General features: G+C 71.8%; 50 protein-coding genes (1 of these 50 running past the window's edge). 21 read left to right on the forward strand and 29 right to left on the reverse strand.

The genetic code is table 11. The annotated features are described in order from the left end of the window. Positions 1-229: 229 nt before the first annotated feature. Positions 230-1,867, reverse strand: coding sequence for a 5-oxoprolinase subunit B/C family protein (locus tag BGO15_RS09325; RefSeq protein ID WP_235557374.1), 1,638 nt, complete (start codon positions 1,865-1,867; stop codon positions 230-232). Positions 1,868-1,890: 23 nt separating this feature from the next. Continuing rightward, on the reverse strand, positions 1,891-2,646 hold the full coding sequence (pxpA, locus tag BGO15_RS09330; RefSeq protein ID WP_056208347.1) for a 5-oxoprolinase subunit PxpA: 756 nt from the start codon (positions 2,644-2,646) through the stop codon (positions 1,891-1,893). A 314-nt stretch (positions 2,647-2,960) separates the two neighbouring features. Between pxpA and BGO15_RS09335 the strand changes: the two genes are divergently transcribed. The 3 genes from BGO15_RS09335 (at position 2,961) to BGO15_RS09345 (ending at position 5,877) form a co-directional block, all read left to right on the forward strand. After that, positions 2,961-3,821 (forward strand): spermidine synthase, encoded by an 861-nt coding sequence (locus tag BGO15_RS09335; protein WP_056208344.1) that lies wholly within the window; start codon positions 2,961-2,963, stop codon positions 3,819-3,821. Between the two features lie 233 nt (positions 3,822-4,054). Beyond that, positions 4,055-5,056 (forward strand): daunorubicin resistance protein DrrA family ABC transporter ATP-binding protein, encoded by a 1,002-nt coding sequence (locus tag BGO15_RS09340; RefSeq protein WP_045247439.1) that lies wholly within the window; start codon positions 4,055-4,057, stop codon positions 5,054-5,056. Beyond that, positions 5,053-5,877, forward strand: coding sequence for an ABC transporter permease (locus BGO15_RS09345; RefSeq protein WP_045247438.1), 825 nt, complete (start codon positions 5,053-5,055; stop codon positions 5,875-5,877). Before BGO15_RS09340 ends, BGO15_RS09345 begins: the two co-directional genes overlap by 4 nt. Positions 5,878-5,966: 89 nt before the next feature. Here the strand turns inward: BGO15_RS09345 and BGO15_RS09350 are convergent, their stop codons facing one another. Continuing rightward, positions 5,967-9,134: an ATP-binding protein gene (locus tag BGO15_RS09350; protein ID WP_056518733.1), complete on the reverse strand. Its 3,168-nt coding sequence runs from the start codon at positions 9,132-9,134 to the stop codon at positions 5,967-5,969. 101 nt (positions 9,135-9,235) lie between these two features. Between BGO15_RS09350 and BGO15_RS09355 the strand changes: the two genes are divergently transcribed. Both BGO15_RS09355 and BGO15_RS09360 read left to right on the forward strand, forming a co-directional pair. Beyond that, entirely contained in the window at positions 9,236-9,769 is a 534-nt protein-coding gene (locus BGO15_RS09355) for a hypothetical protein (RefSeq protein WP_056208341.1), read from the forward strand. Between the two features lie 29 nt (positions 9,770-9,798). Further along, positions 9,799-10,287, forward strand: a complete 489-nt coding sequence (locus BGO15_RS09360) for a SprT-like domain-containing protein (protein ID WP_045247436.1) — start codon at positions 9,799-9,801, stop codon at positions 10,285-10,287. 90 nt (positions 10,288-10,377) lie between these two features. Here the strand turns inward: BGO15_RS09360 and BGO15_RS09365 are convergent, their stop codons facing one another. Beyond that, positions 10,378-10,998 carry a 2-phosphosulfolactate phosphatase gene (locus tag BGO15_RS09365; protein WP_056208339.1) on the reverse strand — a complete coding sequence of 207 codons (621 nt, stop codon included), beginning with the start codon at positions 10,996-10,998 and terminating at the stop codon, positions 10,378-10,380. A gap of 53 nt (positions 10,999-11,051) precedes the next feature. Between BGO15_RS09365 and BGO15_RS09370 the strand changes: the two genes are divergently transcribed. Beyond that, a complete protein-coding gene (locus BGO15_RS09370; RefSeq protein ID WP_056208336.1) occupies positions 11,052-11,540 on the forward strand; it encodes a hypothetical protein in 489 nt (162 codons plus the stop codon). Positions 11,541-11,882: 342 nt separating this feature from the next. Here the strand turns inward: BGO15_RS09370 and BGO15_RS09375 are convergent, their stop codons facing one another. From BGO15_RS09375 to BGO15_RS09395, 5 genes are all read right to left on the reverse strand, one after another. Next, on the reverse strand, positions 11,883-13,337 hold the full coding sequence (locus BGO15_RS09375; RefSeq protein ID WP_056208332.1) for an FtsX-like permease family protein: 1,455 nt from the start codon (positions 13,335-13,337) through the stop codon (positions 11,883-11,885). Further along, entirely contained in the window at positions 13,334-14,110 is a 777-nt protein-coding gene (locus BGO15_RS09380; protein WP_045247433.1) for an ABC transporter ATP-binding protein, read from the reverse strand. The genes BGO15_RS09375 and BGO15_RS09380 overlap by 4 nt, the downstream gene beginning before the upstream one ends. A 110-nt stretch (positions 14,111-14,220) precedes the next feature. Further along, positions 14,221-14,859, reverse strand: a complete 639-nt coding sequence (locus tag BGO15_RS09385) for a response regulator (RefSeq protein ID WP_056208330.1) — start codon at positions 14,857-14,859, stop codon at positions 14,221-14,223. Then, positions 14,856-16,037, reverse strand: coding sequence for a sensor histidine kinase (locus tag BGO15_RS09390; protein WP_056208327.1), 1,182 nt, complete (start codon positions 16,035-16,037; stop codon positions 14,856-14,858). The genes BGO15_RS09385 and BGO15_RS09390 overlap by 4 nt, the downstream gene beginning before the upstream one ends. A 262-nt stretch (positions 16,038-16,299) precedes the next feature. After that, complete coding sequence (locus BGO15_RS09395) at positions 16,300-17,646, reverse strand: aminotransferase class I/II-fold pyridoxal phosphate-dependent enzyme (protein WP_056208324.1); 1,347 nt, start codon at positions 17,644-17,646, stop codon at positions 16,300-16,302. A gap of 167 nt (positions 17,647-17,813) precedes the next feature. On the opposite strand from BGO15_RS09395, the gene BGO15_RS09400 reads away from it, so the two are divergent. The 8 genes from BGO15_RS09400 to BGO15_RS09435 all read left to right on the forward strand — a co-directional run bounded on the left by BGO15_RS09400 (position 17,814) and on the right by BGO15_RS09435 (position 26,228). Beyond that, entirely contained in the window at positions 17,814-18,662 is an 849-nt protein-coding gene (locus tag BGO15_RS09400) for a nitrilase-related carbon-nitrogen hydrolase (RefSeq protein WP_056518774.1), read from the forward strand. Between the two features lie 44 nt (positions 18,663-18,706). Next, on the forward strand, positions 18,707-20,143 hold the full coding sequence (gene hydA, locus BGO15_RS09405; protein ID WP_056518735.1) for a dihydropyrimidinase: 1,437 nt from the start codon (positions 18,707-18,709) through the stop codon (positions 20,141-20,143). An 11-nt stretch (positions 20,144-20,154) separates the two neighbouring features. Then, on the forward strand, positions 20,155-21,171 hold the full coding sequence (locus BGO15_RS09410) for a TIGR03842 family LLM class F420-dependent oxidoreductase (protein WP_056208321.1): 1,017 nt from the start codon (positions 20,155-20,157) through the stop codon (positions 21,169-21,171). Continuing rightward, a complete protein-coding gene (locus tag BGO15_RS09415; RefSeq protein ID WP_286748103.1) occupies positions 21,171-22,040 on the forward strand; it encodes an ABC transporter permease in 870 nt (289 codons plus the stop codon). The genes BGO15_RS09410 and BGO15_RS09415 overlap by 1 nt, the downstream gene beginning before the upstream one ends. Further along, positions 22,037-22,840 carry an ABC transporter ATP-binding protein gene (locus tag BGO15_RS09420; protein ID WP_056208313.1) on the forward strand — a complete coding sequence of 268 codons (804 nt, stop codon included), beginning with the start codon at positions 22,037-22,039 and terminating at the stop codon, positions 22,838-22,840. Before BGO15_RS09415 ends, BGO15_RS09420 begins: the two co-directional genes overlap by 4 nt. Continuing rightward, positions 22,837-23,604 (forward strand): ABC transporter permease, encoded by a 768-nt coding sequence (locus tag BGO15_RS09425; RefSeq protein WP_056208311.1) that lies wholly within the window; start codon positions 22,837-22,839, stop codon positions 23,602-23,604. Before BGO15_RS09420 ends, BGO15_RS09425 begins: the two co-directional genes overlap by 4 nt. A 95-nt stretch (positions 23,605-23,699) precedes the next feature. Continuing rightward, entirely contained in the window at positions 23,700-24,845 is a 1,146-nt protein-coding gene (locus BGO15_RS09430; RefSeq protein WP_056518740.1) for an ABC transporter substrate-binding protein, read from the forward strand. Positions 24,846-24,917: 72 nt separating this feature from the next. Beyond that, positions 24,918-26,228 carry an aspartate aminotransferase family protein gene (locus BGO15_RS09435; RefSeq protein ID WP_056518742.1) on the forward strand — a complete coding sequence of 437 codons (1,311 nt, stop codon included), beginning with the start codon at positions 24,918-24,920 and terminating at the stop codon, positions 26,226-26,228. Between the two features lie 338 nt (positions 26,229-26,566). Here BGO15_RS09435 and BGO15_RS09440 read toward each other — a convergent pair whose 3' ends face one another. Continuing rightward, entirely contained in the window at positions 26,567-27,055 is a 489-nt protein-coding gene (locus tag BGO15_RS09440; RefSeq protein ID WP_045247422.1) for an Lrp/AsnC family transcriptional regulator, read from the reverse strand. Positions 27,056-27,183: 128 nt separating this feature from the next. On the opposite strand from BGO15_RS09440, the gene BGO15_RS09445 reads away from it, so the two are divergent. Next, positions 27,184-28,596 carry a DUF6421 family protein gene (locus BGO15_RS09445; RefSeq protein WP_156454711.1) on the forward strand — a complete coding sequence of 471 codons (1,413 nt, stop codon included), beginning with the start codon at positions 27,184-27,186 and terminating at the stop codon, positions 28,594-28,596. A 30-nt stretch (positions 28,597-28,626) separates the two neighbouring features. Beyond that, positions 28,627-29,697 carry a threonine aldolase family protein gene (locus tag BGO15_RS09450; protein WP_056518745.1) on the forward strand — a complete coding sequence of 357 codons (1,071 nt, stop codon included), beginning with the start codon at positions 28,627-28,629 and terminating at the stop codon, positions 29,695-29,697. Positions 29,698-29,781: 84 nt separating this feature from the next. Here the strand turns inward: BGO15_RS09450 and BGO15_RS09455 are convergent, their stop codons facing one another. Genes BGO15_RS09455 through BGO15_RS09465 form a run of 3 tightly spaced genes read right to left on the reverse strand, consistent with a single transcriptional unit; the run spans position 29,782 to position 33,395 of the window. Further along, the gene (locus BGO15_RS09455; protein WP_235557375.1) at positions 29,782-30,831 is read right to left on the reverse strand and encodes an FUSC family protein; all 1,050 of its coding nucleotides are present in this window, start codon (positions 30,829-30,831) and stop codon (positions 29,782-29,784) included. After that, entirely contained in the window at positions 30,828-32,738 is a 1,911-nt protein-coding gene (locus BGO15_RS09460; RefSeq protein ID WP_056208308.1) for a M3 family metallopeptidase, read from the reverse strand. The genes BGO15_RS09455 and BGO15_RS09460 overlap by 4 nt, the downstream gene beginning before the upstream one ends. Before the next feature lie 21 nt (positions 32,739-32,759). Beyond that, on the reverse strand, positions 32,760-33,395 hold the full coding sequence (locus BGO15_RS09465) for an NUDIX hydrolase family protein (protein WP_056518746.1): 636 nt from the start codon (positions 33,393-33,395) through the stop codon (positions 32,760-32,762). 101 nt (positions 33,396-33,496) lie between these two features. On the opposite strand from BGO15_RS09465, the gene BGO15_RS09470 reads away from it, so the two are divergent. Both BGO15_RS09470 and BGO15_RS09475 read left to right on the forward strand, forming a co-directional pair. Beyond that, positions 33,497-34,177, forward strand: coding sequence for an alpha/beta hydrolase (locus BGO15_RS09470; protein ID WP_056208306.1), 681 nt, complete (start codon positions 33,497-33,499; stop codon positions 34,175-34,177). Between the two features lie 188 nt (positions 34,178-34,365). Then, positions 34,366-35,979, forward strand: coding sequence for an ATP-binding cassette domain-containing protein (locus BGO15_RS09475; RefSeq protein ID WP_056518748.1), 1,614 nt, complete (start codon positions 34,366-34,368; stop codon positions 35,977-35,979). A gap of 11 nt (positions 35,980-35,990) precedes the next feature. Here the strand turns inward: BGO15_RS09475 and BGO15_RS09480 are convergent, their stop codons facing one another. Together BGO15_RS09480 and BGO15_RS09485 are read right to left on the reverse strand one after the other, a co-directional pair. Then, on the reverse strand, positions 35,991-37,085 hold the full coding sequence (locus tag BGO15_RS09480; RefSeq protein WP_045247416.1) for a heparan-alpha-glucosaminide N-acetyltransferase domain-containing protein: 1,095 nt from the start codon (positions 37,083-37,085) through the stop codon (positions 35,991-35,993). Positions 37,086-37,170: 85 nt separating this feature from the next. Beyond that, complete coding sequence (locus BGO15_RS09485) at positions 37,171-37,686, reverse strand: hypothetical protein (protein ID WP_056208303.1); 516 nt, start codon at positions 37,684-37,686, stop codon at positions 37,171-37,173. Positions 37,687-37,756: 70 nt separating this feature from the next. Here BGO15_RS09485 and BGO15_RS09490 point away from each other — a divergent pair, with 70 nt between their 5' ends. After that, positions 37,757-42,391, forward strand: coding sequence for an ATP-dependent helicase (locus BGO15_RS09490; RefSeq protein ID WP_056518749.1), 4,635 nt, complete (start codon positions 37,757-37,759; stop codon positions 42,389-42,391). Further along, positions 42,384-43,163, forward strand: a complete 780-nt coding sequence (locus BGO15_RS09495) for a DNA-formamidopyrimidine glycosylase family protein (RefSeq protein ID WP_056208302.1) — start codon at positions 42,384-42,386, stop codon at positions 43,161-43,163. Before BGO15_RS09490 ends, BGO15_RS09495 begins: the two co-directional genes overlap by 8 nt. A 57-nt stretch (positions 43,164-43,220) precedes the next feature. On the opposite strand, the gene BGO15_RS09500 is transcribed toward BGO15_RS09495, so the two are convergent. The 9 genes from BGO15_RS09500 to BGO15_RS09540 form a co-directional block, all read right to left on the reverse strand. Continuing rightward, a complete protein-coding gene (locus BGO15_RS09500) occupies positions 43,221-44,009 on the reverse strand; it encodes an SDR family NAD(P)-dependent oxidoreductase (protein ID WP_162237838.1) in 789 nt (262 codons plus the stop codon). Then, positions 44,006-45,193 carry an amidase gene (locus BGO15_RS09505; protein ID WP_056208296.1) on the reverse strand — a complete coding sequence of 396 codons (1,188 nt, stop codon included), beginning with the start codon at positions 45,191-45,193 and terminating at the stop codon, positions 44,006-44,008. Before BGO15_RS09505 ends, BGO15_RS09500 begins: the two co-directional genes overlap by 4 nt. Then, positions 45,190-46,158 (reverse strand): cyclase family protein, encoded by a 969-nt coding sequence (locus BGO15_RS09510; RefSeq protein ID WP_056208294.1) that lies wholly within the window; start codon positions 46,156-46,158, stop codon positions 45,190-45,192. Before BGO15_RS09510 ends, BGO15_RS09505 begins: the two co-directional genes overlap by 4 nt. A 28-nt stretch (positions 46,159-46,186) precedes the next feature. Then, entirely contained in the window at positions 46,187-47,155 is a 969-nt protein-coding gene (locus BGO15_RS09515; protein WP_056208290.1) for an ABC transporter permease, read from the reverse strand. Next, positions 47,152-48,141: an ABC transporter permease gene (locus BGO15_RS09520; RefSeq protein WP_082486259.1), complete on the reverse strand. Its 990-nt coding sequence runs from the start codon at positions 48,139-48,141 to the stop codon at positions 47,152-47,154. Before BGO15_RS09520 ends, BGO15_RS09515 begins: the two co-directional genes overlap by 4 nt. Continuing rightward, positions 48,138-49,685: a sugar ABC transporter ATP-binding protein gene (locus tag BGO15_RS09525; RefSeq protein WP_056518752.1), complete on the reverse strand. Its 1,548-nt coding sequence runs from the start codon at positions 49,683-49,685 to the stop codon at positions 48,138-48,140. Before BGO15_RS09525 ends, BGO15_RS09520 begins: the two co-directional genes overlap by 4 nt. Positions 49,686-49,697: 12 nt before the next feature. Then, complete coding sequence (locus BGO15_RS09530; RefSeq protein ID WP_056518754.1) at positions 49,698-50,741, reverse strand: substrate-binding domain-containing protein; 1,044 nt, start codon at positions 50,739-50,741, stop codon at positions 49,698-49,700. 68 nt (positions 50,742-50,809) lie between these two features. After that, positions 50,810-51,571 carry an SDR family NAD(P)-dependent oxidoreductase gene (locus tag BGO15_RS09535; protein ID WP_056518756.1) on the reverse strand — a complete coding sequence of 254 codons (762 nt, stop codon included), beginning with the start codon at positions 51,569-51,571 and terminating at the stop codon, positions 50,810-50,812. A 123-nt stretch (positions 51,572-51,694) separates the two neighbouring features. Further along, entirely contained in the window at positions 51,695-52,654 is a 960-nt protein-coding gene (locus tag BGO15_RS09540; protein ID WP_200934393.1) for an AEC family transporter, read from the reverse strand. A gap of 78 nt (positions 52,655-52,732) precedes the next feature. On the opposite strand from BGO15_RS09540, the gene BGO15_RS09545 reads away from it, so the two are divergent. Continuing rightward, entirely contained in the window at positions 52,733-53,395 is a 663-nt protein-coding gene (locus BGO15_RS09545; protein WP_056208270.1) for a GntR family transcriptional regulator, read from the forward strand. A gap of 8 nt (positions 53,396-53,403) precedes the next feature. Here the strand turns inward: BGO15_RS09545 and BGO15_RS09550 are convergent, their stop codons facing one another. The 5 genes from BGO15_RS09550 to BGO15_RS09570 form a co-directional block, all read right to left on the reverse strand. Next, complete coding sequence (locus BGO15_RS09550) at positions 53,404-54,153, reverse strand: ATP-binding cassette domain-containing protein (RefSeq protein WP_056208265.1); 750 nt, start codon at positions 54,151-54,153, stop codon at positions 53,404-53,406. Further along, positions 54,150-55,145, reverse strand: coding sequence for an ABC transporter permease (locus BGO15_RS09555; protein WP_056518757.1), 996 nt, complete (start codon positions 55,143-55,145; stop codon positions 54,150-54,152). Before BGO15_RS09555 ends, BGO15_RS09550 begins: the two co-directional genes overlap by 4 nt. Before the next feature lie 26 nt (positions 55,146-55,171). Beyond that, positions 55,172-56,206 (reverse strand): substrate-binding domain-containing protein, encoded by a 1,035-nt coding sequence (locus BGO15_RS09560; RefSeq protein WP_162237839.1) that lies wholly within the window; start codon positions 56,204-56,206, stop codon positions 55,172-55,174. 133 nt (positions 56,207-56,339) lie between these two features. After that, on the reverse strand, positions 56,340-57,407 hold the full coding sequence (locus BGO15_RS09565; protein ID WP_056518760.1) for a LacI family DNA-binding transcriptional regulator: 1,068 nt from the start codon (positions 57,405-57,407) through the stop codon (positions 56,340-56,342). Between the two features lie 53 nt (positions 57,408-57,460). Next, positions 57,461-57,671 carry the 3' portion of an FGGY family carbohydrate kinase gene (locus tag BGO15_RS09570; protein WP_056208255.1) on the reverse strand. 1,175 nt of this gene lie beyond the right edge of the window, so the window shows 211 of its 1,386 coding nt (coding positions 1,176-1,386); the start codon falls outside the window, past its right edge; its stop codon occupies positions 57,461-57,463.

Raw genomic sequence — 57,671 nt, forward strand, 5'->3', positions numbered from 1 at the left:
CACCACGGGACTTGACCGGCGCGGAGGTGGGCGGGCGGGAGGTGCGAGCGCGGGCGGGGCGTGCATTCGATGTTGCCCCTCATCGAATCCACACCGCCGCGGCGAATCAATACTTTGCGCGCGCGAGGCACGTGTGGATTCGGCGGGGTGAGGTTGATTCGGAGTGTGCAGGGTGGGCGCGGGGCGATGGGTAGGGGGAGGAGGGAGGAGGGAGGAGGGAGGGGGCCGGTCAGCGGCGGGTGAAGTGCAGCACGGTGCCGGGCGCGGCCTGCGCGAGCAGGTCGAGCGCGGCATCCGGGATGACACCGATCACCGGATATCCGCCCGTCACGGGGCCGTCGGCGAGCAGGATCGTCGGGCGGCCGGACGGCGGCACCTGAAGTGCACCCGGCACCATGCCCTCGCTCGGCAGTTCGCCGTCGCGGGTGCGGGCGAGCAGCGGTCCCTCGAGACGCATTCCGACCCGATCACTGTCGGTGCTCACCCGCCAGGGTCTCGCGAACAGGGCGTCGACAGCGGTGCGCGTGAACCAGTCGTCGCGCGGGCCGAGCGCAACCGGGAGCTCGAGCGTCTCGGCGGGCACCGTCCACGGGAACGCATCGACCACGGGGATCGGCGACGCGGGATCCGCGCCGATCGACAGCAGATCTCCGGCGCCGAGTGGTGCGGGTCCGAGTGCCGAGAGCGTGTCCGTCGCGCACGAACCCGCCTCGAGCGGCACGTCGACGCCGCCCCGCACGGCGACGATGGTGCGGATGCCGCGGCGCGGCCATCCGATCTCCAGCACCGACCCGGCAGGCCAGGCCGTCGCGACATATGCCTCGATCGGCACGCCATCGACGGTCACGTCACTCCACGCGCCGGCCAGCGCGACCCAGAGATCGCAGGTCGCGCGCAGCGCCGTCCCCCCGCCGACCACCTCGATGCCCGCGTCGCCCTCGACGTTGCCGACGAGTCGGTTCGCCGCCCGCAGCGCGGCGCGATCGAGAGCGCCGGATCGGGCGATGCCGAGGTGAGCGAGGTGGGGGCGCCCCAGATCCTGGAGCGTCGCCGAGACTCCGACACGGAGAACCTCGAACGCTCGGCGGGGCTCGGTGGGCTCGACGTTCGGCGTCGTGAGGGCGCCGGGCGCCGCGGCGGGCGTACCCCGCGCGGAATCGAGCGCGGGGCCGGGCATGGCGGGCTCGGCGTTCGGCGCGCCCGGCGCCTGGCCGGGTTCGGCCGCCGTCCCACCCGCGGCATCCGCCCGCACAGCACCCCGCACGACATCCCGCGCGGAGACGAATCGCACCGCCGCGCCCGGTTCGAGCAACGCGGGACGCGCGGCGCGCGGGTCGAAGAGCGGCGCATCGGTGCGGCCGATGAGGCGCCACCCGCCGGGCGTCGCGCGCGGATAGGCGCCGCTGAACGCCCCCGCGAGCCCGACGCTCCCGACCGGCACCCGCGTGCGGGGGGCGTCGAGGCGCGGGACGTCGAACGGCCAGTCCGCACGCACCAGGTAGCCGAACCCGGGAGCGAACCCGGTGAAGGCGACCATCCACTCCGCTCCCGTATGCGCGGCGACGAGCGCGGGCGCATCGACTCCGAGAAGTCGCGCCGTCTCATCGAGATCGTCGCCGTCGTAGACGACCTCGAGCACTGTGACCGCCGCGGGAGCGGCGTCGCGCGGCGGGGAGGCCGCGGCATCCGTCACCCATCGGGCCACCGCGGCACGCGTGGTCGCGCGCGGATCGAACCGCACCAGCACCGTGCGCGCCGCCGGCACCAGCTCGTGCACACCCGGAACGACGGATGCCGCGAGCGACGCGTGCAGCGCCAGCGCGGCGTCGAGCGTGTCGACCTCGACGAGCACGGCCGCCTCGCCCATCGGCCGGAGCGTCGGCATCGCCGTCACCAGTCCGCGCGCACGACGATGCCCGCGGACGACAGTGCGGCGCGCACGGCCCGCGCCATGTCCACGGCCTCGGGGGTGTCGCCGTGGAGGCAGAGGGATGCGGCATCCGTCGTCACCGTCGTGCCGTCGACGGCGGCGACCCGGCGCTCGTCGACGAGGCGCACCGCGCGGCGTGCGACCTCGGCCGGATCATGCAGGAGATCGCCGGGCTCGCCGCGGGGAACGAGGTCGCCCGAGGGGAGGTGTCCGCGGTCGAGGAACGCCTCCCTCACGAAGGGCAGGCCGGCAGCAGCACTCGCGGCGGCGAGCGCGTCGCCGAGCGCGAGCACGGGAAGGGGGCGACCGAGCTCCGCTGAGAGGTCGGCGACCGCGGCGACGACCGCGGTCGCGACGAGCGGGTCGGATCCGGCCGCGTGGTACAGCGCGCCGTGCGGCTTGACATAGCGGAGGTCGGCGCCGGCGGCCCGCAGCGCCGTCAGCTGACCGGCGACGCTGGCGCGCAGATCGGCGGGGGCCATCTCGAGCCGCACCCGGCCGAAACCCGGCCGATCCGGATACGACGGATGCGCCCCGACCGCCACCCCGAACCGCGCCGCGCGCTCGACGGACGCCGCCATCGACGCGGCATCCCCCGCGTGCCCGCCGCACGCGACGTTCGCCGACGAGATCACGGCGAACATCGCCTCGTCGTCGGCGGTCGGCACCCCGTCGACCGTCTCGCCGAGGTCGGCGTTGAGGTCGATCGCGCGCATGCGCCCACGGTAGCGGGTGGGTTGCGGGGCGGGGCGAGGTGGTTGGGTTGCGGCGGGGCGGCACAGCGGGGTGGGGCGGCACTGCGGTGGCACGGAGCCGGGACGGGCGGGGACCCCGTCATGGCTGCGCAACGTCGGAACTTCTCGCCGACACCCCGGGGGCAGGATGTCGCACGTCGGCGAGCCGGGCGAAGGTTCCGACGTTGCGAGGCGGGGGTGGCACAGCGGGCCGAGCGGGGCAGGCGCGCGCCGAGCGGGCAGTCCGGCCGGCCCTCACCGCGAGACCACCCGCCCCGCCCGGGTAGCCTCGACCCATGGCCCGCGCGACTGTCGAACTGCCTCCGCAGGCGCGGCTGAGCGACGGCACCATCGCCCGCATCGTGCCGTCCGCGTACGTCTCGGGGTATGAACTCGAGGTCGACGGCACACCGCAGTCGCACGTCGACCTCGAGGATCCCTCGCACCTGCACTTCGAGTACGTCGCCCGTATGGGCGCGGTGATCGACAGATTGCGGATGCCGCGGCAGCCCCTCACGGCGGTGCACCTCGGCGCCGGCGCGCTGACCCTGCCGCGCTACATCGCGCACACCCGGCCGGGGTCGCGCCAGCAGGTCATCGAGCTGGAGCCGGCACTCGTCGACCTCGTGCGCGAGAACCTGCCGTTTCCGCGCGACGCGTCGATCCGCACCCGCATCGGCGATGCCCGCGAGGGGCTGGGGCGCCTCCCCGCCGGGCTCGTCGGCCAGGTCGACCTGGTCGTCTCCGACGTGTTCGCCGGCGCCCAGACGCCCGCACACCTCACCACCGTCGAGTTCTACCGGGCCGCGGCATCCCTGCTCGCCCCCGACGGGGTGCTCCTCGTCAACGTCGCCGACGGTGCGGGGCTCCACCACGCCCGGCGTCAGGTCGCGACGGTCGAGGCTGTGCTCGAGAACGTGATCGTGCTCGCCGAGGTGCAGGTGCTGAAGGGCCGCCGGTTCGGCAATCTCGTCGTGGCCGCCTCGGCCGCCCCGCTCCCGATCGAATGGCTGCCGCGGCTGATGGCTGCCGGTCCGCATCCGGCGAAGGTCGCGCACGGCGATGAGCTGCGCGCGTTCGTGCGCGACGCACGGCCCGCCACCGACGCGGATGCCTCGCCGTCACCGAAGCCCGCGGCATCCCTCTTCGAACGCTGACCACCCGCGCACGGCGGCACCGCCTGCGAAGGGCGTCCGGCGCGAGCGCACGATCACGTGCGCACCGCATTCCGTGCGCGAACCGCGACTGCCGCCGCCGCACGCATCACCCCCGCGCGGCAGCCCGCCCGCCCGCGAACCGCGCCCCGCCACCACACCCGGCTGTCGCCGCCCGACCGGGGGAGACAGCGCCCAGACAGCGCCGCGACAGCGGCGAGGTCGAGGGTGGAGCCATGACGAACTCCTCCCCCACCGAATGGGCGGTCGAAGCCGATGGACTCGTGAAGGTCTTCGGGCAGAACCGTGCCGTCGACGGCGTCGACCTGCGGGTGCGCACCGGGACGGTCTACGGCGTGCTCGGGCCCAACGGCGCCGGCAAGACCACCACCATCAACATGCTCGCGACCCTGATGCGCCCCGACGGCGGCAGCGGCCGCATCTTCGGCCATGACGTCGTGCGTGAACCCCAGGTCGTGCGCCAACTGATCGGCGTGACGGGCCAGTTCGCGTCCGTCGACGAGACCCTGTCGGCCACCGAGAACCTCATGATCTTCGCGCGCCTCCTCGGCCTCAGCCGGGCCGACGCGAAGCGCAAGTCCGAGGAACTCCTCGAGCGCTTCGCCCTCACCGACGCCGCCCGCCGCCCGCTGAAGAAGTTCTCCGGCGGCATGCGCCGGCGGCTCGACCTCGCGGCATCCCTCATCGCCCAGCCGCCGCTGATCTTCCTCGACGAGCCCACCACCGGACTCGACCCGCGCACGCGCGGCCAGATGTGGGACACCATCCGCGACCTGGTCGCCAGCGGGTCGACGGTGCTCCTGACCACCCAGTACCTTGACGAGGCCGACCAGCTCGCCGACCGCATCGCGGTGATCGACCGCGGCCGCGTCGTCGCCGAAGGCACGAGCGATGACCTGAAGGCGTCGGTCGGCACGTCGTCGCTGCAGCTGCGGCTCGCGGACGCGAACGACACCGGCGAGGCGCTGCAGGTGATCGAGCGCGTGCTCGGCGTGCGCGGGACGCTCTCGCCCGAGTCCGCCCGCATCACCGCACCGATGGGCGACGCCGACCGAGTCACCGATCTCCTCGTGACCCTGCGCGAGCACGGCGTGGCCCTCGCCGAGCTCAGCGTGCAGAAGCCCACCCTCGACGAGGTCTTCCTCGCCATCACCGGCCACGGGGCATCCGATGCCGACGACGCCGGTGCCGACCAGAAGCAGGAGGTGTCCGCATGACCGCCCTCGGCACCGCCCCGATCGTCCCCGCATCGGAGCGCACCCTCAAGAACCACACCAGCCTCCGCCAGACCCTCGCGAACACGTTCACGATGGCCTACCGCGGACTCGTGAAGATCCGCCGCACGCCCGAGCAGCTGTTCGACGTGACGTTCCAGCCGATCATCTTCACGCTGATGTTCGCGTACATCTTCGGCGGCGCGATCGCCGGTGACGTGCAGAACTATCTGCCGCAGCTGATCCCCGGCATCCTCGTGCAGACCGTCATCACGACCTCGGTCGTCACCGGCACGCAGCTGCGCGAGGACATGGACAAGGGCGTGTTCGACCGGTTCCGCTCGCTGCCGATCGCGCGCATCGCGCCGCTGTCGGGCGCGCTCCTGGCCGACACGCTGCGCTACGCGATCGCGACCACTCTCGTGTTCGTCATGGGCGTCATCATGGGCTACCGCCCGGGCGGCGGGTTCGGCGCCGTGGTGGTGTCGGGCATCCTCGTGATCGTCTGCTCGTGGGCGATCAGCTGGATCTTCGCGTTCTTCGGCGTCATCGCCCGCACCGCGTCGAGCGTGCAGGGCATCTCGATGCTGGTGCTCTTCCCGCTCACGTTCCTCTCGAACGCGTACGTCCCGACCTCGACCCTGCCCGACTGGCTCGCCTGGTTCGCGAACATCAACCCGATCTCGCACCTCGTCACGGCGGTGCGCGACCTCGCCAACACGGGCACCATCAGCGGTGACCTGTGGGTGTCGTTGCTCGGCGCCGCGGTGATCGTGGCGGTGTTCGCGCCGCTCACGGTGCGCGCCTACATGCGCAAGGCCTGATCGGGCGGCGCGAGGGGGTGGATGCCGCGGCATCCACCCCCTCGTCGTGTCCCCGGACGCGCAGGCTCCGGGGGAGAAGAGCGCGGCGCTCAGCCGCGCAGGATCGTGAACGACCGCTCTGCGCGACCCTCCCGCGGCTGCTCGCGCTCGGCCGACCGGGCACGCGCGACCGCATCGGCCCCCGCGATCCGCTCGGCGCGGGCGAGGTGCGCGTCGAGACGCAGGCTCGGGAAGTCCTGGCGCACGCCGCAGCTCTCGGCGAGCGCGAGCGCGGCGAGTGCGGCCTCGGCGAGCCCGGGCTGGTCGAGCGCCCACGCCGACCACCCCAGCAGCACCGTGCCCAGCACCGGGTGGTCGGTCAGCTGCGGGCGCACCCGGGCGTTGACGATCGCGCGCACCCGCAGCCGCCGCGCCCACAGCGCCCGCCGTTCGGGCGTGCCGGTGCCGTCGATCGACGCTGCCGACAGGGCCGCGCCCAAGGTGATGAGGTACCAGGGGGAGTTGCGCTGATCGCCCGACACGAAGGTGTCGATCGCGCGCGCGAACTCGTCGGCGGAACGGTCGGTGTCCCCCTCCGCACGATCGGTCTCGGCGAGACCGAACCAGCCGATCGAGGCGATCTCGCGGTCGGCGCCCGGAACCTCGGCCGCCTCCACGAGCGCGGCGAACCGCGCACGCGCCTCGTCGAACCGCCCCAGGCCGATGAGGTTGCCCGCCACCACCCACCCCTGCTGACGCACCTGCTCGTCGGCGCCGAACACACGGAACCCCTCCGCGGCACGCTCGAACCACTCGAGCGCGTCGGCGGCGGCACCGACCTGGCTCGACAGCTCCGACACCGACGACGCGGCCGCCGTCGCGAGCCACCGCACACCGCCGGCGGTCGCGATGTCCCATGCGCGCCGCGACGCGGCGAGCGCGATGGCGTGGTCGCCGTCGTTCTCGGTCGCCTGCGCCCGCACGAGCTCTCCGAGAGCGGCGACGGACGGGTCCGACGAGGCCCGCAGGCGCCCGATCGCGGCATCGAACGAGACGCGATCGCGGGTGGCGAGGATGACGTCGGCGAGCCCCGCGAACACCGGCGAGATGGGCGCGCGACGCCGACGGAACAGGGCCAGGCGCGCGAGCGGCCGGGCGGCCGGCACCCGAGTGGTGATCAGGGCGAACGCCGCTGTTCCGGTGAGCAGCACCGCCGCGGCATCCGGCGGCACCGCATCGTCGCGAACCCGGCCCATCGCCTCGATCGCGACCGTGCCGAAGGAGGTCAGCTCGGTGATCGACCCGCGCACCAGCCAGGTCTGCACGAGCAGGGCGTAGACGGTCACGACCGTGGCGTCGTCGCCGGATGCCGCGGCCCGCCGCGTCACGCTCACGAGGTTGTCGTGCTCGGCGAAGATCTCGGCGTGCACCCGCTCGTCGAACGCGGTCGCGAGACGCTCGGCCGCGAAGGCGACCGCCCATCGGGCGACCGCGTCGAGGGCGTCGTCGTGCGCATCGGGGCCGAGGCGCGACATCCCGAACTCGCGCACCGTCTCGAGCATGCGGAACCGCACCGCACCCGTCTGCGGGTCGTCGGCGGCGATGAGGAGGGAGTGCGAGACGAGGCGCTCGAGCACGTCGTCGGCGCCGGGCACACCGATCACGCTCGCGGCGGCCTCCGCGGCGAAGCCGGCGGGGAAGACGGCCAGGCGCTCCCACGCCCGCTGGGCGGAGGCGTCGAGCAGGTCCCAGCTCCACGCGATCACGGCCTCGAGGGTGCGGTGGCGCTCGGGGGCGTCGCGGGGTCCGGTGGTGAGGATCGCGAAGCGGTCGCCGAGGCGCTGCTCGATCTGCTCGGGGGTCATCGTGCGCACGCGGGCCGCGGCGAGCTCGATCGCGAGCGGCAGGCCGTCGAGGTGGGTGCACAGTCGCGCGACGACGACCGGGTCGAGCCGCGCACCCGGACGCACCGCGCGAGCGCGCTCGACGAACAGACGCACCGCGGGGGCATCGACGTCGTCGGCGATCGGCAGCGGGTCGAGCGCGAGCACGACCTCGCCCGACACGTCGAGCGGCGTGCGGCTCGTGGTGAGCACGCGCAGCCCCGGCGCCGCCCGCACGACATCGGCGACCCACGCCGCCGCCCCGGCCACGATCTGTTCGCAGTTGTCGAGCACGACCAGCGTGTGCCGCTCGCCGATCATCGCGAGCACGCGGGCGCGCAGATCGGGGCGCGGCGCCTGGTCCGACAGCCGCCCGCTCGTCGCCGCCTCGGTGATGCCCAGGGCCGCGGCGATCGCGAACGGCACATCCTCGTCGGTGCGCACGCCCGCGAGCGGCACGACGGCGACGAGGTCCGCATCGGATGCCGCGGCCGCCGCCTGCGCGAGCCGGGTCTTGCCGAGCCCGCCGGCGCCGAGGATCGTCACGATGCGCGCCTCGGCGAGCAGGGTGGCGACCGCCGCGAGGTCGCCGTCACGTCCGATGAGCGGCGTCGGCGCCGAGCGAAGACCGATGCGCACGCGCCCGGCGACGGGGGCGTCCTCGCGCAGCAGCGCCGCGTGGGCCGCCACGAGGGCGGGGCCGGGCGAGGAGCCGAGATCGTCGCGCAGGCGCGCCCGGTGCGCCGCGAAGACCGCGAGCGCATCAGACGTGCGGCCGGCGGCCCGCAGCGAGGCGAGGAGCCCCGCCGCCGCCTCGTCGTCATAGGGCTGCGCGTCGTGCAGCGCCCGCCAGGCCGGAACGGCGTCGGCGGCGCGTCCGGTCGCATCGAGCGTGCGGGCGCGCTCGCGCCGCAGGGCGTCACGCAGACGAGCGGATGCCGCGCGCAGCGCGTCCGCCGCCGGGGCGTCGCCGAGATCCCCGCCCACCTCGCCCCGCCAGAGCGCGAGAGCGTCATCGAGCGCGGTCAGGCGCGCGGCATCCGTGAGCGGCAACCCGACGGCGTCGTCATGGCGCGCCTGTGCGCACACCAGATCGACGGCGTCCGGCGCGATCGCGTAGCCCGCGGCATCGCTGCGGATGATCTCGACGCCCGCGACCTGCCGGATGCGTGAAACGAGGGTCTGCACCGAGGCGCGCGGATGCCGCGGCTGCCCCTCACCCCACACCTCGTCGGCGAGCGCCTCGACGCCGACCGACGATCCGGGAGGCGAGGCCAGCGCGAGAGCGGCCACGAGGGCGCGCGCCGTCGGACCCGCGAGAGTCGACACCGCACCGTCGACGGCGTCGACCTCGACCGGGCCGAGCACGCGGACGCGGGGCGCGGAGGTCGGCACACGGCGAGCCTAGGACACGCCGTCGCGGCGCGCCCTCGGCTCCCGAGGGCGCGGGAGCCCGCAGACTGGAGCGGGGCCGCGCAAGACGGGGAGGCGATGTCGTGAGCTACATCCAGGGATACGACCACCAGACCCTGCGGGAGATCGTCGACCCGCGCGCGTGCCGCGAGCGCCTCGAGGAGATCGACGGCCAGCGCAGCCTGCCCGCGCTGCTCGAGCGCGTCTGGCTGCTGAAGGTGACCGACCAGCTCGACGAGGCTCGTGAGGTCGCGGAGGTCGCGGTGCGCACGGCCCGCATGGCCGGCACCCGTCGCGACCTGCTGCGGGCGCGCATCCTGCACGCGACGGTGCAGCAGTTCCGCGGTCAGCTCGCCGCCGCCGACCAGGAGCTCACCCTGTGCGCCGAGGAGGCGGAGGGGCTCGGCCTCGCCCGCATCGCCGCGTTCGCCTACCAGCACCGCGCCAAGGTGCGCCTCGAGCTCGGCGAGCTCGATGGGGCTCGCGCCGATGTGAAAGCCACCCTGTTCCTGCGACGGGAGGCCGGGGCATCCGAGGAGGAGCTCACCTCGACGCTGCTCGCCATCGACCTGCTCGACCGCATGCGCGCGGGCGCCGCCGCGAGCATCGCCGGCTGACTGTCGTACCTTTGTTCTAGTCTTCCATCATGTCCGAACTGCATCGCGTGCGCACCTGGGCCGAGGCCCTGATCCGGCTGCACCTCGACGACGGATGGACGTTCGCGTTCGATGCCGCGAAGTTGCGGGCCGGCCAATGCGACTACACGCGCAAGCGCATCACCGTCTCGCGCTACCTCGCGGCACGGTTCGACGACGACGCCAACCACCAGACCCTGCTGCACGAGGTCGCGCACGCCCTCGCGGGCGTCGACGCCGGGCACGGGCCGGCCTGGAAGGCGATCGCGCACGACCTGGGCTACGTCGGCGGCACGACCCACCGCGGCGAGACCGCGACAGAGCTCGCGCCGTGGGTCGGCGTCTGCCCGGCCGGGCACACCGTCTACCGGCACCGACGCGCCGTGCGCGCCACGTCGTGCGCGAAATGCGCCCCCCGGTTCGACCCGCGCTTCGTGCTGGTCTGGTCGCGGCGTGAGATCACGCCGGCACAACGGCGCGCCGCGATGACGCCCCGCTGAGCGGAGTCTGCGGCGTCGCCGATGGTCGGGGCGGGCGTCGCTGACGTCGCCGCGCTCTCAGCCGAGCGGCACGAACACGTCGCCGCGCGCTCAGGCACGCGGAACGAACACGCCGTCGCGCAGCACCGCGACCGCGTCGACCGCGTCGACCTCGGCGGCGGCGAGCACGTCGGCCCGCGCGTCACCCGCGATCAACTCCTGGCCGCTGCCGCTCGCGGTGAGCAGGTGGCGCAGGGCCGGTCGAAGCCCGCGGAACGCCTCGCACGCCGCGGCCGCCTCGGGCGACGTGTGATCGACACCGAGATCGCCGAGAGCGGATACAACCGCCCCCGCGCCGAAGAGATCCTCCACGGCGAACCGCACGTCGTCGCCGTCGCGCTCTCCGGCGGCGATCACCGCGATCGAGGTGCGCTGCCCGCGACGGTGCTGCTCGTGGAGCACCGCGCGTGCGACCGCCCCGGGGTTGCGCAGCGACCCCGCGAACACCGTCGCCCCGCTCGCCGCCGCAGCCACCGCGACCGGTGCGCCCGACTGCCCCGCGAGATCGGTGAGCGCGGCGGAGTCGCCGCGGGCCGCGGCATCCGTCACCGTCGTCGACAGGCGCAGTACGTCGACCACCACCACGACATCGGCCGGCGCGAGGCGGGCGAGGCCCGCCACCCCCCACTCGACACGCACCTGATAGCGGGACTGATCGGCGGGGGACGGCATCCTGCCAGCGTATGCCGCCCCGCGCGGACGGCCACCCGTGTGACACTGGGCGCATGCGCGTGCTGCTGAAGTTCGTGATCGACTGCGATGCGGATGCCGCCTGGCGCGCCGTGCACTCGCCGCGCGCCGCGGCGGAGCTGTACGGACCGCTCGTCGAGATGCGGCCGCTCGAGCCGCTGCCGACCCGCTGGGAGCCCGGGACGGATGCCGCGGTCGACCTGGTCGCCGCGGGCATCACGATCGGGCGGCAGCTCATCGCGATCACCGATCGCGTCGTCGACGGCCCCGACGGTCAGGTGCGCATCGTGCGGGACTCGGGCACCCCGCTCACCGGGCCGCTCGCGGCGCTCGATGTCTGGGACCACCAGATGGCGATCTCGGCCGCACCTGGGGATCCCCGCCGCACGCTCTGGCGCGAGCGCCTCGTCATCGGCGGACGCGCGGCGCCCGCCCTCTGGCCCGGCCTGTGGGCGACCTGGCAGTGGCGGGCGACGCGCATCCGTGCGCTCGCGCCCTCGTGGGCGCACGACCCGCAGCCCTGACCGCGCGCCGACCCGCGGTGTGACCCTGGATCAGCCCGCGGTGCGACCCCGGGGTGTGACCCGGGGTGTGACCCGCCCTCTGACCCCGAGGTGTTCGCCCGTCGGGCGAACACACCCTCCGCACAACGTCGGAACTTCCGACCGACGCGCCGAGCACGGATGCCGCGGCGCGGGGTGGCGGCCAGAAGTTCCGACGATGCGCGCGGGGGGCGCGGAGTGGCGCGCGGAGGGCGCGGAGTGGGTCGCGGAGCTGTCCCCGAGGCGGGGGCGCCGAGGTGGGGGCGCCGAGCGGCGGGGGAGGACCCCACTCGACGCGCGCCGAGCGCCGTGCGCGCGCCGCGCTCAGTCCTGCGCGAGGGCGGCGACCGGGCTCGTGCGGGTCGCGATGCGCGTCGGCACGACCGTCGCCACCAGGGCGACGACCACGGTCGCCGCGATCACCACGATGAGCGGGATCGGCGGGATCACCGGCCAGACCAGGGTGGCCGCGGCATCCGGCGTCAGCTTCACCGACCCGAGCACGGCCTGCGCCCCCGCCCAGCCGTACGCGGTGCCGAGCACGATGCCGACGACGAGCGACGCGAGCACGAGGTGCACCGCCTCGAGCAGCACGACCAGCCGCACCTGCCGGGACGAGAGCCCGAGGGCGCGCAGCAGCGCGAACTCGCGGCGCCGCTGATGCACACCGAGCGCGAGCTGGTCGACGACGCCGATCGCGGCGATCACTCCGCAGACGGCGACGAGGGCCATCATGACCGTGGTGAATCCGGTGAAGCCCGCGGTCATCTCCGGCGGCGCCTCACCACCGGCGGAGGCGACGAGCACGCCGATCGCGCTGGAGCCGGCGACGGCGAACATCATCACGAGCGCGACGCCCATCACGAGCGCGATCGCCATACGACTGGACCGCTCCGGATGCCGCAGCGCGTTCTCTGCGGCGAGGCGGGCGACGGCCGACCGGCCGAAGAGGCGACCGATCAGACGCAGCACCGGCGGCATCACGAGGTGCGCGCCCAGGGCGAGGGCGGTGAATGAGAGGAGCCCGCCGGGGAACGCGATGAGCACGCCATAGGGCGAAGAGAGCCCTACGACGACGCCGAGCGCGAGAAGGCCTACACCCGACGCCCCGAGCACGAGCGCGGCGACCGTGCGGCCGTGCGAGCGCGACAGCTCCTGAGTGGATGCCTCGACCGCCTGTCCGAGCGCGGCCATCGGCGTGACCCGCAGCACCCGACGCGAGCCCGCCCACGCGCCGGCCCACGTGGTGAGCGCGACCACCGCCGCCGGCACGAGGAGCACCGGGCGGATCAGTTCGAGCCCGGGCGCCGCGATGCCGTAGGCATTCTCGAGCACCCACACGCCGGCGAACGACAGCACCGTGCCGCCGACGAGCCCCGCGACGGCGCCGACGATCCCCGCGACGAGTCCGAGGCGGGCGACGTCGCGGCGCTGGGAGCGGGCGGTGGAGCCGAGCAGACGCAACAGGGCGATCTGGCGTACGCGGCCCGCGACGACCGTCGCGAACGTGTTCGCCGTGACGATCGAGGCGACGTACACGGCGACCCCGACGAGCAGGCTCGTGAGGATGCCACTGACCACCGCGAACGTGCGCGACTCGCCGACGTGCGGGTTGGCGGAGATCGAGGCCGACAGGAACGCGGTCGCGCTCAGCAGCACGACGGCGAACGCGGTCGCGACCGCGGCGATCAGCACGGTGGCGCCGGTTCCGCGCTCGCGCAGCGAGAACCCGCCGATCCGCACGCGCGGCGGCGAGGCGACGGCGGTCACCGCGGTCATGACGCGGCCTCAGTGGCGCGCAGCTCGCGAGCCGTCATGAACGCCGAGATCTCCTCGGCGCTCTGGCCGCGGGTGTCGGCGACGACGCGACCGTCGGCGAGGTGTACGACGCGGTCGGCGTGACTCGCGGCGATCGGGTCGTGGGTGACCATCGCGATCGACTGTCCGTGCTCGCGCGACGCGGTCTGCAGCAGGCGCAGCACCTCGGCGCCCGAACGGGAGTCGAGGTTGCCGGTCGGCTCGTCCGCGAACACGAGGTCGGGCGCGGTGGCGAGGGCGCGGGCGATCGCGACGCGCTGCTGCTGGCCGCCGGAGAGCTCGTGCGGGCGATGGGTGAGCCGGTTCGCGAGACCGAGCGACTCGACGAGCCCGTCGATGCGTGCCCGCTCGAGCGCGGTCGGCGCACGCCCGTCGAGCTCGATCGGCAGGGCGATGTTGCCGCGCACGTCGAGGGTGGGCACCAGGTTGAACGCCTGGAAGACGAAGCCGATGCGACGACGGCGCAGCAGCGTCAGCTCGGTGTCGCCGAGACCGGTGATCTCCGTCTCCCCCAGCCACACCCGACCCGACGTCGGAGCGTCGAGCGCCGCCATCACGTGCATGAGCGTGGACTTTCCCGACCCCGACGGGCCCATGATCGCGGTGAACTCGCCGCGCCCGATCGAGAGCGAGACGTCGTCGAGGGCGCGCACCGGGTTGTCGGTCGAGCCGTAGGTCTTGGTGAGGTGCGCGACGCGCGCGGCGGGCGGGGGCGGGGTGGTCGAGTCATCCATGTCGTCGACGCTACGAAGACGCGCCCGGATGCCGCGTCGCCCGCGGGTCGCATCGGGGTCATCCCGGAGGATGACCTCGCGCGGCGCGCGTCGCCGCGTGCCGGTGCGCGTCAGGCGAGCCCGTGCTCGTACGCGAACACGACGAGCTGCACGCGGTCGCGCAGGCCGAGCTTCGTGAGGATGCGGCTGACGTGGGTCTTGACCGTGGCCTCCGACAGGAACTCTCCCGTCGCGATCTCGGCGTTGGAGAGCCCGCGCGCGGCGAGCGCGAAGATCTCCCGCTCGCGCTCGGTGAGGGCGGCGAAGGCCGCGGGCGCGGGGCGGGGTGCGGCATCCGTCATCGATGCGAACAGCTCGCGGGTCGCGGATGCCGCGATCACCGCAGACCCCGCGTGCACCGTGCGCACCGCGGCGAGGAGGAACTCGGGCTCGGCGTCCTTCAGCAGGAAGCCGCTCGCGCCCTCCCGGATCGCGCGCGCGGCGGCCTCGTCGAGGTCGAACGTGGTGAGCATGACGACGCGGGGCGGGTCGTCGTCGCCCAGTAGCTCCGCCGTCGCGGCGATGCCGTCGAGGACGGGCATGCGGATGTCCATCAGCACGATGTCGGGGCGCATCACCCGCGCGACTGCGACGCCCTCGCGCCCGTCGCCCGCCTCGCCGACCACCTCGATGTCGGGCTGCGAGTCGAGCACCATGCGGATGCCCGCGCGGAACAGCGCCTGGTCGTCGACCAGCACCACCCGGATCACGCGAGGCCCCGCGGGAGAACCGCCACGACGACGAACTCGTCGCCGCGGGGCGCCGCGCCGAGCGATCCGCCGACGAGGTGGGCACGCTCGGTCATGCCGATGATGCCGTGGCCCGGCGCCGGGGCGCTCGGCTCACCGCCCGGGCGCACGCCGTTGCGCACCTCGACCGACACGGCTTCCTCGCTCCACGCGACCCGCACGCTCACCGCGCCGCCGTCGCCGTGGCGCAGGGCGTTCGTGAGCGCCTCCTGCACGATGCGGTAGACCGCCAGCTGCAGCGGTGCCGGCGGATCGGCGAGCGGCGGACGCACCTCCACCCGCAGGTCGATGCCCGCCCCGTGCACCTGCGCGAACAGCGCATCGAGGTCGGCGAGTCCGGGCTGCGGGCCGGCGCCTTGGCTGTGCCGCAGCTGCTCGAGCAGCAGGCGCACGTCGGTGAGCGCGGCGCGGGCCGTCGACGCGATCGTCGCGAGGGCCGCGGTCGTCGCCTCGGGGTCGGATGCCGCGGCGTACCGCGCCCCGTCGGCCTGGGCGATCACCACCGCCAGCGAGTGGCCGACGATGTCGTGCATGTCGCGGGCGATGCGCACCCGCTCCTGCTCGGCCGCCGCCTCCGCCTCGGCGCGGCGCTGGGCCTCCCGGGTCTCGCGGGAGACCCGGATCGAGCGCACGAGGGCTCCGGCCGTCCACGACAGCAGCAGCGCGAACAGGATCAAGGCGAACACGAAGCCGACGATCACGACTCGCTCGAGCGGGAACGAGAAGCGGTTCGTCGCGGCGGCCAGCCCCCACACGCCCTGGAAGATCGACAGGTACGCGGTCGCGATGGCCGCCCCGCCGACGGCGGAGGCGAGGGCGAGACGGGACATCCGCCGGGAGCCGTACGCCGCGACGGCATACAGCACGATCAGGGCGCCGAGATTGCTCGGGCGCGGGGTCAGCAGGGCGACCATCTGTCCGATCGCGGCGAGCCACGCGAGCCCCAGCGCGAGCGCCGGCGACCAGCGGCGCGCGGCGACGGCGGCAGCGAAGACGAGTCCGACGACGGGCTGCGCCGGCCCGAATCCGACCGTGCCGAACCAGTACGGCGTGAGCTCCGGCAGCACCAGGAGCAGCACGAACCCCGCGGCGAGCACGAGGTCGAACGCCAGTTGCGGGCGGGTCAGGGGTCGGAACACCGTCTCACGCTACGGGAGGCGGCCGGACGCGGCATCCGTCTCGGGGTGTATTCGGGTGCGGCCACTTTCGTCGCAGCGCACTCGCCTCCGCATCGCCCGCCGACTCGCCGCGCACGGTCGGAACTTCTGCCTGACACGCCGCAGGCGGATGCCACAGCACGGCGTGGCGGCCAAAAGTTCCGACGGTGCGCGCGGCGGGTGGGATGGGAACCACCGACGGGCGCGCGGCGGGTGGGGTGGGAGCCGCCGGGCCGCGCGCCGGTCAGGTGAGCGGCGGGGCGACGGCCGCGTCAGCGAGCGCGTCGGCGATGCCGAGCACATTGGATGCCGCGAGCCCGGCCGTCACCCGCACGTGCGCCTCGGGCGGCTCGCCCATCACGAACGGCGACCCGGCCGCCACCGCGATGCCCGCGGCGGCCAGCCTCACGAGGGCCGCGCGCTCGGAGACGACGGGGAGCCAGAGGTTGATTCCGTCGGGGTCGCCGACGTCGATGCCGCGTTTGCGCAGCGCGACCGCGAGGCGGTCGACCCGGTCGCGGTAGACGAGACGGGCGGTGCGCACCCGCGCGACGGCGCCGTCATCGGTGAGGAGGCCGAGCAGCACCGTCTGCAGCAGCCGCGACGTCCACCCCGGGCCGAGCATGCGTCGCGAGACCACCCGCTCGACGATGTGCGCCGGCCCGCCGAGCGCGGCGATGCGCAGGTCGGGCCCGTGCGACTTCGAGAAGCTGCGCACGTGCACGACCTGACCCGGGATCCACCGGGCGAGGGTCACATCGGGCGCCGAGCAGATGAGACCGGAGTGGTCGTCCTCGATCACGACGACGCGGTCGCCACCGGGAGCGGCGCGCATCACGCGCGCGAGCGCGCGGGCACGTTCGGCGTCCATCGATGCGCCGGTGGGGTTCTGGGCCCGTGGCTGCAGGATGACCGCGCTCGGTCGCCGCACGAGTGCGCGCTGCAGCGACGCCGGCGCGACGCCCAGGGCATCGAGCTCGAGAGGGACCGCCTCGGCGCCCAGCGCCTCGAGCAGATCGAAGAAGTACGGGAACCCGGGCGACTCGACGGCGACCCGGTCCCCGAAGCGCACGACCTGCTCGAGGGTGCGGGCGATGCCGTCCAGCGCCCCATCGACGACGGTGATCGTCTCGGCGGGCGACGGCCAGGTCTCGGCGAAGAGGGCACCGAGCTCGGGCAGCACCGGCAGGTCGTGGTAGCGGCCGGTGTCGGCTCGGGGCGACACCCGCGAGAACGCCGCCTCGAGCGGCGGCAGCAGGGCGGGATCGGGCGTGCCGAGCGAGAGGTCGAGCCGCGTCTCGAGGGGCGCAGCGGCGAGATCCTGCACCCGGGGGCTCAGCCAGCCGGCGCGATCGACCCGCACGAACGAGCCCGCCCGCCCGCGCGAGACGATGACCCCGGCACCCGAGAGCGCGTGCCATGCGGCGCTCACCGTGCCGGCCGACACTCCGAGATCCGATGCCACCTCGCGCACCGTCGGCAGCCGCTCGCCCGGGGCGAGAGCACCCTCCGTGACCAGGCGGGCGATCTCTGCGGCGATCGCGCGCGGCGTGCGCTCGGCGAGGTTCGCGAGGGCGGCGAGGCGCGGCATCCGATGTCCTTCCCGGCGCACGAGATTTACGGATGCGTCACAGCGGGAAACCGAAGAGAAATGTTCAAGCAGAACAGTAACAGAACGGGATGACCCCGCCGGCGCGTCCGTCGCACCCCGTCAGCGGTGATCGCTGCGCGGGTGCACAGACGTCGACGGAGGCGAACATGACGACGGTACGCGCGGCCATCACGCAGACCACCTGGACGGGCGACAAGGCATCGATGCTCGACAAGCACGAGCAGTTCGCCCGGGATGCCGCGGCCCAGGGAGCGCAGGTCATCTGCTTCCAAGAGCTCTTCTACGGCCCCTACTTCGGCATCACGCAGGACAAGAAGTACTACCGGTACGCGGAGCCCGCCGACGGCCCCATCGTGCAGCGCTTCGCCGCGCTCGCCAAGGAGCTGAGCATGGTCATGATCCTCCCGATCTACGAGGAGGAGCAGACCGGCGTCTACTACAACACCGCCGTCGTCGTCGACGCCGACGGCACCATCGTCGGCAAGTACCGCAAGAACCACATCCCCCACGTCGAGAAGTTCTGGGAGAAGTTCTACTTCCGTCCGGGCAACCTCGGCTACCCGGTCTTCGACACCGCCGTCGGCAAGGTCGGCGTGGTGATCTGCTACGACCGGCACTTCCCCGAGGGCTGGCGCGAGCTCGGCCTCAACGGCGCCCATCTCGCCTTCAACCCCAACGCCACCAAGCCAGGCCTCTCGAACCGCCTCTGGGAGATCGAGCAGCCCGCCGCGGCGGTCGCGAACGGCTACTTCGTCCTCGCCCCCAACCGCGTCGGCCGCGAGGACAACGAGTACGGCGACGAGGCGGTCACCTTCTACGGCACCAGCCAGATCGTCGACCCGCGCGGCAACTACGTCGGCGCGCTCGGCTCGGGCGAGTCCGAGGAGATCCTCATCCGCGACCTCGACATGGACCTCGTGCAGGAGATGCGCGACGACTGGCAGTTCTTCCGCGACCGCCGCCCCGACACCTACGACGAGATCACGGCTCCCTGAGCCCGACCGGCGCGCAGCGGCATCCGATTCGACAGGAGCGACCCATGGCCACGACCCTCATCACCGGCGGCACCGTCGTCAACGCGACCGGCACGGGCGACGCCGACGTGCTCATCGACGGCGAGACCATCGTCGCGGTGCTCGCGCCCGGCTCGACACTGCTCGGGCACGACCTCGCCCGCTCGGTCGACACCGTCGTCGACGCGACCGGCAAGTACGTCATCCCCGGCGGCATCGACGCCCACACCCACATGGAGATGCCCTTCGGCGGCACCTTCGCCAGCGACACCTTCGAGACCGGCACCCGTGCCGCCGCGATCGGCGGCACGACGAGCATCGTCGACTTCGTCGTGCAGTACCCCGAGCAGAACATCCTCGAGCAGTACCACGCGTGGCACGAGAAGGCCGCCGGCAACTGCGCGATCGACTACGGGTTCCACCAGATCCTCTCCGACGTGCAGGACTCGTCGCTGACCGCGATGGACGAGCTGATCGCCGAGGGCGTGACATCCTTCAAGCTCTTCATGGCCTACAAGGGCGTCTTCCTCTCGGACGACGGGCAGATCCTGCGGGCGTTCCAGAAGGGCGCCGACAACGGCGCGATGATGATGATGCACGCCGAGAACGGCGCGATCATCGACGTGCTCGTGCAGCAGGCGCTCGAGGCCGGGAAGACCAGCCCGTACTACCACGGCATCAGCCGGCCGTGGCAGGCCGAGGAGGAGGCCACCCACCGCGCGATCATGATCGCCGACCTGACCGGTGCGCCGCTCTACGTCGTGCACGTGAGCGCCAAGCAGGCCGTCGAGCAGATCGCCGCCGCCCGCGACCGCGGCCTCAACGTGTTCGGCGAGACCTGCCCGCAGTACCTCTACCTCTCGCTCGAGGACCAGCTCGGCGCCGTCAGCGAGGAGTGGGGCGACTTCGAGGGCGCGAAGTGGGTGTGCTCGACTCCGCTGCGCTCGAAGCACGAGGGTCACCAGCACCACATGTGGCAGAGCCTGCGCACGAACGACATCCAGATGGTCTCGACCGACCACTGCCCGTTCTGCATGAAGGACCAGAAGGACATGGGCATCGGCAACTTCGCGAAGATCCCCAACGGGATCGGATCGGTCGAGCACCGCATGGACCTCATGTACCAGGGGGTCGTGTCGGGTCAGATCACCCTCCCCCGCTGGGTCGAGCTCACCAGCACCACACCGGCGCGCATGTTCGGCATGTACGGCAAGAAGGGCGTCATCCAGCCCGGCGCCGACGGCGATGTCGTGGTCTACGACCCGAACGGCCACACCTCGATCGGGGTGGGGAAGACCCACCACATGAACATGGACTACTCGGCCTGGGAGGGGTTCGAGATCGACGGACACGTCGACACGGTCGTCTCCCGCGGCAAGGTCGTCGTCGACGGCGGCTCCTACCTCGGCAGCAAGGGCGACGGGCGCTACATCAAGCGCGGCCTGAGCCAGTACCTGGTCTGAGGGGGCGGCACATGGATTTCGGCGTCGTCCTGCAGACCAACCCGCCCGCCGCCCGCACGGTGCAGCTCGCACAGCTCGCCGAGGCGCACGGCTTCTCCCACCTGTGGACCTTCGACTCGCACCTGCTCTGGCAGGAGCCGTACGTCATCCACTCGGCGATCCTGAACGCGACCAAGCGCATCGTCGTCGGCCCGTTCGTCACCAACCCCGCCACCCGCGACTGGACCGTCACCGCGAGCGTGTTCGCGACCCTGAACGAGATGTACGGCAACCGCACGATCTGCGGCATCGGCCGCGGCGACTCGGCGGTGCGGGTCACGAACGGCAAGCCGGTGACCATGTCGGAGCTGCGCGAGTCGATCCACGTGATCCGCGAGCTCGCGAACTCCCGCCCGGTCGAGTACAGGGGCGCCACCCTGCAGTTCCCCTGGAGTCGCGGCTCGGAGCTCGACGTCTGGGTCGCGGCCTACGGCCCGATGGCGCTGAAGCTCACCGGCGAGGTGGGCGACGGCTTCATCCTGCAGCTGGCGGACGTCGACATCGCGGCCTGGATGATCAAGGTCGTGAAGGATGCCGCGGCCGCCGCCGGCCGCGACCCCGAGTCGATCGCCTTCTGCGTCGCGGCGCCGATGTACATCGGCGACGACTGGGAGCACATGCGCGATCAGTGCCGCTGGTTCGGCGGAATGGTGGGCAACCACGTCGCCGACATCGTCTCGAAGTACGGCACTGCGGGCGACGTTCCGGCGGCGCTCACGGACTACATCGCCGGACGCACCGGGTACGACTACAACTCGCACGGCCGCGCGCACAACGACCACGTCGACTTCGTGCCCGACGAGATCGTCGACCGTTTCTGCCTGCTCGGCACCGCGGAGGACCACATCGCCAAGCTCGAGCAGCTGCGGGCCATCGGGGTGACGCAGTTCGCGGGCTACCTCCAGCACGACAACAAGGAGGAGACGATGCGGGTGTACGGCGAGACCGTCATCCCCGCCCTCGCCGACCAGGTGACCGCGAAGCGATGATGCGCCGCCTGCGCCCGATCCTCCTCGGCATCGCCGGGGTGGTGCTCGTGGGCGTCGCATGGGAGGTCTACAAGGCCCTCGCCCCCGACACCGGCGTGGTGATCGCGGGGATCACGGTGCTGCCGCGCGCCTCCGACCTGGCGATGCCTCACCTGGGCGCGATGCTCGACCGGGCCCTGTCGCCGGTCACGCGGGCTGCCGGTTCGCCCGCTCTGTGGCTCGCGACGCTGCAGGCGGCGTCGTTCAGCTTCGGCATCGCCGTCGTCGGATGGCTCGTGGGTGTCGTGGTCGGCATCGCGATCGCGATCGTCATGCAGCGCTTCCGCACCGCGCAGTCGGCGCTCCTGCCGTGGGTCGTGCTCAGCCAGACCGTTCCGCTCATCGCGCTCGCACCGCTCGTGCGACGCATCGGCACGCAGCTCTCCACCGGCGGATTCGAGTGGCAGGACTGGATGTCGGTCGCGCTCATCGCGAGCTACCTCGCCTTCTTCCCCGTGTCGATCGGGGCGCTGCGCGGCTTCGGGTCGCCGACCGCCGAGCACCTCGACCTGATGCGCGCCTACGGGGTGGGGTGGTGGCGCACGTTCCTCGCGGTGCGGGTGCCCGCCAGCATCCCGTTCCTCCTCCCGGCCCTGCGTCTGGCCGCGGTCAATGCGGTGGTGGGCACCATCGTCGCCGAGGTGTCGATCGGACTGCGCGGCGGCATCGGCCGCGCGATCGTCGAGTTCGCGGCATCGGGCAGCGCCGACCCGGCCAAGCAGTGGTCACCGATCTTCGGCGCCGTGCTGATGGGCCTCGCCGCCGCGGGCCTGGTCGCCCTCCTCTCCCTGGCGCTGCGGCGCTACCGACGAAACGAGGTGTCGGCATGACCGAGATCGCGGTGCACGTGCGCGGGGTCGACAAGACCTTCCGCACCGGACGCGGACGCACGGTCGACGCCCTCTCGGGCATCGACCTCGAGGTGGCGGCCGGCGAGTTCGTCTCGCTGATCGGTCCGAGCGGATGCGGCAAGTCGACGCTCATGCGTCTGATCGCCGACCTCGACACCCCGACCGCGGGCGAGCTGACGGTGTTCGGCAAGACGGCGCCGCGGGCACGCCTCGACCAGGACTACGGCATCGCGTTCCAGAAGGCCGCGCTGCTGCCGTGGCGCACGGTGCGGGGCAACATCGAGCTGCCGATGGAGCTGCACGGGATGCCGCGCGCCGAGCGCCGCGCGCGCGCCGACGAGCTGATCGAGCTGGTGGGCCTCGGCGACTTCGCCGACCGGCACCCCGACCAGCTCTCGGGCGGGATGCAGCAGCGCGTCGCGATCGCGCGCGCGTTCGCCGAGAAGCCGCGGCTGCTGCTCATGGACGAGCCGTTCGGTGCGCTCGACGAGATGACCCGCGAGACCATGCAGACCGAGCTCGCCCGCATCTGCGCGGAGACGGGCGCCGCGGTCGTGTTCGTGACCCACTCGATCCCCGAGGCGGTGTTCCTCTCGGACCGGGTCGTGGTGATGTCGCCGCGGCCAGGCCGCATCCGCGAGATCCTGACGATGGATCTGCGCGGTGAGCGCACCGAGGAGCTGCGCGAGGACGAGGCGTTCTTCGAGCGCGTCAGCGCGGTGCGCGAGGCCCTGCACGGGTCCCCCTCGGCGGGGGCGAAGGGCGTCGAGAACCGATGACCGCCCCGCGCCTGCGCACCGTGCTCGCCCCGATCGTCTTCGGGATCGCCGTGGTGCTCGTCTGGCAGCTGCTGGTGACGGCGTTCCCTGCGAAAGGCTCGGCTCTGCCGGCACCGTTCACGATCGCGGGCCAGTTCGCGGCGAGCGCGGGCGTCATCGTGCAGGCGAGTCTCGGCACGGCCGCGAACGCATTGGTGGGCCTCGTCGTCGGCACGCTCGTCGCAGTCGTGCTGGCGGTGCTCGCCGCGGCGTGGCGCCCGCTCGACGAGCTGAGCGCCCCGGTCGTGACGGCGCTGTCGGTCATCCCGATCGTCGCTCTCGCGCCGGTGTTCTACGCGATGTTCGGGGCGAGCGTCGAGACCGGCCGCCAGATGATCGCGGCGATCGCCGTGCTCGTGCCCGTCTACGTCAACACCCTGCGGGGGCTGCGCACCGTCGACCCGCTGCACCGTGACCTGCTGCGCTCCTACGCGGCGGGGCGCTGGCAGACGGCACGCACCGTGACGGTGCCGGGTGCGGTTCCGTTCCTGTTCACGGGTGTGCGCATCGCCTCGTCGCTCGCGGTGATCTCGGCCCTCGTCGCCGAGTACTTCGGCGGGCCCGTCTCAGGGCTCGGCAAGGCGATCACCTCGGCGGTCTCGTCGAGCAACTACGCGCTGGCGTGGGCGTTCGTGCTCGGCGCGATCGTCACCGGACTCGTGTTCTACTGCGCCACCGCCCTGCTCGAGACCCTCGCGCTGGCGCGCCTGAGACCCACCGGATGACGCGGCCCCGGGCCGCGGCATCCGTCCCTCTTCGTCGTGCAGCACGCGACGGACACCCGAAGCACCACCGATGCACCACCGAGAGGAGAAGCACCATGAAGCACAGCACACGAAGGATGCTGGCGCTCGGCGCCGCCGGCGTCGTCGCGGCGATCACGCTGAGCGCGTGTTCCACGTCGTCGACCCCGTCGTCGAGCAGCAGCGCGGGACTCACCCCCGTGACCCTGCAGCTGCAGTGGGTTCCGCAGGCGCAGTTCGCGGGGTACTACGCCGCCGTCGCCCAGGGGTTCTACGAGAAGGAAGGCCTCGACGTCACGATCAAGGAGGCCGGCACCGACACGGTGCCGATCGACGTGCTCGCCTCCGGCGACGCCGACTTCGCGATCTCCTGGGTGCCGAAGGTGCTCGGCTCGATCGAGAAGGGCACGAACGTCACCGACATCGCGCAGATCTTCGAGCGCTCGGGCACCACGCAGATCTCCTTCAAGGACAAGGGCATCACCACGCCCGCGGACCTCAAGGGCAAGAAGGTCGGCAGCTGGGGCTACGGCAACGAGTGGGAGCTGTTCGCCGGCATGCAGAAGGCCGGAATCGACACCACGAAGGACATCACCCTCGTGCAGCAGGCGTTCGACATGAACGGATTCCTGTCCGGTGACATCGACGCGGCACAGGCCATGACGTACAACGAGTACGCGCAGGTGCTCGAGACGATCAACCCCGCCACCGGCAAGCTGTACCAGCCGAGCGACCTGAACGTCATCAACTGGAACGACTACGGCACCGCGATGCTGCAGGACGCCATCTGGGCCGACACCGCGAAGCTCTCGAGCGACCCGGCGTACGCCGACACCGCGGTGAAGTTCATCAAGGCGTCGATCGAGGGATGGATCTACGCCCGCGACAACCCGCAGCAGGCGGCGGACATCGTGACCCAGGCCGGGTCCACCCTCGGCACCAGCCACCAGCTGTGGATGACCAACGAGGTCAACAAGCTGATCTGGCCCTCGACGAGCGGAATCGGCATCATCAACAAGAACCAGTGGGACCAGACGGTCGGCATCGCCCTCAACACGAAGAACGAGACCGGCTCGACGATCATCACGAAGGATCCGCCGTCGACGGCGTACTCGAACGAGTACGTGCAGAAGGCGCTGGACGAATTGAAGGCCGAGGGCGTGGACGTGACGGGCAGTGGCTTCACTCCCCTCACGGTCACCCTCAAGGAGGGCGGCAACTAAGCCGCCGCGCGGGGGCCCGGGTCGTTGTCCGCCCGGGCCCCCGCATCACCGAACCAGACACGAAAGCACCCCATGAGCAGCGACCCCACCCTCGACACCCTCACGAGCGAACTCGACCGTGCCCACGTCTTCCACTCGTGGTCGGCGCAGGGATCCCTCACGCCCCTCGTCATCGCCGGCGGCGCCGGCACCCGCGTGTGGGACCACTCGGGTCGCACCTACCTCGACTTCTCGAGCCAACTCGTCAACGTGAACATCGGCCACCAGCATCCGGCCGTCGTCGCGGGCATCGTCGCCCAGGCGGAGCTGCTGACGACCATCGCTCCGTCGACGGCGAACCTCACCCGCGGGCAGGCGGCCGAGCGCATCGCGGGTCTCGCGCCCGACGGCTTCGAGAAGGTGTTCTTCACCAACGGCGGCGCCGACGCGAACGAGAACGCCATCCGCATGGCGCGGCTGGTCACCGGGCGCGACAAGGTCATCTCGCGCTACCGCTCGTATCACGGCAACACCGGGGCGGCGATCGTCGCGACGGGTGACTGGCGCCGCATCCCGAACGAGTTCGCCCGCGGACACGTGCACGTGTTCGGCCCGTATCTCTACCGCAGCGAGTTCTGGGCCACGACCCCCGAGGAGGAGTCGGCCCGGGCGCTGCACCACCTCGAGCGCGTCATCCAGGCGGAGGGCCCGTCCACGGTCGCGGCGATCCTGCTGGAGTCGATCCCGGGCACCGCGGGCGTCATGGTGCCTCCGCCCGGCTACCTCGCGGGGGTGCGGGAGATCTGCGACCGCTACGACATCGTGCTGATCCTCGACGAGGTGATGGCCGGGTTCGGTCGCACCGGGCGCTGGTTCGCCTTCGAGGACTTCGATGTGCGCCCCGACCTCATCACCTTCGCGAAGGGCGTGAACTCGGGGTACGTGCCGCTCGGCGGCGTCATCATCTCCGACGCGATCGCGTCGCAGTTCGACGAGCGGGTCTTCCCGGGCGGACTCACCTATTCGGGACATCCGCTCGCGACGGCGGCCGCGGTCGCGACGATCGATGCGATGAAGGCCGAGGGCATCGTCGAGAATGCGCGCCGCATCGGGGAGGACTCGATCGCACCCCGCCTGGCGGAACTCGCGGAGAAGCACGCCGCGATCGGCGAGGTGCGCGGCACCGGCGTCTTCTGGGCGATGGAGCTCGTCGCCCACCGCGCCACCCGGGAGCCGCTGCCGGCGGCCACGATGGGCGCGATCAAGAAGGAGCTGCTCGCCCGCGGGCTGCTGCCGTTCGTGCAGGACAACCGCATCCACGTGGTGCCGCCCTGCATCGTCACCGACGACGAGGTGGCCGAGGCCTTCGCCGCCTACGACGAGGTGCTGACGCTGGTGTCGTGACAGGTGCCCGGGGGCCGCGGCATCCGCGACGCACCCCCGGTCGCCCTCGCACCCGCACAATGTCGGAGATTCTCGCCGACACACCGTGAGTGGATGCCGCAGCACGGCGCGTCCGCACAAAGTTCCGACTTTGCGCGGCAAAGGTGCCGGGTGCCGGGTGCCGGGTGCCGGGGCATCCACCCACTCGGCCCGTCTGCCTGCCCTCCACCCGCACAATGTCGGAACGTTTCACCGACACACCATGAGTGGATGCCGCATCACGGCGCGTCCGCAGAAGGTTCCGACGTTGTGCGGCGGCGGGCCGAGCCCGCACGGCGGCGCGGCAGAGCCCGCCGCCGTCAGACGGCGAGCGGGCGGTTCTCGAAGAACGTCTGCAGCACGACGGTCGTGCGGGTCGAGACGCCGGCCGTCTGACGGATGTCGCGGATCAGCGTCTCGAGGTCGCGGGGCGTCGCGACGCGCACGAAGAGGATGTAGCTCGCGTCGCCGGCGATCGAGTGGCAGGCCTCGATCTCGGCGATGTGCGCGAGCCTCTCGGGGGCGTCGTCGGGCTGTCCGGGGTCGAGCGGGGTGATCTCGACGAGGGCGGCGAGCGGCTTGCCGACGGCCTCGGGGTCGACGACGGCGCGGTAGCCGGTGATGACCCCGCGGGTCTCGAGCTTGCGCAGCCGCGACTGCACGGCGGAGACCGACAGGCCCACCCGCTCGCCGAGCTGTGCGAGGGTGACGCGTCCGTCGGCGAGCACGGCGCGCACGATCTCGAGGTCGGTCGCGTCCTCGACGGGAACGGGCGAGTCGTCGGGGGCGGATGTCGCGGCGTCGGCCATGTCGCGAGACTACCAGCGGCATGTTGGTCCATCGGAGGATTTCCGGCATGAAGAGCGAATCGACGTAAGTATTCCGTTAGCATGGAATCAGATCCCTGTTTCTCCCCCGTGCGCCGATCGGAGGCCTCATGTCCGTCACCGCGATCACCCCCGACATCGCGATCGATCCCGCTCTCGCCCACGGCGTCGAGCGCGACCCGGCGTGGCTCGCCCTGAAGGACGCGGCGACCGCGCTGCAGCAGCTGCAGGGCGCCGACGGCGCGGTGGCCGCGGCATCCGATCTCGAGACGGCCCGTGCGCACGTGCGCGAGGTCATCGCCGCCGTGCACGCGCTCGCGCCGCGCTTCCCCCACGACGCCGCCTATCTCGACGCGCTCGTCGTCGACCTCGCCCGCTGGAGCGGCGACGGCCTGGGCGTGCCCGACTTCCTCGACGCGCTCGTCGCGTTCCAGCCGCAGCGGCACCGGGTCGATGGCCTGCGTCACCTCGTCGTCTTCCCGATGTACACCCAGAACGGCTCCCGTGCCCGCCACCTCGAGGCGCTCGTGTGCGAGGTCATCTGGCCCGAGTTCGTCGACCGCCTCGAGCAGACCTACACGAACCGACTGTTCCTGTCGCTGCGGCTGCTCGACTTCACGCCCGGCTACGACACCGACTCGGCCGTGCTCTTCCCCGAGACGGTCGCGATGCGGGAGATCCCGACGTTCACGTGGGGCGCGATCTTCCAGGACCGTGAGGCGGCCCGCTTCCGGCGGGTGGTGGCCGCGGCATCCGAGATCACCAAGCTCGACCTCCCCGCGGGCGCCGCCGCCCTGGTCGCCGACCAGGCCCTCGCCGAGCAGACGTTCGTCATGTGGGATCTCATCCACGACCGCACCCACATGCGCGGCGACCTGCCGTTCGACCCGTTCATGATCAAGCAGCGCATGCCCTACTTCCTCTACTCGCTCGAGGAGCTGCGCTGCGACCTCACCGCCTTCCGTGAGGCGGTCGCCCTCGAGCGCGCACTGTCGGCCCGCATCGACGACGGAGACGAGCTGGATGCCGCGGCCCGCGCCATCCTCGAGCACGCGCCGCTCGTGCAGTACGCGGTGATCTTCGACCGCATCTTCCGCTTCGCGATCACCGGCACCCGCGTACGCAACTACGACGGGCTCGGCGGCCAGCTGCTGTTCGCCTGGCTGCACCAGCGCGGCGTGCTGCACTGGACCGACACCGCGCTGACCTTCGACTGGGACGGCGTGCCCGACGCGGTCGTCGCCCTCGGCGAGGCGATCGACGAGCTCTACTGGCGCTCGATCGACCGCCCGAAGGTCGCGCACTGGCTCGCCGCCTACGACCTCGTCGCGTCGGTCGTCACCCCTCACCCCGCATCGCGCTGGGCCGCAGGCCTCGATCGCGACGTGCTCGCCGGGGCGCCCTCGGGCTACACCGACGCGGTGCTCGACGACGAGTTCCCGTTGTCGATGTTCTACGAGGCGCTCGAGAAGAAGATGCGCACCGTGATCGCGTCGACCCGCGGCATCCGCGGCACCGACTGAGCGCGCCCGCGCTTCTAGGCTGGAGTGACCATGGACACCCTGCATGACGCCGCCGTGCGCGGATTCGCCTCCGACAACTACTCCGGTGTGCACCCCGAGGTGCTCGCCGCCCTCGCCGCGGCAAACGGCGGGCATCAGATCTCCTACGGCGAGGACGCCTACACCGAGCGCCTCCAGCACGTCGTGCGGGGGCACTTCGGGGCGGATGCCGCGGCGTTCCCGGTGTTCAACGGCACCGGCGCGAACGTGACCGGCCTGCAGTCGATGCTGCCGCGGTGGGGCGCGGTGATCGCGGCGTCGACAGCGCACATCAACGTCGACGAGGGCGGGGCGCCCGAGAAGGTCGCCGGCATCAAGATCCTCTCCGTGCCCACCGACGACGGCAAGCTCACCCCCGAGCTGGTGGACCGCGAGGCCTGGGGCTGGGGCGACGAGCACCGCGCGCAGCCGCTCGTCGTCTCGATCACCCAGTCGACCGAACTCGGCACGCTCTACACGCCCGACGAGATCCGGGCGCTCGCCGACCACACGCACGGCCACGGCATGCGCCTGCACCTCGACGGCGCACGCATCTCCAACGCGGCCGCCGCCCTCGACCTGCCGCTCGCCGCGTTCACCCGCGACGTCGGCGTCGACGTGCTGAGCCTCGGCGGCACCAAGAACGGGGCGCTCGCGGCGGAGGCCGTGGTGGTGCTGGATGCCGCGGCATCCGAGGGTCTGCCGTACCTCCGCAAGCTCAACATGCAGCTCGCCTCGAAGATGCGCTTCGTCTCGGCGCAGCTGCTGGCCCTCTACGACGGCGACCTGTGGCAGCGCAACGCCCGCCACGCGAACGCGATGGCCGAGCGCCTGCGCGCCGGGGTCGAGGCGGGGCTTGCCGACGGGTCCATCTCGGGCGTCTCGTTCACGCAGCCGACGCAGGCCAACGGCCTGTTCGCGGTGCTTCCCGAGGGCGTCGCCGACCGGCTGCGCACGTCGTTCCGTTTCTACGACTGGGATGCGTCGCGCCGCGAGGTGCGCTGGATGTGCTCCTTCGACACCAGCGAGCACGACATCGACGCGTTCGTCGCGGCGATCGCGCGGGAGACGTCGGCAGCCTAGACCCCAGGGCCCGGGCGCCATCCGCGGGGTCACGGTGAGCGCGCGCCTGCGCAGGCGCAGTCAGCGCACGGGGCGGACAGACCCTCAGCCCGCCGGCCGGCGCGAGCGCAGCTGCGCCCACACGACGGCCACGATCGTGCCGATCACCACGCCGATGAGCGTGTCGAGCACCCGGTCGACGAGCAGCTCCTGCGGCGAGGTCGGGGCGGCCAGCTCGACCATCGACAGCGCGAGCGGGGTGACGAACACCATCGTGATGCCGTAGTTGCGGCCGACGAACAGCTCGGCCCCGACCTGGCAGACGACGGCGACGGCGATCGTGGCGAGCGGTGGCAGGTGCAATGCGAGCAGTCCTGCGGCGAGCACGACGCCGATGAGGGTGCCGACGAGTCGCTGGATGCCGCGGGCGACCCGCGCGTTCAGGTGCGCGCCACCGAGGGCGGCCACCGCCGCGACCATCGCCCAGTACCAGTGGGTGCCGAGGAGGGCGAGACCCGTGAGGCCGGCGAGCAGGGTGCCGATGCCGGCCGTGGCGCCGAGCTCCCAGGCGGACCGGTAGGACGGCGGCGCGGGCCGTGCGGAGCGCGGGGCGGCGCCGCGCCGCAGCGTGCCCCACGCCGCGAGGGCACCGGTCACGAGCAGCGTCCAGGCGACGGCCGCGCCACCGATGATCGCAGGCTCGGCGAGAGTCGCGAACGTCGCGGGGATGCTGGCCGCCGCGCCGCCCGCGAACACCGTGAACAGGGCGCCCGGCGGATGCCAGCGGGCGCGGTGGGCCAGCACCGTCACGAGCGCAGCCAAGACCGCGACCACGATCACGCGCACGACGTCGTCGACGCCCGCGGCCGACAGTGCGGTGCCGATCGTCATCGTCACGATGATCTGGATGCCCGCCGCCAGCTGCATGCGCAGCCGGTCGCCGTAGCGGTCGAAGCGGCCGTAGAGCGAGGCGAACGTGCCGAAGGTGGCGTAGATGCTGAGGTCGAGGCGTCCGAGCGCCCACAGCACGACGAGCGGGGCGGCGAGGCTGACCGCGACCCGGAGCGCCACGCGGTGTGCGCCACCGCTCGGCCCGACGCGCAGCACAGCGCGCATGACCCCGGTCGGGGCGTCGGGGCGCGGTGTGCCCGTCATTCGCCCGCGAGCCACGCCCGATAGGCGTCGAACGCGAACGGCCGGCCGAGGAACGCCTCGACGAGCTCGCGCGCGTCGCGGGTGCCGCCGCGCTCGAGCACCTCGGTGCGGTAGCGGGCCGCGGCATCCGGGTTCATCAGATCGCCGTCGAACGCCGACAGCAGATCGCGGGCGATGACGAGGCTCCACTGATACGTGTAGTAGCAGGCGCCGTACCCCGTGAGGTGGCCGAACCCGGCATAGGGATGCACACCGCGCAGCGGCTGCACCGGGCTCGTCGAGGCGTAGAGCCGCTCGGTCGCGCCCTGCAGGTCGCCCGGCCGGTCGACGTGCAGTCGGTACGAGACCGTCGCGTGACCGAGCTGGCGGCGCACCTCGAGCGCGCGGCCGAACGCGTCGGCGGTGCGCATGCGGGCGACGAGATCGGCGGGAATGGGCTCGCCGGCCGCGTTCGCCGCGAACGACCCGAGCACGCCCGCATCCCACGCCCACTCCTCGAGCAGCTGGCTCGGCGCCTCGACGAAGTCCCACTCGGTCTGGATGCCCGTGAACCGCGCCCAGCGCTGCCCGCCCGCGAGGATGTCGTGCACCAGGTGGCCGAACTCATGGAAGAACGTGACGACCTCGTCGTGTTCGAGCAGCCCGCGCGAGAAGTTGCACAGCAGCACCGCCTCGGGCAGCTGCCGCCCCGCGATGCCCGGCACGAGCGGGAAGCAGGCGGCGTGGCTGTACTTGCCGGGGCGCGGGTGCAGGTCGAGGTGGATGCGCCCGAGCGCCGTGCCGCCGCGCACGACGTCGTAGGACGCGACATCCGGATGCCACGTGGGCGCCGCGACCGGCACGTACTCGATGTCGAGCAGGCGCCCGGTGACGTCGAGGATGCCGTCGCGCACCCGCTCGAACGGGAAGTAGGAGCGCACCAGCTGTGCGTCGACGTCGTACTCCTCACGCTTGATCGCGCCCAGCACGTACCAGAAGTCGGCGATCGTGACCTCGTCGACGTCGGGGGCGTCCTGCCGCAGGCGCGCGAGCACGCGGTCGTACTCGGCGGACGAAGCGAGGTCGCTCGCGATGTCGAGGCGCTCGAGGAATGCCGGGATCGCGGCGCCCGAGCCGATCATGCGGGTCTCGGTCTCGTACTCGGCCCAGTCGGCGTAGCCGAGCAGGCGGGCGCGCTCGGCGCGCACCTCGAGCAGCTCGGCGAGCACCGACTCGTTGTCGGGCCAGGCGAGGTCGTTGTAGGCGGCGACGAGGGCGAGGCGGGTCTCGCGCACCCGCGCGTACTCGCGCACCGGCATGAGGTCGGTGTACTCGGTCGTGAGGGTCACGAGGCCGTCCTCGTCGACCGGATGCGCGTCGATGAAGTCCTGCGGGAGACCCGCGAGCCCCTCGGCGGGCACGCGGATCTCACGACGGCCGTCACGGATGTTGCGGGAGAACGCCAGGCTCAGCGCGGTGTCACGTTCGACGAGGGAGCGCACCCGCTCGCGGGTCTCGGCGTCGAGGTCGACGCCGCCGCGGCGGAAGTCGCGGCGGATGTGGGACAGCAGGCGCTGCTCGAGCGGGTCGAGGGCCGCGGCATCCGCGGCGGCGAACACCGCCCACAGGTCGGGGTTCAGCAGGCGGGCGGCGGCGAGCGCCTCGGCCTCCTGCGCGGCCGACTCGGCGGCCTCGCGCACGGCCGCGTCCGGGTGCGACTCGCTGATCAGGTAGGCGGCGCCGAGCAGCTCGCCGAGCGCGATGTCCGCCTCGTTCCACAGCTCCAGCCGCTCGATCGGTGCGAGCGAGGCATCCTGCACGAGGCGCCAGTCGACGTCGGAGACGACCGCGGTGCGGTCGGCGGCGAAGGCGGTCACGAACGGGAGCCACGCGTCGGCGGCCTCAGGGAACTGCAGCGGCTCTCTCACCCTTCGAGCCTAGGGGGCGCCTCAGCGCAGTGCGCCGACGCTCGCGAGCGCCAGACGGATGAGCGTGCCGCGGCCGCCCTCCATCTCGGCCGAGAGCGTGTCGGATGCCGCCTCCTCCGGCGTCATCCAGGTGACCTCGAGAGCATCCTGGCGCGGCTCGCACGTGCCCGTCACCGGCACGACGAACGCGAGCGACACGGCGTGCTGACGCTCGTCGTAGAAGGGGCTGACACCGGGGATCGGGAAGTACTCGGCCACCGTGAACGGGTTCGGCTGGGGCGGAAGCAGCGGGAAGGCCATCGGCCCGAGGTCGTTCTCGAGGTGACGGAACAGGGCGTCGCGCACGGTCTCGCCGTAGCGCACCCGCCCCGACACCAGCGTGCGGGTGATCTCACCCAACGGCGTCGCACGCAGCAGGATGCCCACCTGCGTCACGGTGCCGACGCCGTCGGTGCGCACGGGCAGCGCCTCGACGTAGAGCATCGGCAGTCGACGTCGCGCCTCGGTGAGCTCGACGTCGGTGAGCCATGCCGGGTTCGGGCCGCCGCCCGACTCGGCGAAACCGCCGGCGAACGATCGGAACGGGTCGCGCGGCACCTCGCCGCGCGCGTCGTCGTTCCCCTCCGAGGGGTCGGGATCGGGAGTTCGCACCGCCATGCCTCCTGTATACCCCACCGCGTGTGACGCACAGATGTCGACCGGGGCCGGCGGCGCAGAACGGATGCCGCCGTGTCGGGGCGGTGCGGCAGGATGGGCACGTGAGCGAGATCCCGCCCCTCGACGGCAGCGCCGTGCGCTACGCCGCCCCGCTGGCCGACCGCGGCGACCGGCCTGTGCTGTTGCTTCTTCACGGCTACGGCTCGGATGAGAACGACCTGGTGGGCCTACTCCCCTCCCTCCCGTCCGAGTACCTGGGCGTCTCGCTGCGCGCGCCGATGCCCGCTCCGTGGCCGATGTCGGGCCACCGCTGGTATCCCATCGACGACCTCGACGGCCGCGACCCGGCGGCGATCACCGCGGCCGCCGAGCGCGTTCTCGACTGGGTCGACGAGAACGTGGATGCCGCGGCATCCGTCGGTCTCCTCGGGTTCTCGCAGGGCGCGGCGGTGTCGCTACAGGCGCTGCGACTGCGCCCCGAGCGCTTCGCGTTCGCGGTGAACCTGTCGGGCTACGTCGCACCCGGCGGGCTGCCGACCGACACCGAGCTCGCCCGGCTGCGCCCGCCGGTGTTCTGGGGCCGCGGCGCGCGCGACGAGGTCATTCCGGCGGCGCTCGTCGAGCACACCGTGCGGTGGCTCCCCGACGTCGTCGCGCTGAGCGGCCGTGTGTATCCCGGCCTCACCCACAGCGTCTCGGAGGCGGAGCTGGCCGACGTGCACGCGTTCCTCGTGGCACGACTCGGCGACATCCGCGAGGCGTCGGCGGATCCGCGGGGCTAGCCGCCGCGCGCGGGTCGCGGATAGACTGCCCGCGTCCTGTTCCGAGTGTGAGGATCTTCCGGTGACATTGATCGACGGTTCCCTGTCCGCCATCTGGCGCTGACACCGTCGAGTCACCGTTTCACGGTGCGGGCCCGCTTCGAGCGTGAGCCCCGGTGTCGGTGCACCCACCACACCCGGGAGACCCCATGTCATCCACCGCACCCGCGGTCGTGCTCGACCGCGTCACGTTCACCTGGCCCGACGGCACCACGGCGCTCGAATCCGTGTCGGGCGCATTCGGCGCCGGGCGCACCGGACTCATCGGGCGCAACGGCGCCGGCAAGTCCACCCTGCTGCAACTCATCGCCGGGCATCTCACGCCCACGGCCGGCGCGATCAGCACGACGGGCACCGTCGACCACCTCGCCCAGACCCTGACGCTCGACGTCCATCGTCCGGTCGCGGACCTCCTCGGAGTGGGCCGGTCACTGCGCGCCGTGCGCGCGATCGCCGACGGCGATGTCGACCCGGCCCGGTTCGAGGAGGTCGGCGACGACTGGGACGTCGAGGCCCGCGCGGGCGCAGCCCTGGCCGACGCAGGCCTCGACCCGGGGATGCTCGATCGACCCGTCGGCGCGCTCTCCGGAGGGGAGGCCGTGCTCGCGGCGGTGTGCGGCATCCGCCTGCGACGCGCGCCGATCACCCTGCTCGACGAGCCGACCAACAACCTCGACCGCGATCACCGCGACCGTCTCGGCGCGCTCGTCACGGCCTGGCCGGGCGCGCTCATCGTCGTCAGTCACGACACGACACTGCTCGACCTGATGGACGAGACCGCCGAACTCTACGCCGGGCGGCTCACGACGACCGGCGGCGGCTACGCCGCGTGGCGCGCCGCGCTCGAGACCGCGCAGGATGCCGCGCGACGCACCGAGTCCGCAGCTGCCGGCGACCTGCGGCGGGAGAAGCGTCAGCGCATCGCCGTGCAGTCGACGCTCGCGACCCGCGGGCAGCAGGCCGCGAAGGCCGAACGGGAGAAGCGGGTGCCGAAGATCGTCGCCCACGGCCGGCGCGGTGCCGCACAGGTCTCGGCCGGACGCCTGCGCAGCGAGGCCGGCCGGAAGGAGGATGCCGCGCGTGCCGCACTCGACGCGGCCGGGCGACTCGTGCGCGATGACCCATCGATGCGCATCGTGCTGCCGGCGCCTGACCTCTCGCCGAGCCGGCGGGTGCTGACCGTTTCTTCGGGCGAGCGCGAATGGGTGGTGCGCGGGCCGGAGCGCATCGCGATCATCGGTCCGAACGGCGCCGGCAAGTCGACGGTCCTCGGCGCTCTGGTCGCCGGAGCCGGGGTCGTCGCCGTGCCGGGCGGCGAGGTGCGGGCCGCCGTGACGGTGCCGCATGTCGGCTACCTGCCCCAACGGGTCGACGGACTAGACGACGACCGCTCGGTGCTCGAGAACGTCGCCGGGGAGGCGGCATCCGTCGACGTCGTGCGGTTGCGCAACGACCTCGCCCGGTTCCTGCTGCGCGGAGCCGTGGTCGACCGGCCTGTGTCGAGCCTGTCCGGCGGCGAACGGTTCCGCGCCGCGCTCGCCCGGCTGCTGCTGGCCTCGCCACCCCCCGAGCTGCTGGTTCTCGATGAGCCCACCAACAACCTCGACCTCGACACCGTCGATCAGGTCGTCGACGTGCTGCGCGGCTACCGCGGCGCCGTGGTGGTGGTCAGCCACGACGATGGCTTCCTCGCGCGACTCGGCCTCGACCTCGCTCTCGAGCTGCGGGACGGGGTGCTGCGCGAGGTCGAGGCGCCCCGTTAGGGTGGGGCGGCTCAGCGTTCGCCGGACTGCGGCCGACCGATGAGGCGATAACGCCCGGTGACGGCGCCGAGCAGCCATTCGATCGGGCCGAGGCCGACGACGCGCCACCACCCGAGCCCGATCAGCACCAGCCCCGGCACGAGCACCAGCCACAGTCCCCATTCGGTGCGCTGGTATCCGATGCCCATCGACCACCACCACGCGATGAGGGCGATCTGCAGCACATACAGGCTCAGCGCGACCGAACCGCACGCCCGCAGGGGCACCGCCAGCACCCGCAGCACCCGCCGCAGGGCGGGTGAGCGCACGCCCGCGAGGCCGGCCACCCCCGCGTAGACGAGCAGCACGAGCGCGAGGTCGTGGGCTGTGTCGATCCACCCGCCCGACGGCCATCCGCCGGGAAGGGTCGCGGTCGCGATCGGCTCCACCGCGGCGAGCATCAGCCCGACGCCGGCGATCGGGCCGAGCGCGGCACCCGCGGGCATTCCACGACGTGCGGCGAGCACACCGAGCAGGAACATCGGCAGAAGACTCAGCAGGCGGTAGTTGGCGCCGAGGGCGACCCACCGTGCGGCATCCGCAGCGATCGGCACCGAGAGGTCGGCGACCGCAGGCCCGAGCAGGAGCTGGGCGGTCTGCACGAGCGGCTCGGCGAGCAGAACGAGCGCCGCCGCGATGCCGACGATCCACACCGAGGAGAGCACGAGCAGCGGCGCCGCGACGATGAGCAGCACGCCGAGGTAGGCGAGCACGACGTCGACCCATCCGCCCCACGCGGCGAGCCAGACACCGAGCACGATGAGGATGACCCCGCGCGCCATCTGCTGCACCACGACGACGCCCCGCCGACCGGGAACGGTGCGATCCCACACCAGCTGTGCGGAGATCCCCATGACGAACGCGAACAGCGGGGACGCCAGGTCGTTCAGTTCGTCCATCGCGAGGTCGATGGGCGCCGGCATCCCGCGCAGCAGGGCTCCGTCGGCGTGGGCGATGAGCATCGCGACGATCGCGATGCCGCGGAGCACGTCGGGCACGACGAGGCGACCGATCTGACGCCGGGGCGCGACCGGGGCATGGGATGCGGTCTGGAGGGGGTGCGACATCCGCTCTTCTTCTCCGGGGGGGGAGCGTGCGGCCATGCTAGCGAGGCCGCGTGTCGAGGATGTTGCGGGCCGGAGTGACGGTGGGTCAGGCCGGCGTCGGGGCTGCCGGCGTTCGACGCACGCGGCGGTAGAGGGCGACCACGCCGACGACGACGAGCCCGAGGAGCGCGAGCAGGCTGGTCACGTGCAGCGGCATCCCCCAGGGCGAGGCATCCCCTCCGGTGATCCCGTAGGTGTCGGCGAGCGCCATGCCGACGCCGAACGAGGTGAAGATGTAGGCCGGCTCGCCCAACACGAGGAGCGTCAGATAGATCGCGGTGGCGGCGAGCACGCCGATCGCGCGCTCGATGATGACCACCACGAGCATCACCGCGCCCAACGCGACGCCGATCCCGAGCACGATGCCCACGGTCAGCTCGTTGAGTGATTCGCCCGCTGACTCGACGTCCGCACGGATCGACGCGAGATCGGACCCCGGCCAGGCCGCGAGCGGGTTCAGCACTAACACCTGCACGGCGGCCAGCGCCGCATAGGCGATGACGAGCACGGTGCCGACCACGGCGACGGTGATCGCCGCACTCCGCCCGCGCGCCGCCGTCATAGCCACACCATAGCAACGGGCCGCAGCGCAACCGGGCGTCGATGTCGGCGCCCGGCGGGAAGATAGAGGGATGAGCGAGGTGCTCGATCGGTTCTCGCCTGCCACGCAGGACTGGTTCCGTGGCGCCTTCGCGGCCCCCACCACCGCCCAGGTGGGCGCGTGGGAGGCGATCTCGGGAGGCCGGAACGCACTGGTGGTCGCGCCGACCGGCTCGGGCAAGACGCTGTCGGCGTTCCTCTGGGCGATCGATCGGGTCTTCCGCGAGAAGTCGGCGACTGCTCCGGCGACGGATGCCCCCTCCACCCGCATCCTCTACATCTCACCCCTGAAGGCACTCGGCGTCGACGTCGAACGCAACCTGCGCTCACCGCTCGTCGGCATCGGCCAGTCGGCACGACGCCTCGGGCTCGATGTGCCCGCGGTGACCGTGGGCGTGCGGTCGGGCGACACGACCTCGGGCGACCGGCGCAGACTCGTGCAGGCGCCGCCCGACATCCTCATCACGACCCCCGAGTCGCTCTACCTGATGCTCACGTCGCAGGCGGGCGACACCCTGCGAGGGGTGCACACGGTCATCGTCGACGAGGTGCACGCGGTCGCGGCCACGAAGCGCGGGGCGCACCTGGCCGTGAGCCTGGAACGGCTCGACGACCTGCTCGACCGTCCCGCCCAGCGCATCGGCCTGTCGGCCACGGTGCGCCCGATCGACGCGGTCGCCGGCTTCCTCGGCGGTGCCGCACCGGTCGACATCGTCGCGCCCCGCGCCTCGAAGACCTTCGACCTGTCCGTCGTCGTGCCCGTCGACGACATGCTGCATCCCCCACCGCCCCCGGGTGAACCGCCCGCTGCGGGCGGGCGTGAGGAGGCGGCATCCGACGACTGGTTCGCCGAGGGCACGTCGAACACCGAGATCACCGGATCGGTGTGGCCGCACGTCGAGGAGGCGATCGTCGACCGGGTGCTCGAGCGCCGGTCGACGATCGTCTTCGCCAACTCGCGACGCCTCGCCGAACGACTCACCGGGCGGCTGAACGAGGTCTACGCGGAGCGCCTGGGGCTCGACCTGCCGACCGCCTCGGCGCCGCCGGCCGCCGTGATGGCGCAGGCCGGCGCGACCGCCGGGGCCGACCCCGTGCTCGCGAAAGCGCACCACGGCTCGGTCTCGAAGGAGCAGCGCGCGCAGGTCGAAGACGAGCTGAAGTCGGGCGCGCTGCGATGCGTGGTCGCGACCTCGAGCCTCGAGCTCGGCATCGACATGGGCGCGGTCGACCTCGTGATCCAGGTCGAGGCGCCGCCGTCGGCGGCGTCGGGTCTGCAGCGCGTGGGCCGCGCCGGCCACCAGGTCGGCGAGGTGTCGACGGCCGCCCTCTTCCCGAAGCACCGCGGCGACGTGCTGCACACGGCGGTCGTCACCGAGCGCATGCTGCACGGACAGATCGAAGAGGTGCGCATCCCGCAGAACCCGCTCGACATCCTCGCCCAGCAGACGGTGGCCGCCGCCGCCCGCGGGGCGATCGACGTCGAGGCCTGGTTCGAGACCGTGCGGCGCAGCGCCCCGTTCCGGTCGCTCCCACGCTCGGCCTACGAGGCCACCCTCGACCTGCTCGCCGGGCGCTATCCGTCAGACGAGTTCGCGGAGCTGCGACCCCGCGTCGTGTGGGACCGCGACGCCGGCACCCTCACGGGGCGACCGGGCGCGCAGCGCATCGCCGTGACGAGCGGCGGCACGATCCCCGACCGCGGCCTGTTCGGCGTGTTCGTCGCCGGCGAGACGCAGAACGCGCGAGTGGGCGAGCTCGACGAGGAGATGGTCTACGAGTCGAGGGTGAACGACGTCTTCACCCTCGGCACCACCAGCTGGCGCATCGTCGAGATCACCCATGACCGCGTGAACGTCGTGCCCGCGTTCGGGCAGCCCGGCAAGGTGCCGTTCTGGCACGGCGACGGCATCGGGCGCCCCGCCGAGCTCGGCGAGGCCCTCGGCCGCTTCTCGCGCGAGGTGTCGGCCGCGGGTCGCGAGAAGGCCGTGCCCCGCCTCGTCGAGGCGGGGCTCGACGAGAACGCGATCGACAACCTGCTGGCCTACCTCGACGAGCAGAAGGAGGCTACCGGCTCGGTGCCCACCGACCGGCAGCTCACCGTCGAGCGCGGTCACGACGAGGTCGGCGACTGGCGCATCATCCTGCACTCCCCCTACGGCATGCAGGTGCACGCGCCGTGGGCGCTCGCGGTCAACGCGCGCATCCGGGAGCGCCTCGGCGTCGAGGGCTCGGCGGTCGCGAGCGACGACGGCATCATCGCGCGCATCCCCGACGCGACGAGCGAGCCACCCGGCGCCGAGCTGTTCGTCTTCGACGCCGACGAGCTGGAGCAGATCGTCACCGACGAGGTCGGCGGGTCGGCTCTCTTCGCCTCTCGCTTCCGCGAATGCGCCGCGCGCGCGCTGCTGATGCCGCGTACCAACCCGAACCGGCGGAGCCCCCTGTGGCAGCAGCGGCAGCGCTCGGCGCAGCTGCTCGAGGTGGCCCGCCGGCATCCGACGTTCCCGATCATCCTCGAGACCCTCCGCGAGGTGCTGCAGGACGTCTACGACCTGCCCGCCCTCACCCGCATCGCCCGCAGCATCGCCGACCGGCGCATCCGACTCGTCGAGACCACCACGACGCAGCCGTCGCCCTTCGCCCGCGACCTGCTCTTCGGCTACGTCGGCGCGTTCATGTACGAGGGCGACTCGCCGCTGGCGGAGCGCCGCGCCGCCGCGCTCTCGGTCGACCCGGCGCTGCTGAGCGAGCTGCTCGGCAAGGTCGAGCTGCGGGAGCTGCTCGACCCCGACGTGATCGCGCAGTTCGAGCGGGAGGCCCAGCGCCTCGACCCCGGGCGGCGGGTGCGCGGGCGCGAGGGGGTCGCCGACCTGCTGCGCCTGCTCGGCCCCCTCGATGCCGACGAGATCGCCCTGCGTCTGCAGGCCGATGACGACGAGGATGCCGCGGCCACCCCGGCCCGCGCCAGCGCGCTCGCGCACGACCTCGTCGACGCGCGCCGCGCGATCGCGGTGACCATCGCCGGACACCCCCGCTTCGCCGCGATCGAAGACGCCGGGCGCCTGCGCGACGCGCTCGGCGCGGCGCTGCCGGTGGGCATCCCGACGGCGTTCCTCGAACCGGTCACCGACCCACTCGCCGACCTCGTCGCCCGCCACGCACGCACGCACGGTCCGTTCACCGTCGCCGCGGTCGCCGAGCGGCTGGGCCTCGGCGCCGCCGTCGCCCGCCACGCCCTGCAGCGCCTCGACGCCGTCGGACGGGTCACGAGCGGATACTTCCTGCCCGAGGCATCCGGGTCGACCGACGACCTGGAGTGGTGCGACAGCGAGGTGCTGCGTCGACTGCGGATGCGCTCGCTCGCCGCGATCCGGGGCAGCGTCGAACCGGTGCCGCCCGAGGCGTTCGCACGCTTCCTGCCGGTCTGGCAGCACGTCACACGTCCCCTCGAGGGCGTCGACGGCGTGCTGCAGGTCGTCGAGCAGCTCGCGGGGGTGCCGATCCCGGCGAGCGCCTGGGAGTCGCTCATCCTCCCGTCGCGCGTGCGCGACTACACACCGGCGCTTCTCGACGAGCTCACCGCGTCGGGAGAGGTGCTGTGGTCCGGGCACGGCACCCTGCCCGGCAGAGACGGCTGGATCGCGCTGCATCCGGCGGATGCGGCATCCGTCACCCTCGCCGCACCCGACGACGACGCGACACCCGGCGAGCTCGAGCGGGCTGTGCTCGAGGCGCTCGCGGGCGGCGGAGCGTACTTCGCGGCACAGCTGCGGCAGGTGACGGGCGCCGAGAACGAGCAGTCGGTCATCGAGGCACTGTGGGCGCTCGCCTGGACCGGACGCATCACCAACGACACGTTCGCGCCGGTGCGGGCGCTGCTCGCCGGCGGCTCGCAGGCCCACCGCGTCGCGCGGCGCGCCCCGCGGGCACGGATGTACCGCGGCACGCCGATCGCCCGGCCGGCGGCGCCGCCGCGCCCCGCGGCGATCGGCGGACGCTGGTCGCTGCTGCCGGAGCCCGAGACCGACCCGACCGTCCGCGCCACCGCGGCCGCCTCGCTGCTGCTCGACAGGTACGGCGTCGTCACCCGAGGCTCGGTGCAGAACGAGGGACTTCCCGGTGGCTTCGCGCAGGCCTACCGCGTGCTCGCCGGGTTCGAGGAGGCGGGGCACTGCCGCCGCGGCTACGTGATCGAGAAGCTCGGCGCGGCACAGTTCGCCGCCTCGTCGACGATCGACCGGCTGCGCGAGTACGCCGCGCTCGCCGATCCGCCGCCGCTCGAGGCGGTCGCTCTCGCGGCCACCGACCCCGCCAACCCCTACGGCGCCGCCCTCGCCTGGCCCGGGCTCGACGGCATCACGCACCGCCCCGGCCGCAAGGCGGGCGCGGTCGTCGTGCTCGTCGACGGTGCACTGGCGCTCTACCTCGAGCGCGGCGGCAAGACCGCGCTCGCGTTCACCGACGACGAGGCTGTGCTCGCCGCGGCATCCCGTGCCCTCGTCGCGACGGCGCGCGGCGGGCGCCTCGACACTCTGACCGTCGAACAGGTCAACGGCGTGTTCGTGTTCGGCACGCCCGCCGGTCGCGCGCTGCGGGAGGCGGGATTCGTCGAGGCGACGCGCGGGCTCACGCTGCGGCGCCAGCTCGAGGGCGCACGTGCCTGAGGGCGACACCGTCTTCCAGACTGCGCGCCGGCTGCACGAGGCGCTCGCGGGCGACGTCGTCACCCGGTTCGAGCTGCGCGTGCCGCAGGTCGCGACCGCCGATCTCACCGGCGAGACCGTGCACGGCGTGATCCCCCGCGGAAAGCACCTGCTGCAGCGCATCGGCGACATGTCGGTGCACTCGCACCTCAAGATGGAGGGCCAGTGGCACCTCTACCGTCCCGGTGAGGCGTGGCGCGCACCGGCCTTCAAGGCCCGGGCGATCGTCGGCACCGCCCGCGCCCTCGCGGTCGGGTTCGACCTCGCCATGGTCGACGTCGTGCCCACGGACCACGAGGACGAGCTCGTCGGCTACCTCGGCCCCGACACGCTCGGACCCGACTGGGACGCCGTGGAGGCCGCCCGACGCCTCAGCGCCGACGAGCGGCCGGCCCACGTCGCCCTGCTCGATCAGCGCAACCTCGCCGGTCTCGGCAACGAATACGTCAACGAGCTGCTGTTCCTGCGGGGCATCGACCCGCACACCCCGGCGAGCGCGGTGGACACGCTCGCTCTCGCGCAGGCGGGGGCGCGCCTCATCCGGGGCAACCGCGACCGCGCCCGTCGCACGTTCACCGGCATCGACAAGCCGGGGCAGCGCACGTGGGTCTACCGCCGCGCCCGCCAGCCCTGCCGGCGGTGCGGGACGACGATCACCGAGACCACGCTCGGCGCCGACCCCACCGCGCAGCGCAACGTCTTCTGGTGCCCGCGCTGCCAGCCGGCCCTGTGACGCGGCATGCCGGCCCGGCGACGGCGGACCCGCCTGCCGCACCCCGATGGCCGCACCTCAGAAGAAGGTCATCTCCCCGCCGGTGAGGTTGATCGTCGCGCCGGTCACGAACGAGGAGTCGGGCGAGGCGAGCCAGGCGACCGCTCCCCCGACGTCCGTGGGCGTGCCCATCCGACCGGCAGGGATCCGTGCCGCGTACGCGGCGATCTCCTCGTCGAGCGACCGACCCGTCTCGGCGGCCCGCGCGGTGAACGCCGTGCGCATCATGTCCGATTCCATCGTTCCCGGGCACAGGGCGTTCACGCGGATGCCCTCCTCGGCGTGCTCGACGGCGAGGGCCTGCACGAGCGCGATCGAGAACGCCTTCGAGCCCGAGTAGACCCCCCAGCCCTCCCACGCCTGCTTGCCGGTCTGCGACGAGATCACCACGACCGACCCGCCCGCCCGCATCACCGCGAGCACCGCGCGCAGCGTGCGCATCACGCCCCACACGTTCACATCGACCAAGCGCGCGACGTCGTCCCACGCGGCATCGACGAGTCGGGTCGCGGGGATCGCGATCCCCGCACCGACGACGAGCACGTCGATCCCGCCGTGCACGGCGACGACGGCATCGACCGCGCGTCGCACCGCGCTGCCGTCGGTCACGTCAACACGCACGAAGCTCAGCGGATCGTCCGGCGACAGCGCGGCGAGGTCCGTCCACGCGGCATCCACCGGTTCCGCGACGTCGAGCACGATCACCCGGGCGCCGTCGGCGGCCAGCCGATCCGCCGCGCCCCGGCCGAGCCCCCGCGCGCCGCCGGTCACCAGAGCGACGCGCGGGAGGGTCTCGGCTGCGCTCACGCGGTCGCCCACCGCTTCTCGAGCGCGCGGGCGATCGACACGATGCGTTCGTCGGCCCCCCGGCGGCCGACGATCTGCATTCCCACCGGCAGTCCCGACGTCGGCGCCGGGATGGCGACGACCGGGTGCCCGGTCACCCCGAACGGGCGCGTGAACACGCTGAGCGCGTCTCGGAACTCGATCGGGTCACTGCCGATGAGGGGTGCGACGATCGCGCACGTCGGCAGGATCAGCGCGTCGGCACCGGCCGCGTCGAGTGCGTCGTCGATGATCTTGCGCAGCCCCTCACGGGACTCCTGCGCACGGATGTAGTCGACGGCGGTGGTGCGCAGCCCCCGCTCCATCAGTTCGCGGATGTCGGCGCCCATCGTCTCCGGACGCTCGAGCAGCTGCTCGGCGTTGCTCGCGGCCGACTCGGCGTACAGGATCGTCAGCCCCGCCCAGATGAACGCGTCCGCAGACGGCAGATCGGCGGAGGGCAGGCCCTCGGAGACCCGCGCCCAGGATGCCGCGACCGTCTCGTCGACCGTCGTCGCCGTGACCCAGTCGCGCGCGGCGATGAGGGTGAACTCCCCCGGGTCGGCGATCGCCTCGGGGCCGAGCAGACCCGCGTCGACATACGCGCGCGCGAACGTGTCGACATCGCGCGACATCGGGCCGATCGTGTCGAACGAGGGAGCGAGGGGCCAGACGCCGTCGAGCGAGAAGCGCCCGTGAGTCGGTCGCAGACCCGCCGTGCCGCTCAGCGCCGACGGGATGCGCACGGAGCCGCCCGTGTCGGTGCCGAGGGCGAGGTCGGCCATGCCGAGACCGACCGCCGTCGCCGACCCGCCGGAGGAGCCGCCCGCGATGCGCGCCGGATCGACGGGGTTGCCGACGGGCCCGAAGTGCGGGTTGCCGCTCGTGGGACCGAGGGCGAGCTCGTGCAGGTTCGTCTTGCCGATGACGCCCCAGCCGGCGGCGCGGAGCGCCGCTACCACGGGAGCATCGGAGTCCGCCGTCGGCACCACGGGCAGCTCGGTTCCGCGGGTCGTGGGCATGCCCGCGACATCCACCAGATCCTTCACCGCGAGGATCGGACCGTCGAAGTCGGCGGCCTCGTCCACCCAGATGAACGCGTTCGTGTCGCTGTGGGCTGCGATCGACGACTTCGCGTCGCCGAGGCTCGTCACGTCGGCGCTCATGCGAGGGCCAGCGCGAGAGGACGGATGGGGCTGCCGGTCGCGCCGCGGATCTTCAGAGCCGCGCCGATGAAGGCGAACTCGTACATCTGCGCGGCGCTGAGGCCCTCGAGGTCGGCGATCTCGAGCATGGGCACGCCCGCCTCCGCGAGGAGGTAGGTGTGCACGTCGTGGAAGTTCTCCGGGTCCTGCGACGGACGCACCTCGATCGCGGCGTTGTCGGAGCCGATGATCGCGGCGCCCTGCTTCGCGATCCACTCGGCACCGTCACGGGCGATGCCGGGCTCGTCGACGATGTACGCGTCGGAGTCGGGCCACGCCTGCATGCGGCCGGTGCGGATGAACACGACGTCACCGGGCTGGATCGCCACGCCCTGCGCCTTCGCGGTGTCGGCGAGCAGCTCCGGTGTGATCAGGAAGCTCGGCGGCAGCTGCGCCGTGCCCTCGTGGGCGGCGACGTCGAGCAGGATGCCGCGGGTGATGATCGGCGGGTGCTTGTCGGCTCCGCCCTTCGTCCAGTAGCGGCTGCCGAGGTGCTTGTCCTGGCTGAAGTTGTTCCAGATCGACTGCCCGTACCCGAAGTGGTTGAGCGCGTCGACGTGAGTTCCCGTGTGCGTGTACATCGAGATCGAGTCGCTCGAATAGCCGACCAGGCTGTTCTGCGCCTCGCCGACCCCGATGACATCGTCGACCAGGTTGCCCTGGGGGGTGTGGGTCATCCAGATCTGGAATGCCGGGTCGCCGAAGGCCTGCCAGCTCGGCATGCCGATGAAGTAGTCGACGGAGAGGTCGACGGGGGCACCCGTCACCCGCCGCAGCAGTTCGTCGCTGGCGACGTCGTTGAGCAGGTTGAGCATGCCGATCTCGTCGTCGACTCCGAACGGACTGGTGCTCACCTCCCGGAAGGTGGCGGCGCGTGCGGCGATCTTCGCGCCGAGTGCCGCGTTGACGGTGGCGTCTGCGCACATGGTGTGGCTCCTGTTCTGTGGCGAGGGATCAGCTGGCGGTGCGGAGGCGGCGTTCGCGTCCGTACACGAGGAGGATGAGGATGATCGCGACGCCCTGCGCGATCTGACGCCCGGCGATGGGCACCGCGGCGGCACTCAGTGCGTCATCGAGCACGGCGAGTACGAGCACGCCCGCGATCGTGCCGACGTAGCTGCCGCGGCCGCCGAGGATCGATGCCCCGCCGATGACGACGGCGGCGACCGAGGTGAGCGTGTACTGGTCGCCGATGCCGTACGCGCCGGTGCCGGTGTAGCCGGCGAGCACGATTCCGGCGACCGCGGAGAGCGCGCCGGTGACGCCGTAGACGCCGAGCAGGGTGCGCAGGCGGCGCAGGCCGGCGAGCTCGGCGGCCCGCGGGTTCGAGCCGAACGCGTACACCGAGCGGCCGAAGGTCGTGAACCGCATCAGCACGATGATGAAGACGGCGACCGCGACCCAGACGAACACGGCCCCGGGGACTCCGCCGATGCGGGTGGTCATGGCGGCCGAGATGGACGGATGCGGCTGTCCTCCGGACTGGCCGTTCGTGATCACGAGCACGAAGCCGCTGACGATCGCCGCCATGCCGAGGGTCATCACCATGGGGTTGATGCCGAACAGCGAGATACCGAGCGCGTTCACGCAGCCGATGGCCGCACCGATGAGCACGATGGCCCCGAGCACGAGCAGGGGCCACTCCGCATCCGCGGTCCACTGCACCGTCAGCACGTCGGAGGCGGAGATGACGGCTCCCACCGACAGGTCGATGCCCGCGGCGACGATGACGAGGGTCTGTCCGGCCGAGGCGATGCCGAGCACCGCGGCGACCCCGAGCAGCACGCCCAGGTGTCCGACGGTGAGAAAGCTCCCGCTCTGCGCTTGCGCCACGAGCATGAGCACGGCGAGCGCGACGTAGGAGAGCACCGCGGGCGGGATCGAGGCGATGCGCTTGCGCGCGGTGGCGGGCAGGGCAGTCATCGTGTGACCTCCGGGGTGGATGCGGCGCCGGGTCGTCGTCCGAGGGGGATCCAGCGACCCGTCACCACCTTCGACAGGGCGAGCGAGAGGATCAGCAGCGAGCCGTCGACGATGCCCTGGTAGAACGAGGACACCCCGGCGAACTGCGTGACATTGGTGATGAGGGTGAGGGCGAGGGCACCCGCGAGCGCACCGGGGATGAGCCCGCGCCCGCCGGCGAACGAGATGCCGCCGAGGACGGCGGCGGTGATCGCCTTGAGCGTGTAGGACTGGCCGGAGAGCGGGTCGCCGACCGAGGTGATGCCGCTGAGCGCGACGCCGCCGAGCCCGAGGATGACCCCCGAGAGCCCGAAGACGAACAGCTTCGTGCCGGGCAGCGAGATGCGCGAGAGGTAGGCGCCGAGCTCGTCCGAGCCGAGGCCGTAGATCTTGCGGCCCATCGGCGTGCGCGCGAGCCAGACCGTGACGATCAGCAGCACCAGGGTGACGTACATGGGCGCCGGACCGTAGATCCACACCGTGAACTCGGTCGGCACCGAGCCGCCGGGGCGGGACATGATGAACAGCGCGATGCCGGCCCAGATGGTCGACATGGCGAGGGTGACGATGATCGACGGCAGCCGCAGGAACGCCACGAATGAGCCGGTGATGAGTCCGCACACGAGACCGACGACGATGCCGAGCACGATCGCGAGCACCGCGTTGTCGGGGGTGAGTGTCGCGATCAGCACGTTCACGAGGGTCAGCACGGCGCCGATGCTGAGGTCGATCTCGGCGATCAGCATGAGGTACCCGGCGGCCGCGGCGGCGAACAGCAGCACGAGCGACGACCCGAACACGAACTCGAGGTTTCCGGCGGTGAGGAAGGTCGGCTGGAAGGCGACGTTGAGCGCGACGAGCACGAGCAGGATCGCCCAGATCAGCAGGTCGCTGACCTCGATGCTGCGCCGCGTGCTGCGGCGGACGGCGGTGACGGCGGACATCATGCTCCCAACATGTTCTTGAGGAGGGCCGGTTCGGTGATCTCGTCGCCGACGAGCTCGGCGACGATCGCGTCGTCGTGGAACACGAGCACCCGGTCGCAGAGGCCGACGAGCTCGGGCAGCTCGGTGGAGTTGAAGACGACGGCGACGCCCGAGTCGGCGAGTTCGCGCAGCACACGGTAGATGTCGGCCTTCGCGCCCGCGTCGATGCCGCGGGTGGGGTCGTCGAGCAGTACGACCCGCGGCTCGACGAGCAGCGAACGCCCGATGAGCACCTTCTGCTGGTTTCCGCCTGAGAGGGTCTCGACCGCGACCGCGGAGGTGTGGGTCTTGACCGAGAGCAGCGAGATGACGTGGTCGGCAGCGGCGGTCTCGGCGCGGCGCGAGAGGAACCCGAGGCGGGAGACGCGGCGCAGGGCGCTGAGAGTCGCGTTCAGGCGCACCGAATGCTTCAGGATGAGCCCCTCGGTGCCACGGTCCTCGGGCACGTAGGCGACGCCGAGGCGCTGCATCCGTGTCACGTTCAGGCGACGGATCGGCTTGCGTTCACCGACGGCCACCGTCGCGCCTCGACTGGAGTCGGCACCGGCGATCGCTCGCATCGCGTGCTTCTGGCCGTGGCCCTGCAGGCCCGCGAGCCCGAGGATCTCGCCCTGTGCGACGGCGATGCGCGCGTCACCGAGGTCGGGGATGTGCGCGGTGAGGGCGGGGGCGCCGGTCGCGTCGTGCGGGGTGCGGGCGATGCGCTCGAGCGGCTCGAGCGCCTTCCCGGCGAGCTGGGCGAGCAGGCGCTCGCGCGTGGTGTCCGCGGTGCCGCCGGTCCAGACGAGCGCGCCGTCGGTGATAACGCTGACGGTGTCGGCGACGGCGAAGACCTCATCCATGCGGTGCGAGACGAAGAGCACGGATGCCCCGTCCGCCGCCAGCTCGCGACTGATGCGCAGCAGGTTCTCGGCGTCGGGCTGGTCGAGCGACGAGGTGGCTTCGTCGAGGATGAGAAGCCGCGGGTCGTTGCCGAGCGCCCGCGCGATCTCGACGAGCTGCAGCTGGGCGAGGCTCAGGGTGCGGCAGGGGGCCCCGAGCGGCAGGTCGATGCGGTAGCGATCGAGGATCTCGGCGGCGCGGGCGTTGAGCCGGCGCTCGCTGATCGTGCCGAGGATCGTACGGGGATAGTGGCCGAGCATGATGTTCTCGGCCACGGTGAGTGCCGGCAGCACCGACAGCTCCTGGAAGACGGTGATGATGCCTGCTCGCGCGGAGGCGGAGGTGCTGCCGGGAGCGACGGTGCGCTCACCGGCGAGGACGGCGCCCTCCGTGGGCGAGACCGTGCCCGACAGCAGCTTGACGAGCGTGCTCTTGCCGGAGCCGTTCTGCCCGAGGACCGCGTGCACTTCGCCGGGGGCGAAGGCGAGCGACACGTCGGAGAGGGCGCGGACCGGCCCGTAGGTCTTGGTGAGTCCGGAGACGGCGAACCCGCCGGGGGCGGTGGCCCGCGGAGACCGGCTGGTCTCCGCGGGCGCCGCTCCCTCGTGCAACGAGGCAGACATCGGTGTGGTTCCTTACTTCTGGACCATGTAGTTCGTGTACAGGTCCTGCTCGGCGACGATCGGGACATCCACGTGGGAGCCGGCCGGGGTGTTGAGCTTCAGATAGGTGTCGAGGTTCTCGTTGGTGATGAGCTCGTGGCTCAGCACCGGCTCACGGTCCTTCATCTCCCAGCCCTGGCGGAGCTTCACGCCGGCCCAGAGCGCGTCGAGCACGATGGCGGGCGACACGACGATGCCGACGGTCTGGTAGCCGCGCTCATCGCGAAGCTTGGCCCACGTCTCGAGGAACCCACCGAGGCCGTCACCGACGATCGGAGGCAGCTGCAACCCCTCGTCGTCGAAGGCGCTCGCGATGCTCGGCGCCATGCTGCCCTGCGTCCAGACGGCGGCGATGTCCTTGTTGTTGGCAAGGACGGTGGCCATCTTCTGCTTGGCGGTGGCGCCGTTCCAGTCGGCGTACTCCTTGATGACCGTGATGCCGGGGTACTTCGCGAAGACGTCGGAGGCGAGCTTCTCGCGGGCGTCCGAGAGCGGGGCGCCGGCGGTGCCGTTCATCATCACGACGGTGCCCTTGCCGCCGATGAACTCGGCGAGCTTCTCGGCCGTGCCGGCCGAGATGAGCTGCTCGTCCTGGTACATGTTCACGGACTTGGTGCTGGTGATCGGGTTGTCGAAGCTGACCACGGTCACGCCGCGGGCGATGGCGGCATCCACCACTCCGTTGAGCGCGTCCGCCGAGGCGGCGTCGATGAGGATGAGGTTCGCGCCCTGGTTGACCATCGTCTGGATCTGCTGGGCCTGGGTCGCGGCCGTGCCGTCGGCGTTCTGGATGATGTAGTCCGAGATGACGCCTTCCTGCTTGAGGGTGGTGGCCTCGGCCTCGAAGTCCTTGAGCATCTGCGGACGCCAGACCGAGTCGACGTTCGAGTTGCTCAGGCCGACGACGATCTTCTCGCCGCCGGAGGTCGACGAGCCGGATGCGGTGCCCGCACATGCGGAGAGGGCGAGGGCACCGGCCGCGACAGCCGCGACGGCTGCAAGTCGGAGCTTCTTCATGGGGGATTCCTTCGTGTGTATGGGACAACGGGTGTGGTGCACGGAGGTGGAGCAGGTTCGTAGGGGTGTCAGAGCATGACGTCGCCGCCGGTCGCGTTCATCACGGCGCCGGTGTAGTAGGCGCCGCCGGCGGAGGCGAGCAGCACGGCGGTGGGGGCGATCTCGTCGACGCTGCCGGCGCGCCCGAGGGGCACCTCGGCGAGCTTGCGAGCGACGACGTCGGCGGGGAGCGACGCGAGCATCTCGGTGTTGATCGGACCGGGGGCGATCGTGTTGGCAGTGATGCCGTGCGGGGCGAGCTCGCGGGCGATCGCCCGCATGAAGCCGTGCACGCCGGCCTTCGCCGCGCAGTAGTGGGGCATACCGACCGAGCCGATCATGCCGAGGTTCGAGCCGATGCTGATGATGCGGCCCGACTTCTGCGGGATCATGACGCGCGCGGCGGCGCGGGTGCAGTGGAAGACACCGGTGAGGTTCACCGCGATCATCCGCTCCCACTGATCGTCGCTCATCTCGGTGATGGCGCCGGTGTTGTCGATGCCCGCGTTGTTGACCAGGATGTCGAGGCGGCCGTGCTGCGCGACGATCTCAGCGAAGATGGCGTCGACGCACGCGGAGTCGGTGACATCGATGGCCGCAGCGGATGCCCCGGGGATGTCGGCGGCCGCTGCCGTGGCACGGGCGGCGTCGACATCAGCTACCACGACTGTGGCACCCTCGGCGGCGAAGTGCGCCGCGATGGCCCGGCCGATGCCGCCGGCGGCGCCGGTGACGAGGGCGACCTTTCCGTCGAGGAGCGGCTCGCGGTAGCGGATCTCTGCGGGGGACATGCGGACCTTTCGATCCGGCTGGCGGTCAACCGGATAAGTAGCATGCTACCCATCACCCACCACCGTCTCCCCCGGGGGAGTGAGTGTTTTACCCGACCGAAACAGACATGTAACATGCCACTCTCATCCGAAGAGAGCGGGCAACAGCACCGAACCGACCACCAGCACCGGCACGGCGAGCACTGTCGTGAGCGACACGGCGTCGCGGGCGAGGGTCGTGGCGGACTCGTAGCGCGATGCGTAGACGTAGACGTTCTGCGCTGTGGGCAGTGACGCGCAGAGCACGGCCGCCATGAGGTCTTTGCCTGCCAGCCCGAAGACGAGCGTCCCCACGATCGTGGCGACGATCGGCGCGGCGAACGACTTCAGTACGACGGCGACGAGCGTCTGCGCCACGGCGCCGCGCCGCAGCGGAAGCCCGTGGCGCTGCAGCCCCATGCCGAACGCGAGCAGCATGATCGGCACCGTCGCATGCCCGAGCAGCGAGAACGGCTCGAGGATCGCGTCGGGCAGTACGAGCCCGCTGGCGCTCACGGCGACGCCGGCAAGCGAGGCGACCACGATCGGATTGCGGAACGGACGCAGCAGACGTTGTCCGATGGACTGCCCGACACCCGAGGCGATGTCGAGGATCGCCATGCTCACGGGGGCGAGGATGATGAGCTGGAACAGCATCACGGGCGCGATGAGAGTGGCGCTGCCGAGCACATAGGTCGCCACCGGCAGCCCGAGATTCCCCGCGTTCACGTACCCGCTCGCGAGACCGCCGACGACGGCGGTCGGCACGCCCCAGCGCGCGACCGCCGCGACGATCGCGAAGACGGCGATGCCGAACAGCGCCGCGATGGCAACGGTGGCGAGCGAGACGCTGAAGATCGAGTCGATGCGGCTGGTCGAGAGCAGGTAGAACATCAGCGCCGGTGTGCCGAGCGTGAACGCCACCATCGAGAGCACGCGTTCCGCGTTGTCGGGGAGCAGTCGCATCCGCCCCACGACGAAGCCGAGGAGGATGAGCGAGCCCACCACTCCGAAGCCGATGAGCACACCCGACACGCGAACCTCGATCCGATCGGCGACGTTCACCGAGTCATGTAGCATGCTACATACACACGAGAGTGGACCCTTCACTCTTCACTGGGGGCTCGAGGAGGGAACCTCGTCATGACGTCGCTCGCAAAGGTGCGCACACAGGAAACACTTACATCGCAGGTCGTCACCTCGATCCGCGCCGCCATCAAGGACGGCACGATGCCGGGCGGCGTGCTGCACTCGGTCGGCTCGATCGCCGACCAGCTCGGCGTCTCCCGTACGCCCGTGCGCGAGGCAGTGCTGCAGCTCGCGAACCTCGGGCTCGTGGAGATCCAGAAGAACCGCGGCTTCATCGTCATCGAGCATGACCCGGCCGATCTCGAGCGCATCTTCCAGATCCGCTCGTGGCTCGAGGTGCCGGCCGCGGGCCTCGCCGCCCAGGCCGACGCGAAGGCCAAGCAGCGCATCCAGCACGCCTACGACCGCATGCTCGAGGTCGCCGCCGCCGGCCGCTCCGCCGACCTCGAGCGCTACGACGCCCAGTTCCACTCCGCGATCCTCAGCGCCACCGGCAATGCGCGACTCGCGAGCATCGTCGACGACCTGCGCGACCTGCTGATCAACCGTCGCCACACCACGACCGACCGCCTCCACAGCCCGATCGACATCGCCCACGATCACGACGAGATCCTGCGCGGCATCATGACGGGCGATTCGGCTCTGGCCGAGGCCGCGATGCAGGAGCACCTCAGCCGAATCCGCGGCGACGTGCTCCACATCCTCGCGACGTCGTAGCCGACACGTCAAACGGCGGTGATCGCGCCGGTCACGAGGCCGACGAGCTCCTCACCGGAGACGTCCTCGGTACGCACCCCCTGCACGACGTTGCCCGCTCGCATTACCCACACCTGGGACGAGAGGCGCTTCACCTGCTCGAAGTTGTGCGAGACCACGAGCACCGTCTCACCGGCATCGACGACGCGGCGGATCAGCCCCTCGACTTGAGCGGTCTCCCGCAGCCCAAGCGCCGCCGTGGGCTCGTCGAGGATGATGAGGCCGCGGGCCCACATCACACCCCGTGCGATCGCGACCGCCTGCCGCTGCCCACCGGAGAGGCGTTTGACCGGCCTCGTCACCGACGGCACGTTGACGGCGAGGTCGGCGACGAGACGATGCGCCTCGCGCTTCATCTCGCCGCGGCGGAGGAAACGCAGCGGACCGATGCCGGCGGTGAGCTCGCGGTCCATGTAGAGGTTCTGCCAGATGCTGAGCTGATCGCTCAGCGCGAGATCCTGGTACACCGTCTCGATGCCCGCCGCCCGCGCATGCTTGGGCGAGGAGAAGCGCACGTCCTTCCCATCGATGGTGATCGTTCCGCTGTCGGGCGTGATGAGCCCCGTCAGGCATTTGACCAGCGTCGACTTGCCGGCACCGTTGTCACCGACGATGGCCGTGACCTCGCCGCGACGAGCTGTGAGGGAGGCGCCCTTCAGCGCCTCGACGCTGCCGAACGTCTTGCGGATGTCGCGGAGTTCGACCTTGATGTCGTTCACTTTCGACCTCTCATGAGCATGGCGGCGGCGATCACGACGATGCCGATGACCAGGGGCGAGTAGAAGGCGCTCACGCCGACGAGCGTGAGGCCGGACTGCAGGAATGTCAGGAGGATGGCGCCCAGGATGGGCCCGATGATCGTGGCTCGACCTCCGAAGAGGCTCACCCCGCCGAGCACGACGGCCGCGATCGCCTTGAGCAGGTAGTCGGTATTGGTCGCCGGCTGGCTCGACCCGATGTACGAGGTCAGGAGCACGGCCCCCACCCCGCCCATCAGACCGCAGATGACATACCCGGCGAGCTTGACGCGGGCGACCTTGAGTCCCATGGCGCGGGCGGCGTCGGGGTTGTCGCCGACTGCGAGGAGGTGAGTGCCGAACCGAGTGTGGAACAGCACGATGTGCAGGAGGACACCGATCGCGAGCGCGATGAGGAAATTGAACCGGATGCCACCCACCGACGTGATGCTGACGAAGGTGAGAGCGCGTTCGGGGATCTGCACGGGCTTGCCCTGCGAGAAGATCAGGCTGAGCCCCATCACGAGGCTCATACTCCCCAGGGTGACGATGAAGTCGGGGATCCTCACCCAGCCGATGATGACGCCGTTGAGCGCGCCGACCGACAGTCCCGTTGCCATCGCGACCAGGCAGCACAGCCATAGCGGCAGTCCGGCCTGATAGGCGAGCCCCATCGTGACGCTGCCCAGCGCGACCGTCGACGCGAGCGACAGATCGATACCGGCGAGCGTCACCGCGAACGTCGCTCCCAGAGCCAGCACGATCGGGATCGTGGAGTCGGCGAGCATGCTCGTCAGGCTCGGCCAGGTGAGGAACTTCGGGTTGACGATGGTGAACGTGACCGTGAGCAGGACGAGTGCCACAGGAGCGGTCGCGCGGGTCCACAGATCCTCGTTCGCGAGGCGACGACGAAGGGTGCGCGTGCTGGCTGTGATCGGATTCGTCGTGTCGACGGGACTGGTCTGGGTGGACATGGGTGAAGATCCCCGATCGTTGCGGATTACTGGAAGGGGTTCGGGACCACGAAGTCCGACGGCGGCGCCGGGAAGGCGTCGAGTGCGGCCTGGGCGTTGTCCTTCGTCACGGTGAGCACGGGCGTCTCGACGCTGGTCGGGATGGTCTTGCCGCTGTGAGCTGCGATGCAGGCCTGCACGGACTGGGCGCCCATCAGGTACGGGAACTGCTCGATCGCCGCCGGCTCACCGCCGGCCACGATGTCCTTGAGCTGGTCTTGGGTGCCGTCGATTCCGATCACCGCGACCTGGCCCTTCTTGCCCGCTTCTTCGACGGCTTGCTGGATGCCGAGGGCCATGTCGCCCGAGGGTGTGAAGAAGCCCTTGATGTTCGGGTTGGCGAGCAGGATCGTGGCGGCCGCGCTCTTCGCCTTCGCCTTGTCGAAATCGGCGGCGACGGTCTGCGTGATCGTCAGAGTGCCGTTGACCGCGTCGGTGAACCCCTTGAGGCGGGCGTTGCTGCCGGGATCGCCGACGAGCCCGCCGATGAGCGCGACGCCGTCACCCTTCGAGAGGAGGTTCATCATCGCCTTTCCTCCGGCCTGACCGGCAGTCTCGTTGTTGGTGCCGACGTAGGTCGTGATGTTCACGCCTGCGGACTTCGCGGCGCTCGTGTCGATCGGCAGGTCCAGGTTGACGATCGGCGTGCCGGCAGCCGAGATCGGAGCGAGTCCGGTCAGCAGGTTGGTCTGGCTTGTGGGGTTGACGATGTAGCAGTCGTAGCCTTCGGTGGCGAGGGCGTTCAGCTTCGCCGCCTGACCCGAGTCGTCGGTGACGTTGTCGGCGGCGACGACCGTCAGCGAGACGCCGTCCTGGGTCGCCTCAGCCTGGGCTCCCTGCGCCATCGCACCGAAGTAGGTGTTGTCGAGCGGCTTCAGCACGAGAGCGATCTTGATGGATCCGGAAGAACCGGTCGATGACGGAGTCGATGACGACGAACAGCCCGCGAGGGCCGTCACTAGAATCGAAGCCGTCGCGACAACGACGAGGCCGGCGCTGCGCTTGCGTACGAAAAGGGACATCTCTTTCTCTCCTTTGAGGGTGGGGATTGGTCCGCCTGTCACGCGGTGACGCGATGGCTGGTTGCAGCTGGGGTTCCCATACACCGCTGCAGCCAGCCGTTCTTCTGCCTGGCCCCGCGTCAGGGCCGTGGGCTCATCCCGGCGAGGAACCGGCGAGGAGCGGCGAAGCCGTGAGCGGCACGCAGCCGCAGGTCGTTCCGAACTCGATGTCAATGTCGACCGTGAGCGTGCGGGGGGCACGCGCCGGATCTGCCGAGCGGTCAGCGAGCAACTCCATCGTGCGCGCGGCCACTTCATGAGCGGGGACGACCCCTTGCGTGGGCTTGAGGCCGGTGTAGGTCGCCTCGCCGATCGAATCGATCGTGGTGACCAGCACATCGCGAGGGATCTGGAGACCCAGCCGAGAGATCGCGGCGATGACGCCCCAGAACATGCGGTTGTTGGTCGTGAACACCCCGAACGGAGGCGTGAGATCGCGGAAGATGCGGATCGCTCCCGCGGCGGCGTCGTCGGGGGTCACGTGCTCACCGGACACCCGTTCGACAAGGCCGGCACGTCGCATCGCCGACTGGTATCCGCGCTCGCGTTCGGCGACGGACGAGACGGATCGACGCCCGGCGACGAGCACGACATCGCGCATCCCGTGATGCCGGACGAGGTGCTCGACCAACCGGTCGGCGGCGCGGTGGTCGTCCGCGAGCACATGATCGGCGAGACCCTCGACGGCGGGCACCGTACGATCGACGATCACCGTCGGAATCTCGTGCACGGCATCGGGGAGGCTGGGCGCTCCGGCCGGAAGGACGATCAGGCTGTCGACTCGCTGTTGGCGGAATGTGCGCAGGTATCGCTCCTCCTGCGCCTGCTCCTCGTCGGAGTCGCCGAGGAGCAGGGTCGGACTCGCGGATGTCAATCTCTCCTCGATCGCGCGCGTCAGCAGACTGAAATAGCCGTTGCGCACGTCGGGGATGATCAGGCCCACCGTGCCCGAGCGGCGGGTGCGCAGTCCGGCAGCGGCTGCGTCGCCCACGTAGCTAAGCGCAGCCACCGAGTCCATGACCCGGCGACGCGTCGCCTCGGTGACGTACTGCTCGCCGTTGAGTACGCGGGAGACCGTCTTGACGGAGACCCCCGCATGCTCGGCGATGTCGACGAGCCGTGCCGGCGGTCGGAGCCCGGAGGCTCCTCGTTCGGAACTCATTCGCGCCACCACGAAGGCGATGATCCACGGGTCATAGCTCGTCCTCTCGCCTCTCACGATCGTGCGGCGCTTGTGGCGCCCGGCACGAAGGTCGTCCCGGTCATGTCGACGACATCCGCCGGCGGATACTCTTCCGCATCCCACCAGCCTGCGGCGACGCCGGCGATGAGCGCTGCACCGCGTGAGACTGCTTCACGCTCGGATGCCATCGCGAGGTTGCCCGTCGCCCGGTGCATCTTCGCCTCCACCCAGCGCCGCGAACGC

The sequence above is a fragment of the Microbacterium sp. 71-23 genome (genome assembly GCF_001897265.1).
GTDB classification, from domain to species: domain Bacteria; phylum Actinomycetota; class Actinomycetes; order Actinomycetales; family Microbacteriaceae; genus Microbacterium; species Microbacterium ginsengisoli.

Coding starts and splice junctions, on each gene's coding strand:
- BGO15_RS09325 (WP_235557374.1), bottom strand. CDS start 1,867: ATGGGCGAGGCGGCCGTGCTCGTCGAGGTCGACACGCTCGACGCCGCG.
- pxpA (WP_056208347.1), bottom strand. CDS start 2,646: ATGCGCGCGATCGACCTCAACGCCGACCTCGGCGAGACGGTCGACGGG.
- BGO15_RS09335 (WP_056208344.1), top strand. CDS start 2,961: ATGGCCCGCGCGACTGTCGAACTGCCTCCGCAGGCGCGGCTGAGCGAC.
- BGO15_RS09340 (WP_045247439.1), top strand. CDS start 4,055: ATGACGAACTCCTCCCCCACCGAATGGGCGGTCGAAGCCGATGGACTC.
- BGO15_RS09345 (WP_045247438.1), top strand. CDS start 5,053: ATGACCGCCCTCGGCACCGCCCCGATCGTCCCCGCATCGGAGCGCACC.
- BGO15_RS09360 (WP_045247436.1), top strand. CDS start 9,799: ATGTCCGAACTGCATCGCGTGCGCACCTGGGCCGAGGCCCTGATCCGG.
- BGO15_RS09365 (WP_056208339.1), bottom strand. CDS start 10,998: ATGCCGTCCCCCGCCGATCAGTCCCGCTATCAGGTGCGTGTCGAGTGG.
- BGO15_RS09370 (WP_056208336.1), top strand. CDS start 11,052: ATGCGCGTGCTGCTGAAGTTCGTGATCGACTGCGATGCGGATGCCGCC.
- BGO15_RS09375 (WP_056208332.1), bottom strand. CDS start 13,337: ATGACCGCGGTGACCGCCGTCGCCTCGCCGCCGCGCGTGCGGATCGGC.
- BGO15_RS09380 (WP_045247433.1), bottom strand. CDS start 14,110: ATGGATGACTCGACCACCCCGCCCCCGCCCGCCGCGCGCGTCGCGCAC.
- BGO15_RS09395 (WP_056208324.1), bottom strand. CDS start 17,646: ATGCCGCGCCTCGCCGCCCTCGCGAACCTCGCCGAGCGCACGCCGCGC.
- BGO15_RS09400 (WP_056518774.1), top strand. CDS start 17,814: ATGACGACGGTACGCGCGGCCATCACGCAGACCACCTGGACGGGCGAC.
- hydA (WP_056518735.1), top strand. CDS start 18,707: ATGGCCACGACCCTCATCACCGGCGGCACCGTCGTCAACGCGACCGGC.
- BGO15_RS09410 (WP_056208321.1), top strand. CDS start 20,155: ATGGATTTCGGCGTCGTCCTGCAGACCAACCCGCCCGCCGCCCGCACG.
- BGO15_RS09415 (WP_286748103.1), top strand. CDS start 21,171: ATGCGCCGCCTGCGCCCGATCCTCCTCGGCATCGCCGGGGTGGTGCTC.
- BGO15_RS09420 (WP_056208313.1), top strand. CDS start 22,037: ATGACCGAGATCGCGGTGCACGTGCGCGGGGTCGACAAGACCTTCCGC.
- BGO15_RS09425 (WP_056208311.1), top strand. CDS start 22,837: ATGACCGCCCCGCGCCTGCGCACCGTGCTCGCCCCGATCGTCTTCGGG.
- BGO15_RS09430 (WP_056518740.1), top strand. CDS start 23,700: ATGAAGCACAGCACACGAAGGATGCTGGCGCTCGGCGCCGCCGGCGTC.
- BGO15_RS09435 (WP_056518742.1), top strand. CDS start 24,918: ATGAGCAGCGACCCCACCCTCGACACCCTCACGAGCGAACTCGACCGT.
- BGO15_RS09440 (WP_045247422.1), bottom strand. CDS start 27,055: ATGGCCGACGCCGCGACATCCGCCCCCGACGACTCGCCCGTTCCCGTC.
- BGO15_RS09445 (WP_156454711.1), top strand. CDS start 27,184: ATGTCCGTCACCGCGATCACCCCCGACATCGCGATCGATCCCGCTCTC.
- BGO15_RS09450 (WP_056518745.1), top strand. CDS start 28,627: ATGGACACCCTGCATGACGCCGCCGTGCGCGGATTCGCCTCCGACAAC.
- BGO15_RS09455 (WP_235557375.1), bottom strand. CDS start 30,831: ATGACGGGCACACCGCGCCCCGACGCCCCGACCGGGGTCATGCGCGCT.
- BGO15_RS09465 (WP_056518746.1), bottom strand. CDS start 33,395: ATGGCGGTGCGAACTCCCGATCCCGACCCCTCGGAGGGGAACGACGAC.
- BGO15_RS09475 (WP_056518748.1), top strand. CDS start 34,366: ATGTCATCCACCGCACCCGCGGTCGTGCTCGACCGCGTCACGTTCACC.
- BGO15_RS09480 (WP_045247416.1), bottom strand. CDS start 37,085: ATGTCGCACCCCCTCCAGACCGCATCCCATGCCCCGGTCGCGCCCCGG.
- BGO15_RS09485 (WP_056208303.1), bottom strand. CDS start 37,686: ATGACGGCGGCGCGCGGGCGGAGTGCGGCGATCACCGTCGCCGTGGTC.
- BGO15_RS09490 (WP_056518749.1), top strand. CDS start 37,757: ATGAGCGAGGTGCTCGATCGGTTCTCGCCTGCCACGCAGGACTGGTTC.
- BGO15_RS09505 (WP_056208296.1), bottom strand. CDS start 45,193: ATGAGCGCCGACGTGACGAGCCTCGGCGACGCGAAGTCGTCGATCGCA.
- BGO15_RS09510 (WP_056208294.1), bottom strand. CDS start 46,158: ATGTGCGCAGACGCCACCGTCAACGCGGCACTCGGCGCGAAGATCGCC.
- BGO15_RS09515 (WP_056208290.1), bottom strand. CDS start 47,155: ATGACTGCCCTGCCCGCCACCGCGCGCAAGCGCATCGCCTCGATCCCG.
- BGO15_RS09520 (WP_082486259.1), bottom strand. CDS start 48,141: ATGATGTCCGCCGTCACCGCCGTCCGCCGCAGCACGCGGCGCAGCATC.
- BGO15_RS09525 (WP_056518752.1), bottom strand. CDS start 49,685: ATGTCTGCCTCGTTGCACGAGGGAGCGGCGCCCGCGGAGACCAGCCGG.
- BGO15_RS09530 (WP_056518754.1), bottom strand. CDS start 50,741: ATGAAGAAGCTCCGACTTGCAGCCGTCGCGGCTGTCGCGGCCGGTGCC.
- BGO15_RS09535 (WP_056518756.1), bottom strand. CDS start 51,571: ATGTCCCCCGCAGAGATCCGCTACCGCGAGCCGCTCCTCGACGGAAAG.
- BGO15_RS09545 (WP_056208270.1), top strand. CDS start 52,733: ATGACGTCGCTCGCAAAGGTGCGCACACAGGAAACACTTACATCGCAG.
- BGO15_RS09555 (WP_056518757.1), bottom strand. CDS start 55,145: ATGTCCACCCAGACCAGTCCCGTCGACACGACGAATCCGATCACAGCC.
- BGO15_RS09560 (WP_162237839.1), bottom strand. CDS start 56,206: ATGTCCCTTTTCGTACGCAAGCGCAGCGCCGGCCTCGTCGTTGTCGCG.
- BGO15_RS09565 (WP_056518760.1), bottom strand. CDS start 57,407: ATGAGTTCCGAACGAGGAGCCTCCGGGCTCCGACCGCCGGCACGGCTC.